Source organism: Thiocystis violacea, assembly GCF_016583575.1.
GTDB lineage: Bacteria > Pseudomonadota > Gammaproteobacteria > Chromatiales > Chromatiaceae > Thiocystis > Thiocystis violacea.
In genome coordinates this window covers 1-57,671 of the sequence record NZ_NRRG01000011.1, presented here as the reverse complement: position 1 = coordinate 57,671, position 57,671 = coordinate 1, and the positions used below count along the sequence as shown (strand labels likewise).

The window sequence follows — 57,671 nt, the reverse complement described above, 5'->3', positions numbered from 1 at the left end:
TAAACCTGGCCTTGCTCGCTCAGGACGCCGCCGTTATTGACGAAAAGGTTGTTACGCCATTCCTCGCTGATTGGGGTTTCACCACTCGCCTCGCCGGCGCCACCACCGCAGGCTTCGAGCAGATCGTCGTCGCCATCGTTGTCGAAATCCGCCCAGGAGGCACCGTGGGTATCGTCGCGATAATGAGCACTGGCGTTGATCACGGAGGTATCGATCACATTGGTGAAAGACAGGGCGCCGTTACTACGCAAGAGCGCGCTAGGCGTGTATTGGTGCATGCCAAGCCACAGATCCGGAAAGCCGTCTCCATTCAGATCACCCCAACTCGCCCCCCAGGTTTCGCCGCCCAGATCGATCAATGGATTTCCAGAGGCATTCCGGGCCTCGACGAATTGATTCGAGGCGATGTCGGCTAGGGCGCACAAGGGCATCCCAAGCGCGACGATTCCCGCGATCAGCCCGCGGGCATGGTGTGTCGGACGTTCAGCCACCCGTGGAACGCAGACTGGGCGCTCATCGGTCATGATCGATACTCCATTTGGCTTCGAGCGAAGTGTTGTTGGATGCGTTGGCCGATCCTCGCGATCGACCAGGGGTGGCCATCGGCCGGCCCTGCCGGCGGTGACCACCCCTCCTCCGATGGCCCGCTAGGATCCTCGGGCGTTTACCGTCCCTGCTCCAGCAACTAAGGCGTGCATACCCCAAACCCTGGAATCCCGACCTCGGGATCCACCGGCTGACGATCCGCCCCGGCGAACACCGGAAGCGTGGTCGGCGAGGTCAGGGCGAAGCAGGCGCTCGCCCCCGAAGCCAGGGTGAAGTTGATGCCGTCCTCGAAGGTGCCGCCCACCGCCAGATCAAAGGCAATCCGATTCGCCTGACTGGTGTTGAGCACGTCGTTGGCCTCGATCGAGAAGCCGCTCACCGCCGCGAACGCCTGGCTGGATTCGATGCTGCCGAGGTGACGCGGATATTGCGGATTGCTGCCACCGCTGATGCGCAGGTGCCAGACGTCGGTACCGCAGTCGTTCCAGAGGAAGGCCGCCCGATCCGTGGTGGTGCTGTAGCTCGGCGCGCCACAGGCCGGCCCGCTGCCGCCATCATCGTCCAGGATGGTCCCCGTGCCGGTCGCCGTGTTGGTGTCGGCACCGCTTACCTCCAGCGTGAAGCTCTCCGTGCTCTCGGCGACCTCATCGTTCAGGATCGGCACCGCCACCGTCTGCTCGGTATCGCCCGCCAGGAAGGTCAGCGTCCCCGAGGTCGCGGTGTAGTCGCTGCCCGCCAGCGCGCTGCCGTTGACCGTCTGGTAGTTGACATCGACCTGCTCACCCATGCCCGGCGCGGGGGAAAGGGTCACCGTGAACACCCCCTCCTGACCCTCCGGTCCCTCGTTCACGCTGAGGTTCTGGACACTGACCGTATGGCTGGCCCCCCCGGCGCAGACCCCGAAGCCAGGCAGCCCTACCTGGGCATTCACCGGCTGACGATCCGCCCCGGCGAACACTGGAAGCGTGGTCGGCGAGGTCAGGGCGAAGCAGGCGCTCGCCCCCGAAGCCAGGGTGAAGTTGATGCCGTCCTCGAAGGTACCGCCCACCGCCAGATCAAAGGCAATCCGATTCGCCTGACTGGTGTTGAGCACGTCGTTGGCCTCGATCGAGAAGCCGCTCACCGCCGCGAACGCCTGGCTGGATTCGATACTGCCGAGGTGACGCGGATATTGCGGATTGCTGCCACCGCTGATGCGCAGGTGCCAGACGTCGGTGCCGCAGTCGTTCCAGAGGAAGGCCGCCCGATCCGTGGTGGTGCTGTAGGCCGGGGCGCCACAGGCCGGCCCGCTGCCGTTACTGTCGTCGTCCTGGATGGTGGCCGTGCCGGTCGCGGCACTGGTGACCGCGCTGCTCACCCCCAGCGTGAACGTCTCCGTGCTCTCCGGGGTGCTGTCGTTCAGGATCGGCACCGTCACCGTTTTCGTGATCTGCCCGGCCAGGAAGGTCAGCGTCCCCGAGGTCGTGGTGTAGTCGCTGCCCGCCAGCGCGCTGCCGTTGCTCGTCTGGTAGTTGACATTGACCGACTCACCCGTGCCCGGCGCGGGCGAGAGGGTCACCGTGAACTCCGCCTGCTGACCCGTCGGTCCCTCGTTCACCGTTACGCTGTTGACCGCGAGGCTGTAGCTCGGGGACAGATCGCCGGTTCCCTCGGTGAGCTGAACGACCTGATCCACGCTGAGTCCGGAGAAATAGTCCTCCTCGCCACTCGGCCAATGCACCTCGATGTCGACAAGTTGATTGGAACCCAGACCGAAATGGACCCTTTTGAAGTCCTGCGCCTTTTTGTGCATGCCATTGGACTGCTCCCGCATCTGAATCCGACCGTCCGGGGTATGGGCATAGATAATGGCGCCGATACCGTCCCGGTTGGACGCCGTGCCCACCAGGTCGAGTTGGATGCAATGGTTGCTGTTCGCCGTGGTATTACGGAATAGCTGGTGAATGCCGGCGTAGGAGAAGGGCCGGAAGTGATGCCCGTTGGTCACGTACATGTCCATCCGGCAATCCTGGTCGTAGTCCGCCGTCATCACCGCCTCGGCCTTGCCGAAGGGCATCTGACCCTCGGCACCGCCCGCTTGGGGTACGGGCACGAAGTTTCCGGTGCCTTGATTCATGTAGAGGACGTTAGGCAGATTGGAGAGCTCGCCGGTACAGGCGAAGTAGACGTCCAGATCCATGTCGTTGTCTAAATCCGCGGCGGCCGCCGCGTTGCAGGAGCGGTTGACGGCCTGCACTCGACCGGTGGTATACACCAGCTCGTGATTCTGGTCCTGAAGGTACAGGAGCACGTTGCCGGTGGTGCCCTGCCCGACCTTGGTTCCGCCGACGGCGGTAACCTGGGACAGGCTGGTCTGCGCCGAGACGACCATCCCGATGTTCCAATTGTTGATTCGTGAGAAACGCACCTGCCATTGGCCATTGACGTAGCCGATGTAGACGCCCTTGGTATCGGCGGCATTCGGGGTCATCAGCCCAGCGGCCTGGGCCTGCGTGAGGGTAACCACGACATGATGGGGATCGCCGTGACCGACACCCTGTTGCGGCATGATCGGCAGATCGGTGTTCAAGGCCGGATTGGTGCCGCTGGCGCCGATGAAGATGTTGGCGGGCGCGGTCCACCAGTCGAATTCGAAGGTTACGTTGCCGCTGGCGGTGAAGTTGAATCCGCTGTTGTAGGGAACATTGGTGCCGAACCAACCATGCAGGGTTCGCCCATCGACCGTGCTGACCAGATTGCCGCCGTAGTCGGCGCCCCAGAAGGTCGGCGCCATGATGTCGGTACGCAGATCGCCGTTGAAGTCGCCGATCGCCAGATCCGCCGGATAGCGATTGAAGATATCGTCACCGACGATCGAACGCAGGTCTCCGAACGGAAGTGTCGTGGTGTCCCAGATCCGACTGATCCTGGAGGCATCGCTACAGATGAGATCCAGCACCCCGTCGCCAGACAGTTCCGCCATCATGGCGGACTCGCAGGCGACATCATTGACGAGATCGACGCCGGTCGACTCGTCGAGGACGAAATTGGGATTGCCGCTCAACAGATCCTGGCGAAAGACCGCCGTCGGCGTCCGATAGGCCGCGTAGTTGTCCCGCGCCGTGACCAGGGCATCCAATCGGCCGTCGTTGTTGTAGTCGAAGAAGAGACCGCTCCGTCCGCCGGTCGGTGGCCGCCCACTGCGATTCCAGGTCGTCGGATAAAGGAACCCGAGCTGACCCGACTGGTTGGTAAGATTGCCCGAGCCGTCATTGACCCACACGGGGAAAACGTAGCCGGCGCCGGTCACCTCGAGCACGTCGGCGTCGCTGTCGTTGTCCCAATCGGCCGTGGTCATGCCATGGGTGTCGACGAGGAGCGAGGGTTGGTTGAGCAGAACCTGCTCGGCCAGGTCGGTAAAGCCACGGCCGCCAGGCGCGCCTGGATTGGCCTGATTGAAGAACACCGCGGTTGGAGTGTACTGGTGCTTATTCTCGAAGAGGTCGGGAAAACCATCGCCGTCGAAATCTCCCCAGCCGGAGCTAAAGGTCTCTCCGGATTCCTCTATCCCCGACGTCGATGTGACATTGCTGAAGCTGATCTGGGCGACGGCTGGTAACGCGCCAACGGTCAATAGGGCGAAGACCAAACATCGGCCATCGAGCCTGCTCATGAACGATGATGAATACACATTGAACCTCGCATTGCGTGTAACGGCGTTCCAAAAGGACCGAGCGTCCTCCTACAGGATCGGAGAGGCGCCAGGGGGTATGACAGCACCCCAGCCAAAGCAAGGAACAAGCCGCATGTGTCCTCATTCGGTGGAACAGTCGCCCAGTCGTCCCACGAAAACCAGCGTGAATCCCTGGCCACCGCATCAACTATTATTAGTTATCAATCTCTTGCGAATCGATTACCGATCATCCGAAGGGTGCCGCACGCGCGCGAAAAAACGCCCATGATCGGCCCGTCCTAGCAGGCGTGAACCTAAATCCGGCCATTGGAACCGCAAAGGCTTAAGGACACTCAGAAAAACCAGGATGTATTTGATGCGCGTCGCTCACCCTTCCGGCAAGTGCCGACACAAGGACAAGACATTGAAAAATTCGAATTATTTGCGTTCTTCGCGGTTCAACCACAAGTTCCAGGTTGAGCGAAGTCAGGAGGCGAATTCAGCGGGGTTGATCGAGGAATCCAGCGAGATGGATGCCGGCGGCGACTGGGTCGCGTGGCCTGCGAGAAGCGAAGTGTTAAAAGCCTGATACAACTTTACGCTGTTGGCTTGGGTCGAGAGTATTCACGGATCGTTGAGGACGCTTCATCTCGATGTCGGCCATCCGAACAAACCGATCGCCGACATCGAGTGGCCGCGGGAGCCGTCAATCGGCGGCGAGATAGCTGACGACCCTCGCCAGATCGTCGGCCGTATCCACGCCCGGCCCCGGCGTCTCGGCCGCCAGTCCGACATGAATCGACTCGCCATGCCAGAGCGCGCGGAGCTGTTCCAGCGATTCGGCGATTTCCAGCGGGGATGGTTCAAGCGCGATGTAGCGTTTCAGGAAGGCGACCCGGTAGGCGTAGAGCCCGATGTGCCGGAGAAAATCGACCGATTTCGGCAGGTTGGCGCGCTTGCCCATGAACTCGTCGCGATGCCAGGGAATCGGCGCCCTGGAGAAGTAAAGGGCGAACCCGGCGGCCGTGATCGCGACCTTGACCACATGAGGATCGAAGAGGGTGGCGCTGTCGCGGATGGGATGGGCCAGCGTGGCCATGCCGACGCCATCGAGTGCGCGCAGATTGGCGGCGACCTGATCGATGAGCGCGGATGGCATGCAGGGCTCGTCGCCCTGGAGATTGACGACGAGGGTATCGTCGTCCCAGCCGAGTCGCTCGATCACCTCGGCGATCCGATCGGAACCGCTGCGATGACCAGGATCCGTCAGCACCGCCTCGACCTGGATGGCCGCGCAAGCCTTCTGAATCCGTTTGTCGTCCGTGGCGACCACCACCTCCTCGGCCGCGCTCGCTCGCGCGCGCTCCACCACGCGCGCGATCATGGGCTTTCCGGCGATCTCCAGCAGGGGCTTGCCCGGCAGGCGAGTGGATCCGTAGCGGGCGGGTATGACGACCTTGAAGCCTTTATCCATGACTGAAACCATTGAGTTTGGCGAGTAGACGGGCCTCGAAATCCGGATCCAGCACCGCCTCGACCGGGAGATACCAATGATCCTCCTCGGCGAAGGCGGCGCATTTGACGGCGTCCTTCTCGGTCATGATGACCGTGCGCCCCCGCCAGCGCGCGCCGTCGGCCTGGGTATAGGGATGGTGATCCGGAAAGGGGCCGCGTTCAATCACAAGACCGGCTTCCTCCAGCAGACCGAAGAAGCGCTCGGGATGACCGATGCCGGCGACCGTGAGGATCGGCCGACCGCGAAACCCGGCCAGGGCGCGGCGACGCTCGGGATACTTGAGGTTCACCGCCTCGGTCGGGATCAGACGCATCGCGGAGCCTGGCCCCTCGCCATCCTTGTAGAGCACCAGATCCACGCTGGCCAGCCGACCGCGCGGCTCACGCAGTGGACCGGCCGGCAGACAACGCCCATTGCCGAAGCCGCGCGTCCCATCGATCAGGACGATTTCCAGATCGCGCGCCAGTCGATAGTGCTGGAGACCATCGTCGCTCACCAGGATATCGCAGCCGCCCTCCTGGATCGCCAGACGGCCCGCCGCCACGCGATCGGGACCGGCCACCACCGTGCAGCCGGAGCGGCGCGCGAGCAGCAGCGGCTCGTCGCCGAGTTGATCCGGATCGCTGTCGGGCCAGACGCGCTGGGGCCAGTGCGCGGCCCGACCGCCGTAGCCACGGGTGATGATCCCCGGCGTCCAGCCCAGTTCCTTGAGCAATTCCACCAGAAGCAGCACCAGCGGCGTCTTGCCGGTGCCGCCCACGCTGAGATTGCCGACTAGGATCACGGGAACGGGCAGACGTTCGCTGTCGAACCAACCCCTTTGGTAACCGAGCCGCCGCAGCCATACGATGGCGCAATAGATCCAGGACAACGGCAGGAGCAGCCAGGAGATGGGGTGACGCCCGTACCAGATGGGCGTGGGGTCGATGCTCATGCCCGACCCTCAGGACAGCGCGGGCGGCGTTTCGGGCAGATCATGGAACTGCAACCGATGCAGCCGGGCGTAATAGCCGCCGAGCGCCAGCAGTTCATCATGGCGACCCTGCTCGACGATACGCCCGTCCTGCAGGACGAGGATGCGGTCGGCGTTCTCGATCGTGGAGAGCCGGTGGGCGATGACCAGGGTGGTCCGGCGATCCATCAGCTCGCGCAGCGCGGCCTGGATGTGGCGCTCGGCCTCGGTGTCCAGGGCGGAGGTCGCCTCGTCGAGGACCAGGATCGGGGCGTCCTTGAGCATGGCGCGGGCGATCGCCAGACGTTGGCGCTGACCGCCGGAAAGCAGCACGCCGTGATCGCCGATCAGGGTCTCGAAACCCTTGGGCAGCGCCTCGATGAACTCCAGCGCATGGGCGCTGGCGGCGACCCGTTCCAGCTCGTCCAGGGTCGGAGGCTCGGCGCGACCGTAGGCGATGTTGTTGGCGATGCTGTCGTTGAAGAGCACCACGTCCTGGCTCACCAGCGAGATCTGGGCGCGCAGGCTGGCCAGGGTCAGGTCGCGGATCGGGACGCCATCGATGAGGATCTCGCCGGCCGTCGGATCGTAGAAACGCGGCAGCAGACTGGCGATGGTGCTCTTGCCGCTGCCGGAGCGCCCGACCAGCGCGATCTTCTCCCCCGGCTCGACGATCAGATCCAGATCGCGCACGGCCGGGGCCTTATCCTCGCTGTAGAGGTGACTCACGCCGCGATATTCGATCCGCCCCTCGGCCCGCGCCAGGGTCCGCTGGCCGGTATCCGCCTCCTCCTCGGAGTCGATCAGCTCGAACAGACTCTCCGCCGCGATGATGCCGCGCTGCAACTGGGCGTTGACCGAGGTCAGACGCTTGACCGGCGGCAGCAGCAGCCCCATGGCGACCACGAAGGACATGAAGGTTCCGACCGAGAGGTTTTCCTTCAATCCCTGCATGGTCGAGAGATAGACCACGACCCCGATGGCCGCCGCCGAGATCAACTGCACCAGGGGCACGCTCGCCGCCTCGGTCGCGATCATCTTCATCTGTAGCGAGCGGGTTTTCTCATTGATCCAGTTGAAGCGCGCCGCCTCCCTGGACTGACCGCCGAACGCCTTGACCAGCCGGTGGCCGTCGATCACCTCCTGGGCGACATGGGTCAGGTCGCCGACGCGATCCTGGATCCGCCGGCTGTGACGACGGAAGCGCTTGGTGGCGTACTTGACCGCGCCGGCCATGACCGGACCGATCACCAGGAAGATCATCGAGAGCGCCGCGTTCAGATAGAGCATGAAGGCCATGAGGCCGATCACGGTAAAACCGTCGCGCACCAGCGTGGTGACCGCCGAGGTCGCGGCGTTGGCGACGTTCTCGACGTTGTAGGTGAGCTTGGCGAGCAGGTGCCCGGAGCCATGGTTGTCGTAGAAGCGGGTCGGCGCGCGCAGCAGATGCTCGAACATCCGCTGACGCAGATCGGCCACCACCCGCCGTCCGACCCAGCTCAGGCAATAGGTATTGATGAAGCCGGCGATGCCCCGGACCAGGAACAGCCCGACCAGCAGCCAGGGCATCAGACGGACCATCTCGATGTTCCGATCGACGAAACTGCCGTCGATCAGCGGTTTCATCATGGCCGCGAACAGGGGCTCGGTGGCGGCGAAGATCAGCATCCCGAGGATGGAGACGCCGAACATCCGCCAATAGGGCCGGACATAGCCCAGGAGGCGCCGATAGATGAGTTTGGCGTCGGCGGGCGAGAGGGACGGATCCTTCGTCATGGAGCCTCGCCATCGGGTCGGGTCGCCGCGAAAGCGATGCGGTGCAGACCCGCCTGACTGGCCGCGTCCATGGCGGTCATGACCGCCTGATGCGGGGTATTGGCGTCCGCCTGGATCAGCACCGGCATCGTCGTGTCCTGGCCGCGCTGCTCGATCAGCACCCGTGCCAGGGCCGCCGTCTTGATGTCGACGAGCTCGATATCGTTGACGAAAAATCGGCCAGCCCGGTCGATGACAATCTGGATCATGTCCGGCTCCTCGGCCGGAATCTCATCGCCCTGGGCCTGCGGTAACTGTACCCGCAGACGCGCCTCGTCCTTGAAGGTGGTCGAGACCATGAAGAAGATCAGCAGCAGAAAGACGACGTCGATCAAGGGTGTCAGATTGATGTCGGATCGCTCGCGACGGCGGGGACGCAGATTCATCGGGCCAGCTCTCCCGACGCCTCGCGCCGCCCCTTGAGAACCTCGACCAGGCGTAGGGCCTGCTCCTCCATGTCCATGGCGAGACGGTCGACCTTGTTGTCGAAGAAGCGATGGAACATGAGCGCCGGGATCGCGACCGAGAGTCCGGCCGCGGTCGTGATCAGCGCCTTGGAGATGCCGCCGGCCAGCACACCGGCATTGCCGGAGCCCACCTCCATGATGACGCCGAAGACGTCGATCATCCCGAGCACGGTCCCGAGCAGGCCCAGCAGCGGCGCGACCGAGGCGACGGTGCCGAGGGTGTTGAGAAAACGCTCAAGCCTGGCGACCACATGACGGCCGGAATCGTGGATGGCCTCCTTCATCACCGCGTGCGAATGATGGCGATTGATCAGGCCGGCGGCCAGGATCCGCCCGAGCGGCGAGCTGTCGCGGATCTCCAGGATCAGGTCGTCGGTCAATGCCTTCTCCCGATGCAGTTGCCAGATCCGCGCGACCAGGTTCTCCGGCATGATGCGAGCGCGACGCAGGGTCCAGGCCCGTTCGATCACGATCGCGGTGGCGATGATCGAGCAGGCGATGATCGGCACCATCAGCCAGCCACCGGCATAAATCAAATCAAGCAAGGAAGGCCCCCCTCTAGACGGGTTGTTCATGCTGGAGCCCCCGCCGACGGCGAAGCCTCCAGAAGCGCTCATGATACTCGAAGCGCGTCGCGGCGCGCGTCCATCACGCCAGACGCCGCGCCCGGTGCCGCTCGCTCGACGGCGGGCATAAAGAACACGAAAAGAGAAATGCAGACACAGGGCTGGACAGAGCATCCAGGATCGGTTATCAAGCCAACTCACACACGAATCATTGACAAATGACGCGCGTCATAGCTGCGTACGGCCGGAAGAGATTGGCGAATTCACTTGATCGGATTCAAATCGTTTCGCCTATGGGCATTCCGATGTTTCCGTGTGACGACTGTTGCGAGCATCATGAAATCACTTTTCGTGCCTACCAAAGCCATTCACGAAACGCACGAATGAACACGATCAAGCGCCATCGTCGCCTCGATCCGGTTCCACGCCACGGCGGGGGATTCACCTTGATCGAGGTGCTGGTCGCCTTGTCCATCGTCGCGATCCTCGCGGCCCTGGCCCTGCCGTCGTTCCAGCAGCAGATCCGGCAGGCGCGCCGCGCCGACGGCCAGACGGCGTTGATGAAGCTGGCCATCGCGCAGGAGAAATTCCGCGCCAACTGTTCCAGCTACGCCGTCGGGATCGATGGCACGCGACGCTGCGATCCGGTATCCGCGTCCACCAACAGACTCGGCCTGAGCGCGCTCAGCCAGGATGGGCACTATGCCTTGCGGTTGTCGGAGGTCGATGCGTCCGGGTTCCTGGCGCACGCGGAACCGCTCGGCGATCAGACCAGGGACCAGGCGCGGGGCGTCCCCTGCCACCCTCTGACGATCGACCAGGACGGTCAACGGGAGCCTCGGGAATGCTGGTGAGAAGACCGGAATCGTTCATGCCGCCCACCGGACCGCGTCCGGCCAAGGGCCTCACCCTACTCGAATTGATCGTCGCGATCGCCATCCTGGCGCTGCTGCTCGCCGTCGCCGTCCCCTCCATGGGAACGATGATCGCGCGCAATCGGCTCAAGGCCGCGGCGCACGCGGTCGCGGAGGATCTTCAGTGGACCCGCTCGGAGGCCATCAAGCGCAACCGCGTCCTCCAGTTCAGTCTCGATCTCGATCACTGGTGCTATGGCGTCGATGAGCCAGGCGCGCTCTGCGACTGCCGCGCTCCGTCCGGAGCCGCCCGCGCCTGTTCGCTCAAGCGTGTCTCGGGCGTGGATTTCCCCGGCGTGCGGCTGGACGCGACCTTTACCGCCACCCGCTTCGAGCCACGCCGCGCCACCGCGCTCAATGGAAGCCTGGCCCTGACCTCCAGCCAGGGCTCGGCGATCCGGGTGGTGCTGTCGCGGCTCGGTCGGGTGCGTCTCTGCACCTCATCGGGCGATCTCCCAGGCTATGACTCCTGTGGCGACTGAGACGCCGAGGCCTCGCCGCCGCCAGTCCGGGGTGACGCTCACCGGGCTGATGGTTGGACTGGCCGTCGGCACGCTGGTGCTCTCCGCCTCGCTGCAGACCTATCTCATGATCTCGGAAGGCGCTCGCGACACCCTGATGAACGCACGCCTCGACCAGGAACTGCGCGCCGCGCTGGACCTGATGCGAACCGACATCCGCCGGGCCGGCTACTGGGACTTCCTGGACCTCGATCAGCAAGGCGACGCCAACGCGGACGGCCGCTTCGACTGGACCGACCTGGGGACGGACGAGCAAGGAGCGGGAAATTTCGACACGAACGCCGACGGCAGGACCGACGCACTGGATCTGGCGCCAATCCACAACCCCTTTCAAGGTCGCCACGGCGCGATCAACAACGACCTCTGCGTGGACACGGCCGGCGCCACCGGGGACTGCGCCGCCTCGGTCTGTACCGTCCACCACGCCTCGGGGGATTGCCTGTCGCATCTTCAGGTGGGGAGTTGTCTGACCTATGGCCATGATCTGGATTCCGATGGCCGCGTCGGGATCCGGGCCTGCGACAAGAACGCGAGCGAGCCGGACTGCCCGCGGCCCGAGGCCGCGCCCTTCGCGGCCTCGAACCAGGAGCCCTATGCCTGGCGCGCCTGGTACCCACCGACAGCGGCCAAAGCCACCCGCTCGATCGAGATGGAGATGTTCGGCTTTCGTTATCGCCGGGGCGGCATCGACATGCGCGTGGGGCGCCTGGGGCCGGATGACGTCACCTTCGGCTGCGACACCGGACGCTGGGAGCGCATCACCAGCCCGGACATCGAGATCACGGAGCTGCGCTTCGCCTTAACCTCCGTGACCCGCAATGCCAACCCCGACAAATCGAGAACGGACCCCTGCCAGCCAGAGGATCTCTGCCAGCACATCCGTTCCGTCACGATCGATCTCGCCGGCCGGCTCGTCGGTGAGGCCACAAGCACCCGCGAGCTCTCGACGAGCGTCGCCGTGCGTAACGATCGTTATGTCCTGACCCCTGCCCCCCTGGCCGCACCGACACCATGACCGCACCGGGCAAGACCATGACGCCTGGCCGACCGCCTCCAGGTTCTCGCGAGAAGGGTTCCATGACCCTGCTCTTCGGCCTGCTCCTGCTGATGGGCGCGGGGATTCTCGCCTTCAGCGCCGGGCGCACCGGGATCGTCGAGCAACGCATCGCCACCAACGAGCAGGAGGCGACCGGGGTCCAGCAGGCCGCGCAAGCGGGGCTGGATTACGCCCTGGCCTGGCTGGCGGAACGGGTCTGGACGCCGGACGGCGAGCCGCTCGCGGCTCCCGATGTGATCGGGACGAATGGCCAGACGTTCAGGATCGATCTCGCGCTCGCGCAACGCGCCAATGCCATCTGTGTCCGTTCGCGCGCGAGCGCGGTCCATGACCCCGGCATCACGGCCGTCGCCTGGGAGTGTTTCATTCAGACCGGGCTGTTCGACACCGCGCTGGAAACGACCATGCCCGCGCCTCTGGTACTCGCCGGCTGCATGAGCGAGCCAACCGCGTCCATCGAGCTGTTCCTCCTGGACGAAACCGCGAGCGCGGCGCGAACCGGCGCCGACACCGCCTGCCTCCCGCGCGGGAGCATCGAGGTCTCCACCTGGCAGGATCACAACCTCGATCGCGTCCTGAGCCCGGACGAGAAGGGTTCCAGCGGCGCCTTTCGACGCGCTCGTTTCGACGGCTGTCCTGGAACGCACTGCGCCTGGGAGCAGGTCTTCGCCATGCCGCTCGATGAGACGAAGCAACACGCGGAGAATGCCGGTCACGTCTTCACCGACAGCATTCCCTGTGGCTCCAGCCAGGCACCCGGGATCTATCTGATCCGCGCGACGGGCGCGATCGACTCCACGAACATCGTGGATAGCTGCCTGGGCGAGGACGGCGTCGACAGCCGAACGATCGGCGCGCCCAGCCAGCCGATCCTCCTGATCGTCCCGAGCGACAGCGGCTGTCCGTCCTTCGATCGGGATATCCAGATCCACGGCATCGTCTATTTCGAATCCCCCACGGCCTGCGCCGGTCAGGGCTGGGGTGGGGCGAGGATCCAAGGCGCCGTGATCTGGGAAGGCGATGTCCAGGCGCCCGCCGAGGGCTCCGTCTTCATCGAGACGGATCAGGGCGCCGGCAGTGCCCTGAACACCGCCTTTCGGGTCATCAACGGGGCGACCCGCGTTCCAGGCACCTGGAGGGACTGGGAATGAGCGACACCAAGATGAGACGCAAGGCCCGGCCTGGACCGGGTCGAACTCGGACCCAGCACGGATTCAGCCTGAACGAGGCGTTGATCTCGCTCACGGTACTGACCTCCGGCCTCCTGGCGCTCGCCCAGTTCCAGGGTGATCTGCACGAGAACAGACGCTCGACCAAGGCCCAGACCACGGCCGTCAACCTGGCGCTCGACAAGATCGAGGAACTCCGGGGCCAGGCCGCGATCGACTATGCCGGCCTGCGCGACGGTAGCGACACCCCGCCCGCGACGACCGGAGACGGCACGACCTTCAGCCGCCGATGGACCGTCACCTCGCATCTGGATCCGAGCTTCAAGGAGATCGCGGTCGTGGCCGAATGGCCGTCGTCGGATGGCGCCCTCCGATCCGCCGGAACCCGCGCCTTCCTCACGCCCAGCCGGCCCTTCACCGAGAATCCAAACGCGCGCGCCCAATCCCCATCCGAGCCGGAGATCGCCGAGGAGTCCGCTGACGAGGAGGCCCCGGCGAGCACGCCACCGCCGGAAGCCAGTTCTCTCCAAGAGGACGAGATCCCACGACAAACCGCGACCTGTCTATGCGTGCGTAACGGCGGTGACCAGCCGGCCGTAGCGGATGCGAGCGCCGCCGACCCCATCTGTTCGAGCGACTGCTGCGAGACGACCTGGACGAACCTGCATGATGGAGACTGCTGGCGCGAGGAATGCCCCTTCGTCGCCCAGTGCCGGTCGGGCTGAGCCAGGGACGCGCCCAGGCGGGGCCTCGCGAGACGCCCTGCGCCTAGCCGCTCGTCAAGCCATCCACCCGCTGGAAACCGCGCGGCAGGAGTTTTCCGCGCCGTCCCCGCTCGCCCTGATAGAGATCCAGGTCGGCGGGCTTGAGGGTGAAACCGCGTTTACCGGAGAGCACCGTCAGGCTGCCGCCCTCCGGAACCACCGCCACCGCCACCATCCGCTCCTCGCGCGCGCCGCCCTTGCCGGGCGGGAGACCGATGATCTTGTTGCCCTTGCCGCGTGCCATCTCGGGCAGTTCCTCGACCGGGAAAAGCAGCAGGTGGCCAGCGCTGGTGGCCGCCGCCAGCCGGGCGGAAGCGGGTTCGCCGAGCGGAACCGGGGCCAGCAGTCCCGCGCCGGCGGGCAGGGTCAGCACCGCCTTGCCGCCCTTGGGCTTGGCGATCAGATCCTCCAGACGCACGATGAAACCGTAGCCGGCGTCCGAGGCGAGCAGATAACGCGCCTCCGGGGCGTCGCCCAGCAGCGCCACGAACCGCGCGCCCTGGGGCGGATCGAGCCGGCCGGTCAGCGGCTCGCCCTGCCCGCGCGCGGATGGCAGGGTATGGGCCGGCAAGGCGTAGCTGCGCCCGGTGGAGTCCAGGAAGACGACGGTCTGGTTGCTGCGCAGCCGCGCCAGACTGAGAAAGCCGTCGCCCGAGCGGTAACTGAGCCCGGCGGCATCCACCTCATGTCCCTTGGCCGCCCGCACCCAGCCCTTCTCCGACAGGACCACGGTCACCGGCTCGCTCGGGGCCAGATCGGTCTCGTCGATGGCGGCGGCGGCGGTGCGCGCGACCAGCGGCGAGCGCCGGGCGTCGCCATACTTCTCGGCATCGGCGGTAATCTCGTCGCGGATCAGGCCCTTCAAGGCCCGCTCGTCCCCGAGGAGCACTTGCAGACCGTCGCGCTCCTCCGCCAGCTCGGCCTGCTCGGCGCGAATCTTGAATTCCTCCAGCCGCGCCAACTGACGCAGCCGGGTGTTGAGCACATAGTCGGCCTGAAGCTCGGTCAGAGCGAAGCGCGCCATGAGCACCGGCTTGGGCTCGTCCTCGGTGCGAACGATGCGGATCACCTCGTCGATATTGAGAAAGGCGATCAGCAACCCTTCGAGGAGGTGCAGGCGCTCCAGCACCTTCTCCAGCCGATGCCGCAAGCGCCGGCGCACCGTCTCGGTGCGATAGAGCAGCCACTCGACCAGGATCTCGCGCAGGTCCATGACGCGCGGGCGGCCGTTCAGACCGATCACGTTCATGTTGACCCGATAGCTGCGCTCCAGGTCGGTGGTGGCGAACAGATGCGACATGAGACGCTCGGTATCGACCCGATTGGAACGCGGGACGATCACCAGACGGGTCGGAAACTCATGGTCGGACTCGTCGCGGAAGTCCTCGATCATGGGCAGCTTCTTGGCGTTGAACTGCGCCGCGATCTGTTCCAGCACCCGACTGCCCGAGACCTGATAGGGCAGCGCGGTGATGACGATGTCGCCCCGCTCCAGCTCATAGCGGGCGCGCTGTTTCACGCCGCCGTTGCCGGTGCGGTAGAGCTTCAGCAACTCATCCGGCGCGGTCACGATCTCGCCTGCGGTCGGGAAGTCCGGTCCGGGAATGAAGCGGACCAGTTCCTCCAGGGTCGCCTCGGGATGCTTCAGAAGATGGATGCAGGCGCGCGCCACCTCGCGCAGATTGTGCGGGAGGATGTCGGTCGCCATGCCCACCGCGATACCGGTCGCGCCGTTGAGCAGCAGATTAGGCAGACGGGCCGGAAGCAGCCGGGGCTCCTCCAGGGTGCCGTCGAAATTGGGCTGCCAATCCACCGTCCCCTGATCCACTTCGCCGAGCAGCAGCTCGGCATAGGGCGTCAGGCGCGACTCGGTATAGCGCATGGCGGCGAAGGACTTGGGATCGTCCGGCGAACCCCAGTTGCCCTGCCCGTCCACCAGCGGATAGCGATAGCTGAAGGGCTGCGCCATCAGCACCATGGCCTCGTAACAGGCCGAGTCCCCGTGCGGATGGAACTTGCCCAGCACGTCGCCGACGGTGCGCGCGGACTTCTTGAACTTGGCGGTCGCCGCCAGCCCCAGCTCCGACATGGCGTAGAGGATGCGCCGCTGCACCGGCTTGAGCCCATCGCCCACATGCGGCAGCGCGCGATCGAGGATGACGTACATGGAATAGTCCAGGTACGCCTTCTCGGTGAAATCCTTCAGGGGGCGTCGTTCCAGGCCCTCGGCGTTATAGATGGGGGTGTCCGACATCGGCGATCTTGGTCCAGTCACTCAGGGGAGGCGCATGATGCGACAGGGCGGGCGCAAGGACAAACCCGGATGCGGACGCGGACAGGCTCAAGGTGATGCGGATCCATGGGCGAACCGGCGCCGGCTAGCGATAGCGGCGGATCTGGACGCGGAGGAATGGGCCGCGTTCGTGGAGCGGACGCGGTTCCGCGAGGGGATGACGCCGCTCACTCCCGACCGAGCTTGATCGGGGCGATGAGGAGCAAGACATGGAAGCGATGGAATGGTCGCGGCGAATTAGATAACGCATCGGAGCGGAGCGGAACGACTGTCACGACCAAATGACGGCCGTATCTGGACGACGCCCCGCCCCTGACCGATCGGGAACTCGAGTTGCCGAAGCTGTTCAGCGGCCCAATGCCAAGGGACAGCGTCTGGTTCCGGGGTGGGGTGGCCAAGGATCTCCGTGAGATACCGCAGCTGGCGGCCGGCGAGATCCTCCGGGGCCAATGAGAGACCCGTACCGGAGACGACGTTCGGTTGTATCTCCGGCCCTGGACAGGGCACGAGTTTAGAGGTCATGTTCGGCTAGGGATATGGCAGTTCCTGCTACTGGCCACTCCGGCGCCAGCGCCGGGATCGTCTCAGTTCCGGTCACCGGGACTGGCGGATAGAGCGTCTCCTTGAATCGTGTTTCCAGACACTGAAACCTGGGCTCCGACAGGTTGGGTTGCCGTAAATCGGATGCCTGCGGCGAGATCGGTGCTGCAGCCGACGCCAATCCCTGAGAGTTCGAGGACAGGCCGGGCGAAGCACAGCCCCGATTACTTGCTGTCCCTGATCTGCAGCCGTGGAATCCCCAGGATCACCAAGGCCGCTTCAATCGTCTGGCAGCAGTCCAACTTGATACAGGTCCATGAGTTCGTAGAACCAGGCTTGATCGCGGAGATTCTCTGCCCGCACTGACGTTGAGAACGCATCGATCGCCCGGTCGAAGACCGCGACACAAAGTTGCTCGTCGTCGTGGCGCGAAGCGTAAAGAATCCCGTCGACCCGGTCAGGATGAGCATGCAGTGCCCTTGACCACTCCTGGGGTGTCTCGTAAGAGGGTGAGGAGCACAGCGTTGCGGTTGCGCCGATCGGAGCAAGACCATACCCACGGAATCTCACCGCGCGAAACGGGCGATGCAGATTCAGAACGGCGCAAGCCTTCGAGTCCACGAAAGACTCGGAAATGGCGGTGCTCCCCACATTCCTCAGGAAGGTCTCGGCGAAGGCGCCACGACGCTCGATGGCCACGTACATGACTCCGAAGGTTCCGTCCCCCGCATTGAAACGGCCACCTGAGGCGCAATCGAAAAAGAAGGGATCAAACCGCTTGTCATGAAATCGATAGAGCTGCGTTTCGGTCGGCAGAACATGGACGGGCAGTCGTCTCTGATTGAGGTCCGGCGGGGGGCGTGGAACCCCATCGTCATCGATCATGCTGCGGATTGCTCGCCGACCTGGCGTGCCGCTGCCACGACGCGACCGATTTCGCCAGCCTTCAGACAGTCGATCGGACGCCTGCCCCCCAATCGTAGATCCGGGTTGACCAGATAGTTGAGTCGAGCCCAGGGGTTCGTATCGGGGAAGGCGGCAAGCGTTTCGATCAGGCCATCAAGCACCGCCCCTTCTCGGAACTGGATCGATGGAAAGACAGGCTCCCTCTCGTTAGGCAGCGCGAGCAGAGCGCCCGCTTCGGTGAGTCGCTGTATCTCATCGACCGTGCCTCCCAGCAGGCGAGCGACGTCCTGGGCGCTCAGCGCCTCGCCCCCCGTCGCAAGATCAGCCATCATCTGCCGTCGTCCGCGCGCCAATGCGCGTTCCCTGCCCGCGCGTACCGGATCGACCGCTGGAACCGGATCCCAACCTGAAAAGCGATGGTCTACGGGCCGTCTTTGCCCGGCGAAATAGTCGAACAGGAGCCGGCGTAGGTCGTTTCCGAGCCCATAGCCAGCCAGCACCAGTTCGTCGATGCAGCGAAGCTTTGCTTCGAGCTGAGTCTCGTCGACTAAGACGCCGGAGTCCCAATCATTCAATGCGGCTCGATAGTCGGCAACCGCCTGAAGCACTTCGGCCTCGTTCAAGTATGCGGGCATCGGTAGATCCTTCAGCATCTCGTTAGTCAGATGCTGCCCGGATGTTCGCTCAGACACGTAGGCGTTGGCGATCGGTGAGTTGAGGATCGCGGCCAATGCATCAGGAGCGATGGTCCCGGCGCGCGGCCAGATGCCGAAGAATTGCTGAGAGGCGGCTAGACCGCTCGCATCCGCAGCGGCGGAGATTCGCCAGCGCCCCCGAGAAATTCGTTGGGCGTTGGCCAGTGCCTTTGGCTTGTTCCAGGGCCGGCTCGGCGGACCGGCGCGCCTGAGCGATTCGGGGTTGAAGTTCAGCCAGCGTTCCAAGGGTAGCAGTCGATAGGGCCGCAGAGACTCCCTGGGGCGAAAAATCCCAGATCGAAAGCCCTCCCGTGCGCTTTCGCTGATGCCTTCGCTCTGATGCCACCATTGAAGCCCTCGGTGGACATCCGCCTGGTCGCGGAGGCGAGTTGAAGACGCCAAGGCATCCCAGAGTACGTCGAGCGCACCAACCCAAAGATCGGCGCTACCAGCGGGCCGGACGCCGATCCGTGGCTCGACTAAAGACACGTCATCCTGCGCGTGCCTCCCATTGGACGGCGCAAGCGTGCCGACCAGGACACGTGTTGCGTCGATCGATGCCATTCGCCTTGGCTCTTTGGCGATCACCAGCGCCGCCTCGAATTGGGCGTGACCGAAGGTGCCCTCCGGCAGCGACATCAGCTCCACGGACCGATACCTGCTCGAAAGCCTCGAGCGAAGATCCCCGAATTGCTTCTGACGCAGCAGGCCATGGGGCATGACGAAGGCCAGTGCCTCGGGAGCCGCCTCCAGCGCGCGAGCCAATGCGAACTGGGCCTTGGAGTACGACGATCTCACCGTTGCCGGATACCTGCTGCGTTCCAGATGGGTGAAGGTTTCGAACGGCGGATTGCACAAAACCACCGTGGCGCCCTTCATGCCCTTCTCCAGCACGCCCTCGGCGAAGAGGTCGTCGGTCCTGACCCGCCAGCCGTTCTGTGCAGGATAATCCGCCAGGATCAGAGACAGGACAGCCACCTCGCAGGCGAAGGCATCGACCTCGCCCCCCGACACCCGAGCGGTCAGAAATTCGTGCCTCGTTTCCGGAGACCAATCGGTCGGGAGAAGGTCGTGTAGTTGACGCACGGCGGAAAGCAGAAAGGCGGCCGCCCCAGCGAACGGCTCGTAGATACGCAGTGTTTTCAAGTCGAACCGGCCAAGATCGAGCCGACTCAAGGCGAAGTCGGCGATGCGTCGGGGCGTGCCGTGAGTGCCGAAACGTTTCCGGCTGTCCGAGGTGACGAGGGTATTCTCGTAGACAAAAGCCAGGGAGTCGGCCGAGATGTTGCGCAGACTGACCGAGTTGAGCAGGATCCCCCAAGCGGTCTCCAGCCTCTGCTGTCCGAGCGGATCCCAGGTCGTGCGCGAGTCGTCGAGACGATAGTAACCGGCAATCCCCTGCAAGACCGCACCGACATCGAGCGACGCCCAATCCAGGGCGATGGCATGCTCGCGATCTCTAAGAATCTTCGCCGCCAGCAAGCGGAAAGTCGCCCGGAAGGCCGCGTCTTCGCCCGCCGGATCGGGCGTGTCGCCGAGCAGGATCCGCAGCACTTCTCTGAGCACTGCGTCGAGCTTGGACTGGACTTCATGCTCGATTGCAGGCATGAGGCCAAGGTCAACGAAATCCATCTGTCGGGGCAGCGACGAAATCGTCGACTTTGCCCGGTGCAGGGCCTGCGGGTTCCAGCGATCAGCATGGCTGCCGAACCAGGCATCCAGGGTATCTAACCCCACCGTCTCGATGCAGACCGGTGCCCCGGATGCGGCAACCCGCCATACATTGACGGAACTGGCGCCGATCGACAGAAACAGCGGAGCCCCCAAGGCACGCCTTGCCGCAATCGCCTCGCTGGGGTCTCCGTCCTGCTCATGCACCACGCCGAAGGCGGCCGAACGGTAAGACGCCGGGATCTGTGTAAATGCGGCGAGCGCGACCGCACATTCCCCGGAATCGTGGGATAAGACGTCGGCATAGCGGTAATTGTGATGCAGCGTCTCGGGGCGGTAACCGATCGCCCGCAAACCCCGCTCGATGGCCCGCAGGGCGCTCATTTCACCTCCAACGCAGCAAAGAGCGGGAGTTGCCTCATGTCCTCGTGCGGGGCAAAGGCCGCGGCAAGGATTTCAAGGTGCGGGTCCAGTCGAAGCACGACGACATCCTGATCAATCGGTGGATGTTCCCCTGGGCGCAGGATCGTCCATTCGCCGTCGGGAAAACACGCCAGGCTACAGCCGAGTAGGCCGAGAAACGACGTTGCCGCCAGCCGATGACGCAAACCTTCCAGCAGAGAACGATGTGCCTCGAGCTCCATGTGGAAGGACTTACGCATGGTGACGGCGAGCCGGAGGGCGAGGACGGTTTGCCAGCCGTAGAGCGCGAGGGTACCCGGGCCGGACGGTTGAACGTCCGGTTTCAGAAGGCCACGGCGGGAGGTCCACTCGCGGAGCTGATCCGCGCTGAGGCCGGTGAGGCGGAGGACGTCTTTGGTCTGGATCACTGGGAGCCTCGATCGAAGGGTGTAGTGCCCAGTCAAATTCTATGGCAAGCGGGTATAGTACCCGCTCTCGGGCTCCAAGCGTAGACCATCAGACAGGTTTTCGCTCGTGCGTGTCGAATGGGAATTTGCTCGCGCACTTCGAGGACTTCCACGACTGGGATCCGCACGCCGCCTGGGATGATCTCAAAGTCGCGGTCGAACACGATGCCGACTTCGAGCGGATCGCCCTGGTCGGCGACCGGACCTGGGAGCAATGGATGGCCCGCTTGTGCAAGCCGTTGACCAAGGCGGCGGTGAAGTATTTCGATCAGGAGGACGCCGATGCCGCCCGGCGCTGGTTACAGGAAACCGACTGAGCACGGCCGGCGGCTAGAGTAGATCGGGCCGCGCCTGCTTGATGGCGGCGATCCGCGCGCTCCGGATCCGCTCGGGGATCAGACGCGGCTCGCTCGCCGCGCGGGCGATTGCCCCGACATCCAGCGCGGCGGCGGCCTCCAGCAGTCGACCCAGGATCCGGGCCTGCGGGTAGTCGCGCTCCGCGTAGCCGGTGCGTCCGCGATAGTCGGCCTCGCAGGCGGTCAACAGTTGGCGGAAACGCTCGGGACGGCGAAAGGCGTCGCTCCTGTCGAGCAGATCGAGGATGGTCCCGGCTCGCAGTTCCTCGACCTTATGGACCAGACCGTGACAGGCCGCTGTGACCCGCGCCAGCTCGCGGCAGCGGTTGGGGATGCGCAGGCGGTCGCAGACGCCGTCGATCAGCGCCAGGCCACGCTCCTCGTGACCGTGATGGCTGGGCAGGATGTCTTCCGGCGTGTTTCCCTTGCCCAGGTCGTGACAGAGCGCGGCGAAGCGGACCTCCAGGTCGGGCGAGAGTCGCGCGGCCATGTCGAGCACCAGCATCACATGCACGCCGGTATCGATCTCGGGATGCCATTTCTCCGGTTGAGGAACGCCCCAGAGACGGTCGATCTCGGGCAGCAGCCGGGCCAGCGCGCCGCACTCGCGCAGCACCTCGAAGAAGCGCGAGGGCCGATCCTCGCCGAGCGCGCGGGCCATCTCCTGCCAGACGCGATCCGGGACCAGGGCGTCGACCTCGCCGGCGGCGACCATGGCGCGCGTCAATTCGAGGGTCTCGTCGGCGATCCGAAAGCCCAGGTCGGCGAAGCGCGCGGCGAAGCGGGCGAGCCGCAGGATGCGCACCGGATCCTCGGCGAAGGCCGGCGAGACATGCCGCAGCACCCGCGCCTGGAGATCCGCCAGTCCGCCGTAGGGGTCGATCAGTTCGCCGCGCTGGTCCTCGGCCAGGGCGTTGACGGTGAGATCGCGGCGCAGCAGATCCTGCTCCAGGGTCACCCCCGGATCGGCATGGACCGCGAAGCCGTGATAGCCGGGCGCGGTCTTGCGCTCGGTGCGGGCGAGCGCGTACTCGTCCTTGGTCTCGGGATGCAGGAACACCGGGAAATCCTTACCGACCTGCTGGAAGCCGCGATTCAGCAATTCGTCGACGCTGGCCCCGACCACTACATAGTCGCGCTCGCGCACCGCCCGGCCGAGCAGGCGGTCACGCACCGCCCCGCCGACCAGATAGGTTCGCAGCCCTTCGGTCGCGCTCATGTCCGGTCCTCGCAGGCCGACGCCCGGCGGCGATTCAGGGTTGGGTTCGGGTTAGAATTCAAGCCTGGCCCCCTCACTCATGGAACTCGGGACGACGCTCATGCGGTTCATCGGCTATTTTCTCCTGTTGGCGCTCATCGGCTATGGCCTCTGGCCCTATTCCAGCGTCTATCGGTTGGACGAGGCCATCAATCAAGAGGACACCAGCCAACTGGCCGGGATGGTGGATCTATCCGCCATCCGCGCCAATTACAAGCAGCGGCTCGCCGCCGGCGTGAGCGGCGTCCTGCCCGCCGACGATCCCGAGAGCGTGATGGGCTGGATCCGTCAGAACCTGGCGCACCTGGGCGATTCGGCCCTGGAGCAGGCCATCACCATCGACTGGGCGCGCGAGACCTTGCGTGACTCGGTCACCCAGGCGACCGGACAAAGTCCGCCCTATCTGCTCGCGGCGATCGACTTCGCCTTCTTCGAGTCCTACGACCGCTTCCTGATCCGTATCGGAGACCTGGGCCGGGGCGCCACCCATGTCCGGCTGCGACTGGAGGGCACCCAGTGGCGGATCATCGATATCATTCCCTGAGCGAGGCTGGATCGGCTGGCCCGACGGCCGAGGCGCGAGCGGCCGTCAATCCATCGAGGTAGTAGTCGATCAGATCCTCGGCCAGGGACTCGGCGGCGGCATCGCCCCCAACCTCGAGCTTGCCGGTGATCGCCAGCACCGTCACGCCATGCACGCCACTCCAGAGCGCCTGCGCCGACCGACGCGCTTCGCGCGAGTCGAGGCCGGGAACGAGCCTGGCGAGATACCCGGCGACCAGGCTGAAGAATCCATCGATCTTTCCGACCAGGGTCGCGGGTAGCGCCGTCTCGGCCGGCAGGCCATGCTCGAAGATCAGGCGCCAGCGCGCCGGATGCCTGGCCGCGAATCCCAGGTAGGCGCGCCCCATGGCGAGCAGCGCCAGTCGCGTGTCCGTGCATTCCACCAAGGCCAGCTCGATCGCCGCCCGCAGTTCATCCAGGGTGCGCCCATTGACTTGCAGCACCAGGTCATCGCGATTGCGGAAAAGAAAATAGAGACTGCCGACGGTGTAACCGATACGGCCCGCGACGGCGCGGGTCGTCAGCCTGTCCGGTCCCTCCTCCTCCAGGAGTTGAACGGCCGCGTCCAGGGCCAGACCCGCCAGGGCCTCCTTGCTGTGCTCGCCACGCCGGCCCACTCAGACCTCCAGCCGATCGGGGATGATCGCCCCAGGCCAACCGCGTCTTGGGGTCATCGCTTGGTCACCAGATGATAATGCATCCACATACGCGCGCGCTTGTAGACGCGACCGGCCAGGAGGGCGGAGATCAGCATGCCTCGGTGCAGATGGCTCAGATCCGAGCGATGCCAGAGACCTGGCGTCCATTGCGTCTGCTTGATGTAGAGAATCACCGCCCGGCGGTCGCTCGCCGAAAAGAGTCCGCGCAGCATGCTTCGCGGCGAGGGAACGACCCGCTTGTCCACGAAGGCGCCGACACCGAAAACATCATTGTGGTTGAGCGCGGCATAGGCCTCGGCGATCTGGCGGTCGGGGCGCGCGATCAGATCGCTCCAGAGATGGCAGGCCATCTCGCGCAACTCACCGCTGCGAATCGAATGTGACTCGACATAGGGCGCCCAGTGTCGACAGGCGAAAAGGACGCCATCCTGAAAATGCCCGACCACCTCCGCGTGACGGCCGTTCTCGCTGGGCTCGGTCAGACGCGAGGCACGCGGGCGCTCATCCTCGAATCCATAGCCCATGACGCTTCCGAGCGGCGAGTTACAGAGCATTTCCATGGGCGAAACGGCATCGAGCAGATGGCTGAACAGCAGATCCCGGTTCGCGTTCGGGCCATAGGCGCGCTTGACACCATTGGGCGGCTGGGGATTGAGGAAGCGTTGCAGACCCAGGTAGTAGCCAAAAAAACGCCGACCCGGCAGCATGATGGCGAGATTGTCCTGGATAGTGCCGCGCCAGCCGATATCGACGACCCCGATCGGCCCCCGTCCCTCCGTGAGACCCTGCTCCCTGAAATAAGCCAGCGCGGCCTGGCGATCGGACGCGATCTTGTCCGACAGGATCCGAATGAACTCCGGATCCTGGAACAGGCGCTTGACCCGAGCGTCCAGCCAGGGTTGCACGATGGGCTCGTCGAGAGGAATGGTCTGTCGCGCGCACACTGGATCGAGGACGCTCGGATCGAGCCCTAATGAGCGCGTGAGCGCGAAGATCGACTGGCTGTCGTAGAGACTCCAGAGCCGCATCATTTCCTCGATGCTGGCCGAGCGCAGCGAGGGCGAGAAGGTAGCCAGACGGCTCACCTCCAAGAGACTGGAACCGGGCAGACTCTGATTGGCTAGGCGAGCGCTCGGTAGAACCGCCTGGAACACGCGCTGAAAGAACTCGCCTTCACGGGTGAAAAAGTAGAGCCGATCGACCTCGTCGACGAGGCTCCGCTCGGCGATGAAAAGCGCATAACCGACGAACAGCGGCGCGGCGCCGACACCACGACGAAAGGCCAGACCCGGCTTGGTGCCGAGTCCGTCAAAGGCCGTCGTCGCCAGGTCGAGCACCTCGCGTTCGATGTGGCGACGGAGTGATCGGCGATCTGGGAAAGAGGTCTTCAAGGTCTTAGATGATTTCCAGAAAATGTTGTACCCGCGACCCGCCCGGTCATGGATAGGATCAGCAGGATTTCGCAGGATCGACAGGATTCATAAAGCTCTGTTTGTAATCCTGTCAATCTTGAAGAATCCTGTTAATCCTGTCCCATTCCGGAACTTTCGGTCGGGTACGGACTTTCCTGGAAATCATCCTAGGCGAGCCGTCCATAGTCTCGGGAGTTGGATTGCTTTTTTCAGCAAGACCCGAGCCCGCCGCGCCCCGTCGGATACGCCACCGCATGACCGAGGAACCAAGGCATGGCGCGCTCGACGACTCAACTCCGAACCAACGCCATATCACAAAACATCCTCCTGTCCAACGCGAAGCCCAGCACTCTCCAGCCGCCGGCCTCCAATAGCTCATTGACCGCCTGCACGACGCCGTACTCCACGTCCGAGAATGGATCCGAGAGCGTATAGTCATTAAAGATCAATTGACCGCTCGGCTTGACCTTTCTCGCCGCCTGCGCGGCGTCGGCCTTGACTTCCTCGTAGGAATGACCCGCATCGATGTATATGAGATCCAGCGACTCGTCCGCATGCCCGGCGAGTAATTCCCGACTCGGCCCCACCTCGATCTCCACAAGATCCGACAGATGCGCGAATCGCGACCGGTAATAATCGAGATGGGACCGGTTACCGAAGCATTCGGCGGACGGCCTCCCCCAAACCGTCTCGTATTGATCCAAGTCGAACAGATCCAGGGCGAAAAACCTGGCGGGCCTAAGCTCGGTTATCAGAAACTCCGAGAAATCACCGAAAGCGACGCCGACCTCGGCGATGAGTCCATGGCGTGGAGCGATCGCCTTGATCATGTCATGGCGCGTGGCGAATAGCCTGGCTCCTTCGACATGTTCAGGCGACAGGGCTGGGAAGTCCATGTGCTGAAAATGCATTGACCCACCTCCTCGTGAAAACAAATGGACGTTCTAAATCCGTTAAGGTGGTTTCCGGTAAAGTCCGTACCCGATCGAACGCTCCGGAATGGGACAGGATTAACAGGATTTTTCAAGATTGACAGGATTGAAAACAGAGCCTTATAAATCCTGTCAATCCTGCGAAATCTTGTTAATCCTGTCCATGAACGGGTCGATCACGGGTGCAAGGTTTCCTGGAAATCACCTAAGGTCTCGGTCTCTGTCATTACAGCAATAAGGATTCGGATCTCACTCGGCCAGAAACCCGAACCGGACCGATGCCAGTCGTCGGAATAGAGCGCCCCCCTTTGGCATGGTACGCGAATCAGCCTCGGAGTATGGAGCGCGCGGCTCTGATCATTGGCCTCGGGAGTCGTCTCTTAGCCCAGGAAATGATCGGGTAGGGCAATAATTCGACGAATCCGCGCGGATGAATCATTTTCAGGATGGCGGACACCCTGAATAAACGCGATGACATCAGAACCTTGACCAGGGGACCGCTATTGATCACGCTCGCCTCGGGCCATCGTGTGATCTTTCCACGCTTGATTCCAGAACTCAGGTGATAGCGCAAAGCCTCGACCCCGCTAATTCCGGGCGCGAAGGGAAGCAGTTGCCCCGTTGGATCAGGAGAATATGGGAAATGTCCGATTTCACGCGCCATGAGTTCGGTTGGCCGGTGAACCAGAAACTCCAGGCGGCGGAAATAGTATGGCATCAGCGCCACGATGTCCTCCCGCGAAAACGATATAATCGCCTTATCGACGAATCGATCGATTCCGAGGCGGAATTCAGAAAGCCCCCAAGCCATGACCTCGTGACCTTCATCGTTGAGAATCGGCAGGCAATCGCCACCCTGCTCTCGATAGCCCAGTGTGCTGCCATGATCGGCGGCGGTGAAGCACTCGACGATTTCACGTAGCGCCGTGGGATCCCGCCAGAATGTGCCGGGCTGAAAGGCGAAGGCGTATTTCGGATTGTCTTCGCGTATTCCATTACCGGAACCCTGCAAGCCCCAATAGAGGCCCATCAGACCTGAAGGCGTCCTCCCGGCGTCGCTCCGAAGGATTTCGTAAAGAGAATCCTGAATGGTCCCGCTCCATCCGATATCGATCAGGCAGGATCCCCTGCCATCGGCGAGCCCCGCCTGGTCGAGGTATTTCAGGACGCGCTCCCGCTCACCCGAGGTCAAATCGAGAATCAGCTTATTGAGCCGCGAATCGGATTTGAACAAAGCCCGCAGGCGGCGCTTGCTTCGATCGTTGAGAGGCGCCTCTTTCGGCAGATCGAAACCAGGGACTTGCTTGAGATATTCGATCACTACATGGGGCTGCGCCGTGATGCGATGAGCAATGTCCTCGAGTGTCATCTCGCGGTGGGACACGAACACCCAATCCAGGAAGGCATCGATATCCCGCGTCACGCAACGATGGCAGGCCAATCGCGAAACATGCAGATAACGCAGATCCAGGTCGTCCAGTCCCAGCCTGCTCGCGATATCCAGCAGAACCTGTCCATCCCGCGCGAGAAAATACACCCGGCGCCGGCCAGCCGCCCGCGCCTGCTCGGCCACCCATAGGACGAACGGAAGCAGCAGGGGCGCGGCGTAGAGCGCACCAAGGCGCGCGCGACTCGATTCGAGCGTCAAACGGCACTCGCGAAACAGTCCGGCGGAAAGCTGCCAGCCAAGATCCCCTTCGTTGGCCTCGAACCACTCATCCTCGGTGAGATGGCAGGCGTCGAAGAGTGTCGCCCGGCATCCGCTCTCAAGCGCGCGTTGGATATCGCTATGCCGGTTGTCGCCGATATGCTCGATCTCGGAGATCGCCACCCCCTCTTGAGCGGCCACATGGGCGTACAGGCGCCCGGACGCCTTGTTCAGCTTGATCTCGGAGGACAGATAGAGCGTGGCGTACTCAAGAATGAAGGGATCGATCCGATCCAGCAGGCGCTGGAGATCCGGCCTTCGCAGATACATGTCCGAAAGCAGGACGATGCGCCGACCCTGTCGCGCGAGTTCGCGAAATCTCCCGAGCATCTCGGGAACGCCAAAGAGAAAGCGCGCCTCCGCTTCCAGTTCCATGTCCATCAAACGGTTCATATCCGCCGCGTCGAGGGCGTGGCGGGCGGCGAGCCAACGATGGATATCCGCGAAATCGATCTCTTCCGGGAGATGCGTCACATCGGCCGGGGCCTGCGCGGACGCCTCAAGACGCGCGTTGTGCTCCGCCCACACCCGCTCCTCGGGGAAATTCTCGATGAGCGCCTCCGGCAACCCTCGGGGATCGGCCTGCAATTGCCGCTGCACGGAGACAAAGACCCCGCGCGGCGTGCCGACACGGCGCGTGATCAGGGTATCGAAGACATCGAATGAATAGATCATCTATTGCTCGGTGTATCCGTTCGATTCCAGCCAACGCCAGGCGTGCTCGATCGTTTCCGACAGATCCGGATAGCGCGGCGTCCAACCAAGCGTTCGCCGCGCCTTTTCCGCGTCCGCGTAAAGCATCGGCGGATCTCCCGGGCGCCGCTCGGCGAGTTCGATCGGAACCGGGCGCCCGGTGACTTGGCGAATGCGCTCAAGCACCTCGAACACCGAGGCGCCCTGCCCCGTTCCGAGATTGAAGGCGCCGCTCGCGCCGTCATGGCGAAGATAATCGAGACTCTTCAGATGGGCGTCGGCGAGGTCGCTGACGTGAATGTAATCGCGGATGCAACTCCCATCCGGCGTTGGGTAATCATTGCCGAAGACCTTGAGCACCGGCCCCATCCCGCGCACCGCCTGCATGGCGAGCGGGATCAGATGGGTCTCGGGGTCGTGGGACTCGCCAATCTCGCCGTCCGGATCCGCTCCGGCGGCATTGAAATAGCGCAGGGCGATCCAGCGCAGGTCATGCGCTGTCTCGAAATCGGCCAGCATGCGCTCGACCATGAGCTTGGAGGCGCCATAGGGGTTGATCGGGCGTTGAGGATGCTCTTCCGTGATCGGCGTCCGATCGGGAATACCATAAGTGGCGCAGGTACTGGAGAAAATGATGTGCCGGACGCCATGATCGCGCAACGCCTCAAGCAGGCTCAGGGTTCCAGCGACGTTGTTGCGATAATAGCGACCCGGCTCCTGAATCGATTCGCCGACATAGGCGTAGGCGGCGAAATGAATGACCGCCTCGGGCCGATGTCGCTCGATGACCGCGTCCAGGAAGGCGCGGTCGGCGATATCGCCGACCTCCAGCGGACCCCATCGCACGGCCCAGGGGTGACCATGGACCAGATTATCCAGTGCGATCGGCTGATGACCGGCCAGCGCCAAGGCCTTGCAGGTCTGACTCCCGATATATCCCGCGCCGCCCGTCACCAACACCCGAGTCATGCCAGTCCCCGGCTCAGAAGACCCTCGAAATAATCGATCGTCAGCCTCAAGCCCTGCTCCAGCGGCACCGTCGGACTCCAATCGAAATATTCCCGCGCCAGCGAAATGTCCGGCTGACGCTGCTTGGGATCGTCCTGGGGCAAAGGCTGGTAGATAAGCTCCGAGCGAGATCCGGTGAGACGGCGCACCGCTTCCGCCAACTCCAGCATGCTGAACTCGTCGGGATTACCGAGATTGATCGGACCCGTGATCGTGTCGGAGCTATTCATGAGACGCATGAACCCCTCGATCATGTCGTCCACATAGCAAAAGGAACGGGTCTGCAGGCCATCGCCATAGAGCGTGATGGGATCGTTCTTAAGCGCCTGGATAATGAAATTGGACACGACGCGGCCATCGTTCGGATGCATGCCGGGGCCATAGGTATTGAAGATCCGCGCCACCTTGATGCGCAGGGCATGCTGGCGATAGTAGTCGAAGAACAGCGTCTCCGCGCAGCGCTTGCCTTCGTCATAACAAGCCCTTGGGCCGATTGGATTGACCCGGCCCCAATAGCCTTCCGATTGGGGATGGAACTCCGGATCGCCATAGACTTCGCTGGTCGACGCCTGGAAAATCCTGGCCTTGGTGCGCTTGGCCAGCCCCAGCATGTTGATGGCGCCGTGGACGCTGGTCTTGGTGGTTTGCACCGGATCGGACTGATAATGCACGGGCGACGCGGGGCAGGCGAGGTTATAGATCTCGTCCACCTCCAGATAGAGCGGAAAGGTAATGTCGTGACGCAGCAGCTCGAAATGCGGATGAGGCAGCAGATGGCTGATGTTGTCCTTGGTCGCCGTATAAAAATTATCGACGCAAAGCACCTCGCAATCCTCGTTGACGAGGCGCTCGCACAAGCGGCTGCCGAGAAAGCCCGCGCCGCCCGTGACCAATACTCGTTTATGGAGCGTTTTCATTATTGTTGCCTAGACGGATCAATCATCATGTGGCATCGCCAACGCCGAGGGCGGCGATACGCGGATAACAGAGCATCACCATGTCCGACACCGGCGACTGCATATCGAGACGTCGAAAGGCGAAGTAATAACCGGCGTTCAGGGACTCCAGCCAGGGCTTGATGTCGAAGAAGTCCTTCGGGTGATGATAGACACTGACGATCAGCGCCGGACGATAGCGCATGATGGTCTCGCGCGCGCCCAGGAGCGCCTCCTTCTCCAGACCTTCGATATCCAGCTTCACAAGCACCGGCCGCAGATCATGACGCTCAACCAGTGTGTCGATGGTCGTGAACTCACCGGAAACGAGGTCGCCGCCCGCGTCGGCGTTTAGGCGGAAATCATTCAGCAGACTGGTTCCCTGGTCCGGAAAATCGGTCGCCCCATGGTGGTGCATCTGGAAATGGCCCTGGTGATCGTGCAGGCCCACCGGCTCCAGGAGAATGCGTTCGCCCAATCCGAAGCGCTCGACGTTCTCACGCATTCGTTGGAAGTTCACCGGGTCGGGCTCCAGGGCGAGCACTCGGCCGTGCGGACAGGCATCGGCGAATTGAACCGCCGAATCTCCGATGAAGGCGCCGCCGTCGATCACATCACCGCCGGCGCGGATCCGCGCCCGCACATCCCGCGGAAAGACGCTCAGTCCATAGAGATTGACGAAGACGTCCGCCGACAGCCAGGGATACTCGTCCAGGAACGGCTGATAACGGCTCGCCACCTTGGGCGTCGCCCTCGTGTTCTGCTGGAACCGCTCCTTGGGTTGCCACAAGAGATCCTTATGGATCAGAATCTTGCCGTAGTCCCGGCACTCCGGAAGATACTTGTCGTAAGCGCGATAAAAGATCTCCACGAGATCTTGATCGTTCTCCGACAGATCCCGTTTCAAGGCCGTCAGTTTGCCAGGCATCGCCTCGCGCTGCTCGCTTAGATAGGACCGCCAGAACTCGACCCAATAGGTCGGCACGTTCTGAAAATTCCCCACGAGATCCGCGCAACGCGGATCCACGACGACCGGCGCGCCCCGCACGCAATTCCGGATCGGTCGCACCCAGGCCATTCTGGAAATCCGGGCACGCAGCGAACGCACCGCCTGCTCCCAGCGTCGGCGCGCGGAAGACAGATAGCGACGCGCCACCAGCATCGACACGGCCGCCTCACGCCCGCCGACGCGATACAGCCGCGAGGCGATAAGCCGCTGATAAAACGCCAGCGCTTCCGGTGCCAGGAGATGCGGATACTCTCTGACGAAACGCTCCTCGTCGCCGCTCCAGCCATCGAGAATGCCCCTGTAGGCCAGCCAGCGAAAGCGCGGCTCGATGTCCCGCGTCCAGAAATACTGCAGATTCATCTTGTATTGCATGAAGTCCTGAAAGACCTCATTGAACACACCCATTTCATAGAAGAGTTTCTTACCTTCCCTGAAGATGTAGAAGATGTCCAAGTGATGCCTTCCACGATGAGACATGATGGAGCCGGCCCGGACGCGATAGCGGTATAGCTTCCGCGGCAGAATCACCACCTTGCTGGCCGCGAGCAGTACCTTCCAATGATAGATGTTGTCGTCGAACTGCAAGCCGTCCGGAAATCGGAAATCATGCGCGCGAAGGAAGTCCATGCGAAAGAACTTGGACCAGGTGTAATGGTAATGCAGGATCTCAAGCTTCTGATCGAGCGTGGTCTTAGGCTCCAGATTCCACTGATCGAAATCGTAATACCAGGAATCGAATTCCCGCTCATCCTCGATCATGCTGTGATAGAAAACGATGAAATCCGCTTGCGTTCGCTCGCACTCCTGAACGAGACTCGAAATGGCGCCGGGAGTCAGGAGATCATCCGAATCCACATGCATCAGATAGCGTCCGCGAACATGCTCCATCGCCGTGTTCCGCGTCGACGCCAACCCCTTGTTCGATTGATCGACGATACGGATTCGGGGATCCCGGCTCGCGTATTCGGCTAGGATCCTGGGTGATTCATCCGTCGATCCGTCGTTGACGCAGATGATCTCCAGATCCTGGAAATCCTGCGCGAGGATGGAGTCCAGACAGGCCCCGAGATAAGGGGCCACGTTATAGACAGGCAAGGCGACGCTTACGGTTGGAGAACCCATGAATAATCTACTCCACAGCGGGTGGAATCTCCGGCGAAACCGGGAGTGCGAATAGGGACAAGGTCTTGACCAAGCGCTAACGGAGTTCGAGCGTTTCTCGTTTCATGGAACTTCCGCGCTTCGGAGATCCGGCTCTCCGCTTCCTAGTCCCACGACTCCCTGGTGCCTGGATATCCTTGATTTTATTTATGATGAATAACAACGAGTGCTTGATGGCGTACTTCGAGCCTTGAACGAGGGGATGCAGTCTCAGTATCGCTCGCGCGAGCGGCGAGCTGCGCACCAGCGTCGCCTCGCACCACTCCGTCATCAGACGCCGGTTTTCGTAGCGTTGTGAAAAGGCATAAGACAGTGCCTGCCGCACGCTGAAGGCCGGCGCGCTTTCGCGCAGCTTGAGGTCGCAGTGATCGCCCGAGTAGGGTACGGCACCCAGCGTCCCGGCGATCAAGGGCGTCGGTTTCATCATGAGGCTGAACAACCTGGGGACCACGGCCAGGAAATGCTCCGGGGCGAGCGGATAGCGCTCGGCGGCTCGCGCGTATTCACTGGAAAACCATTCGACCCCCGCGAGAAAGTCACCGACGCCCCAGTCACGCAGATGGTCGCCGTCATCCCGTAATCGGGGCACCGTGGTTCCATCGGCCAGCCTTCGGTACCCGATCGTCTGCCCATGATCGGCTTGCGCGAGCAGCTCGGTATGCAGCGCCACGATGTTGTCGGTCGTATGATTCGGCACAATGGCGTAAGCCGTCTTGCTATTGCGCCTGGTCGTGTATTTGGAATAGTGGAACAGGCCGAAGTAGAACCCATGAATCTCGATATCTCGCTTGTGGGAAGCCGCGATCTTATAGAGTGAATCCTGACTGCCGCCCATCCAACCGATATCCACCGTCGCCACCCGCGGATCATCGAAGAAACCTTCCTGTCGCAAATAGGCGATGATGTCGTCGCGGTCCCGCGCGGCGTTTTCCAGGATCCGATCGCGGAGCGCCGGGATCTCGTCGAGCAGATCCACGACCTCCGTCGCGAGGTCTTCCGACATCGACGCATCCAAGTCATGGAACCGCGCCCGCATCGGCTCCGGCAAGAAGGCGCGAAGCTCCTCGCCCTTCATGTCCAACCGCTCCGCCAGCATGGAGAGCGATAGGGCGGGAATACGCTCGGCCAGCCAGCGCTTCTCGCGCGGTGTGATCTCGAATAGCGATGGCAGACGAAAAGCGCGACGCGATCCGTAAAGGTAGCGGAGATCCAGACCCATCGGATTTACTTGGGCGATGGCCCGTGCGATGCGCAGGAACACCATGCCGTCCCGGGCGATGAAATAGAGTTTGGAAATCCCCCGCTCACTGGCCTGGCGCAGAACATCCCAAATAAAGCCGTAAAACATGGGACCGGCCAGACAGGCCCCGATCATCGCGGGATTCGAGGCGTCGGGATGCATGAGACGAAAGGATCGGCTGACCCCCGCCAGCAGTTGGGCGAATAGGTTGTCTTCCTCGAAATACCGTACCTCGATCTCCGATAGCCAGGTGGCTTTATAGAGCGAGCCGCGAATACCCAGGGATCGGGCCGTCTTGACGTCGGTCTCGATGTTCGAGCCATGGTGAGCCAACTGTCTGGGCTTGATTCCCTCCGAGCGCAGCAGGTGAAGAAACAAGCCGCCCGACTCCATGGTCTTCCTGATGGTGGAAGACACATAGAGCGGACATTCGCGGAGACGGGAATCGACCCTAGTCAAAAGGCGCCGAAGCGTTGCTTCCGCGAGATAGGTATCGCAAACAAGCACCACGCGCTCGCCTTCGTCGAGCCGCCGGTGGATTGTCCGAAGCGTTTCCGGAACGCCGAATATCAGCTCTTCCTCGACTTCCAACTCGGCCTGCTTGATGTTCTCGATCACGGCCGCCGGGATCTCGGGAAAGCGAAGACCTATTCGAGCATAGATCTCATCGAGCAAGACCTCTTCCTCATCGGACGCCTCGCGCGCGCAAGCCTCGGCGGAGACCCGAATCTCGAAGAATTCCTCGACGAACTGCAGCGGCACGGACAAGTCATGTCGAGTGCGAAGCTGGTGCTGCAAGACGCAGAACACACCGACCGACGTTGCCGTCCGTCTCGTCAGAACGGCGTCGAAAACGCTGAATGAAAATACCTTGCCCCGGCTCATATTCCACATCGAATCCGTGTTTTCCGGTCGGTGTCGGTCGCTTTTGAAACGCGCCCTGAAACCCCTATTCTCGGCCTAGGCCGCCCCTCCCCGATACCAGGCAAAGGCGTACCGCGCCATGGAAACAGAGGGTTTCGAGCGGGCAATCATACCATCGATCCTGGAGCGGCCCGCGAACCTCGACGCCCTCGCGGCAACGTCAGGGGCGTGACATGGAAGGCTCCGGAAGCCAACGAACGGCTGCGGTCTTTCGCGGTCAGCGCCGAGGCACCCCGGCTGGTCGCGGGCGGTAGGAGGCCGTGCCGAGTGCGACTCGGCCATCCCCGGTCGCGCGATCGCCGGGATGATCAGCGGCAACCAACCGAATTTGGAATGGCCGCGACGATGCCAGAGGATGATTCTGGCGAGGATCGGCAGTAGGATGACGGGCGCGGGTGGAAACACCTTGGTTTGTCATCGCCATTCAAAAAGGACTCGAAATCATGAACCGATTCATCCCAATGCTGGCTTTGATCTTCATCGCATCGGGAAGCCTCGCCTCGGCGGGGGCTTGGAACCAGGATCCTGGGCCTTCGCTCGGAGCCCAAGCCGCCGTCATCGACGCGACGCGCGGCGAGGCGGGACTCAACCTCGCCCAAGGTCCGGGAGGCCCCGGATACGGACCCGGATACGACGGATATGGACCTGGATACGGCGGTCCTGGGCGACCGCCGCGTGGACCGCGCGGGCCAGGTGGTCCCGGAGGACCGGGCTTCGACCCTGGTCCCAGACCGGGGCCCGGACCCGCTTATGGGCCACCGCCCCGCCCCGATCCAGGCCCGGCGGGCATCATTCCCCAGATCCTGCCCCTGTTACTTGGGCCGCCTCGGCCCTGATCGCGGCAGGAATCCATCCTCAAAGCAAACCAGGCTGGATCCGAGAACCCTCGGCGCTCCCTAGCGGCTAGCGAAGAGCGCCAAGGTCTCGATCCGGCCGATGCCCTGGGTCGCCGGGAATACAGGTCATCAACTCGCTGCTGTAGGCGCAGCGTCCTTCGAAGCCATCTCCTTGCGAGGTGGCGACGACACAGGCCGATCCAACGGACAAGTCGCGACAGGCGTCGACGGCCTCGCGCGGCGGCCTTGGCGGACGCCCCGAACTCGCTGCCTCCGCGTCGGACGGCATCGGACCAGCGCCGAAACCTCCCGAGCGCGGCGCGGACGACCCTCCGGGCGGCTCGCGATCGGGGACGCACACCCAATCCCGACCGCGTTCCTGACAGGTTCCCGTGATCGCATGCCGCCCGTCCTCGAAGTAACAGCGCTCGGAGGCCACCTTATAGGCACAGGCATCAATGGCGACGGTCGGAGGTCCGCCGGACCCGCCTGGACCGGGACGGGGAGGCCCCTCCGCGCAGCCCGCGCCGGACATCGCCACGCCCAACGTTGCCGCCAACCAGGCAGACCTCGCCATAACAGTCTTTTTCATGGAATTCCTTCCTCCCGTTAGGAAATTCGCTTGGCTCCGCCCGATTCCATGTCCAGTCGGCACGCCGGAACCAGCCGGCGCCAGACCTTCAGCTCGAGCCGCTCCGATAGGGATTGAGTGGACCTTCGGCATACTCACCCGGCTCGAATGGAATGAAGGGCCGCGCATGGAATTGATGACAAACCTCATCGGCGAAAAAGGCGCCCTTGGCGGTCAGCCCAGCGAAGCCACCCTTGTCCTCGACCAGCCCCTGGGCCTGGAGTCGCTCCCACAACTCCGGAAACGCCTCCTCGAAACCGATGCCGGTCAGCGACCGATACTGGGCCTTGTCGACGTCCCGATTCTTGAGCGGAAGCACCACTGCCCAGCGACGCTGTTCTTCCTCGCTGCGCTTCAAGCCGCGGTTGACCGGCAAGCGGCCCGCCTCGATACGCGCGTAATAGTCCTCGAAGGTTTGGGTATTCAGCAGGAACCGGTCCCTGAGACTACTGAAGGCGGTCAGGCCGAAACCGACCTGATCATACAACTGACAGCATTGGTTGTGCGCGTAGTGCGAGTAGTCTTCCGGTTTCTTGGAAAAGACACGCCGCAGATTCTCTCGGTAGCCATGGGAGGCGAGGATGTCGATCGCGGTTTGCTTCATCCGGATGGCGTCCTCGAAGGACGGCAGTTCCTCCGGGCGCAGGGTCGCGATCTTCTGAATCGGACCCTGGGCATCGCCATAAGCCTCGATCTTGAGCCGATAGAGCTGAATCTCCTCGACCCCCAGCCGCGCCGCCTCGTCGACCATGCGCCCCCAGGCTTCGATGGTCTGGCCCGGATAGCCGTAGATGAACTCGATGTTGAGCTGGAAGCCATGCGCCTGGCAGGCCTCGATCGACGCCAGCGCGGTCTTCACGTCGTGCGGGCGATGCATCTTGCGCAGGATCTCGTCATCGAGCGACTGCACGCCGATGGTCAGACGATCCACGCCGTGCGCGCGCAGGATCTCCAGGCGTTCCTTACCGTGGCGGTCGGTCAGGGTGCCGGGGTCCACGTCGAAGTTGAACTGGGTCACCCGCGAGCAGTCGACCCGCTGTTTGAACGACGTCAGCATCCGATCCAACTGGGCCGGCGTCAGCAGGGTGGGCGTACCGCCACCGACCAGGATCGAGCGGGCCTGGAACATGGGGATCCCAAGACGCTGGCGAAACAGATCCATCTCTTTTTCAAGCGCGGCCAGGTAACGCTCGGTCTCGGGATGGACGGCGTCGCCGAATTGGCCGAACTGAACCGGATAGTGACAGAACAGGCAGCGCTGCACGCAGAAGGGCAGATGCAGATAGACGTCGAAAAGCCCATCGGCGGGAGGGACATAGTCTCCCAGCAATTCTTCCTCTTCCGCCTCGGGATACATGGTGATCGGCGGATAATGGACGGACGGAAAGAAATCGCCCGATCGGGCGATCAGACCCAGCTCGCGGAACCGCTCGAAATCCCTGACACGGCTCTCCACGCTGTCCGTCTGGGGTGAATTCCTTTGAGTCTCGCTGATGGCTGTCATTTCACTCATGGTTCAGACCTCGCGGCTAGCAGTGAATCGGCGTCGAAACGCCGCCGTCATCGACCGTCGATAGTGGCTATCCATTCAGGACTGGAGCCAAAGTCCCGCGCGCTCGACGGCCGCACGAAGATGGTCATCATTGGGTCGATAACGCTTATCGTCGTAAATCGGAAAGAGATGCTGGAGTTCCTGCGGCGTCCCGTCATGGATGGTCACGGTATTGGCGCCCGCCATGATTCCAAGGAACTGACCGTCCGGCTTCAGCTTCTCCAGCGAGCTGGTGGTCGGCATGAGCGCGGTGGGATTCATGATCCTGAGCAGGGCCATGAAATTCAGGGTCGTCTCGACATCGCCCGAGGGCATCCCTTCATAGTTGGTGTTGTGGCCGGGGATAAAGACCGAGGCGCTGACCATGTGCGGATTCAGATCGGTCAGGAACCGCAGATCGGCCACCAGATCGTCCTCGGTCTGCCCCGGAAGGCCGACGATGACGCCACTGCCGATCATGAACCCCAGTTCGGCCAGATCGTCGAGACACTGGCGACGCTCACTCCAGGTGTCGTTCGGCTTGACCGCCTCGTAGAGCGAGGGCCGGGAGGCCTCGATCTTGAGCAGATAGCGATCGACGCCCGCCTCCCGCATCTCGCGGTATTGCTCGTAACTCAGATTACCGATGCAGCCGATCAACTGGATGTCCGGCATCCGGTCCTTGATCTGGGCGCAGGCACGAATCACACCCGAGACGAAGCGCTTGTCCTTGTTCTCGCCGGATTGAAGCAAGAGGACACGGCGGCCACGCTCGCGGTAGAGAAAGGACGCGATCTGGACCAGATCATCGGTCGGGATCACGTATTTCTTGGTGTCCTCGCAACCAATATTGCAGTAGTTGCAGCGTTGCTTGCAGATATTGGAGATCTCCACGACGCTGCGGATCTCGGCCCGCCGATCGGGAAAGCCTTCGAGCCGTGCCGCGCGGGCCATCTCGAACAGGGCCTCCTGCGCGGCTCCCCTCGCCCGCAACGCGGCCTTGACCGAGTCCTCGAACAGATCTCCAGCCCGCGCCTGCGTGAAAATCGCCCTCGGGTCGATCGTCTGGGTCTCCTGGATGTTTTGCATTCCGCCAACCTCGCGCTAAGTCAATAAGCTCTTGCTGGAAATGATCCCGATGCCCAGGACACCGATCAGGCTTCCGGCGAGACGACGCGCGCTCGGAGATTCTCCATAAAACAGGGCCATGATCAGCAGGACGAACAGAGGCTCGGTCGAGAGCAGGGTGTTGGCGATCGCCAGTGGGGTCAACTTCATCGCCAGCAACGACAGGAAGAAGCCACCGAAGGTCACGAAGGAAGCGATCAGGCAAAACCGCGCCGCCACACGCCAATCCGACAGAAGGGGACTGAGCCAATTACCCCGCCCCAGATAGAAGAGCGGCGCGAACACAAAGAGCGAGGCCACGCCGCCCGCGATCCGGATAAAGGTCGCCGACAGGGCGTCCACCTCGTCGAGCGCGCCCTTCGCCATGACGACCGAGAAGGCCATCGCCATGACCGAGGCCAACCCGTACAGAACGCCGCGCCGCGTCGCCCTTCCGGAATCGCCTTCGCCTAGCCCGGTCAGCACCACCGCCACGCCAAGGATGACCAGCAGGATGCCCGCCCATTGCAGCCAGACGAGGGACTCTCCCAGGAAGAGCACCGCCATTCCGATGGTCGCGACCTGGCCAAGCAGCATCAACTGCACCAACGAGTGGGAGGTCAACTCGCGCAGCGCCTTGAAAAACAGCGTATCCGCGACCCCGATACCCAGTACTCCACTAAGAAAGAGCACCCAGAAGGTCGGCCAGCTCATGGACTCTGGCCCCAGCGCCAGGATCGCCATCCCCAGCAATATCAAGCCAAATACGCCCTTCGCGAACGCCAAACCCATCGCCGGCAGCCGCTCGGCGAATGGCTTCAGCAACAGGGCGCCAACCGCCCAGGTCGCCGCCGAGCCGAGCGCGGCCAGGATACCGATCAATTCCAGGGTCATGACCCACCTACCCTCGTATCGTCCCGACTCGAGGGCGGATCCGGTCGCGGCCAAGCGCGGACACCAACAGGACCATGGGTTCTTGATGCAACAACTCTAATTGAAAGCATGAACAGAATTTCACCACAATTTCTAGCGTTTAGCCGACAAACCACCACGCGGCGAAAGCCATTCGCCAAGAACACCAGCATTAGCGGCATTGGGAGGCGCCGACAAGGGCTTGAATGGGGCGGCTGGAGATGGGAAGCGACGATTCGCGGTATTCAGTGAGTGGATGAACGCATCCGAACGGCACGCGGCCCATCGGGCGGGCGCCCGACCTGGTCCAATTTAGCCGTGACGGTGATCAAAAGACATTCGTCAGGCCAACCGACAATAGGCTTGCCCTTGGACAATAGCCCCGCCCGGATGCGCTCGTCCCGCCGAACTATCGCGCGATGCTTGCCCGCAAATCCGTCACGATATCCCGCACCGGCTTGGTGGTTGGTTCACCCATGTCATTGGGCTCCACGATCACGCTATCGGCATGCACACTCAAGGCATCGATAATAGCCGATGCCTCCTCGTAACGGCCTTCTTGAACGTATTGCCGCGCCAGATAGGTTTGCAGCGTCGGAATGGCATCGATCCCCTGCTCGGTCACGACCTCCGGGTAAGGAGAGGTACCGATCAAGGATTGGTAATACATTTCCGCCCCCTGTGAATTACGATTCATGGCGGCATCCAGAGCCTGTTCCGCGACCGCCACGCTGGTGGCCCAGGACTCTGGATAATCCGTCATCAAGCTGTTGAGCGCCGATTCTCGCGCCGAGCGTTCCGATTGACTTTCATTGCCTCGACGTGGCCTGGCCTTCTCGCTGAGTTCGGAGATACGCTGATAGCTGTCGGCACCGTAGGTCTCCAGATCCCGTTGCCGCATGGCGGAAGCCCGCTCGGCCATCTTCTTGCGACTCTCGTCGAAGCGCGCCCGATTGGCGTATTGCTCACCCATGCTGGCCAACCATGGCTCGCCACCGGGCGGCCCGTTCGCGAAGGACGGCGCGACATCGAGCCCGGACGCACGGATCACCTGTCCGAGTTGAGCCACCTGCCGCTCAAGACCCGCGATTCTCCGAGACTGTTCCTCAAGCAGACGATCGGACGCGGACAGGGCCGTCGGATCGGATTCCGCCGCGCCCGGCGGCTTGGATTGAGCCAGGCTGGCCACTCCGGACGAGCGATCCGCCATGGGCGCGCCAGAGGGCTCGATCGCGTTCGAGACGCCTCCGTCCTGGGGAAGAAACTGAAGCGTGATCGCGGAAAACGACAGGATCAGAGCCAGGAGGCTCAGGATCATTGGGAGTTGCGGTGCCTTCATTCATCAAACTCCGAGTGCATGGAGAATCAATGGCGCCTGACTCGACGCCAAGGCCAATCCTGGCGCGAAATCCCTGATTGAAAATCCGTCGGTCGCCACGATCGCCCAACCGACCGCGATCAGTTCCCATCCGCGCCATGGGAAAAGGTCATCACATAGCGCTGCGGAATGATTTGCTCCGTCGACTCCAGCTTGAATCCGTAAGCCTCCAGTTGAGCCGTGATCAGCTCCTGACGGATATGAGGCCCATGATAGGGCAGCGTATCCTCGGCGACGGGACCGTTATCCACGATCACGAAACGCCCACCCGGTTTAAGCGCCTTGATGATACTGGCGATCATACCGTCACGCTCGGCCTGGGAGGATACCGCGTACAGAATGTGGTACAGCGAACACATGAACACCATGTCGGCCGTTCCGGGCTCCGGAATCTCGAAGCCATCCGTGGCCGAAACCGTGGCGACCAGATTATCGACGCCCCATTTCGCGGTGAGTTCCTTGATGTATTCGATATGCGAATCCTTGGTGTCCATGGCATGCACGGTACCCGAGGGTCCGACACGCTCGGCGAATTTGAAACTGAAATAGCCGGGACCGCTCCCCAAGTCGACCACCCGATCACCGGGCTTCAGCGGCAGACGTTCCATGATCCGTGACGATTGCTCCCAGTTCTCGCGCCGTGGATTGTTGAACAGGATGAAATCCTCAAGCGACTGACGTCTGATGATGCCGATCTCGCGCGTCTTTTCATCCATCGCCTCTTCGGCCGAGAGCTTCGACTTGTCTAGCTTATATTTCCTGGTCACGTAGAACTTGAGATTCGCGAAGTCGTCCTTCGCCAGGTAGGCAAGAAACTCCGCGGCCAATGGATCCTTGGTCAGCGCTTTCTTTTCCTCCTCGGTGCCGGCGATGTATTCGGCGACCCACTGCAAGGCCGTGTATTCGCCGCCAAAGTTCTCATTTGGAATGATCGCTTCGTATAGACGAACCGCCGAACGCGCCACCTCCGGATCCGATTCGGAAATAGCCTTCATCATCAGTTTCGCGGCGGATATCCCGGAGCTGGTGATATCGAAGGAATCGAGGCTCCCGATATGAACGACCGAATTCGAATCGCTCACACGTATCGATGCCGCGCCCTTGGGCGCCGTGAACTGGGGTGGCCTGGGCGATTCCGGCGCGGTCTTACGCAATACGAGAATATAGCGATAAGGCGACAGATCCTCGCTTTTCACCAGCTCGAAGCCATAGTGATACAATTGAGCCTGCGCGAACTCTTTATTCAGGAAGGTATTGTGTAGTGAAACGCCATCATGGTCGCGGTTATCCAGGATGACCAGATAGCCGCCGTTGCGCAGGGTCTTATGCAGGGTCTCCATGAAGGCATCGCGCTCCCTGGGTTGACTCCAGGCATAGAGCACATGATAGAGCGAGGCGATGAACACCAGATCCGTGGGTTCCTTGATCAGGATATCGTCCGCCTTCGAAACCACCGGCCGAATGCCCGCGATCCCATAGCGATCGACGAATGTCCGGAGCTGCTCGACATAGGTCTCCTGGGTATCGGCCGCGTGGACGATGGCCTCCGGACCCAGGGCCTCGGCGATTCGCTGCGAGAAATAGCCAAAGCCCGCGCCCAGATCGATCACCCGATTTACCTCCGGCTTGAGCTCGGCGATGATTCGAACGACCTCATCCGTGGCGTCCCATTGGGTACGCGACGGATTATTGAAGAGGAGCAGGTCATCCAGAAAGGTGACACGCTCGAGATGGAACTCGGGGTCGTCGGGCGTGAAATCGGCGGCCCGATACTTGCGTTGTAAGTACTCCTTCAGATGCTTGCCATCGTCCGCGAGGAAAAAATCGAGGTAGGCTTGCTCCAGTTTCGGTCGCTGACCGGCGTCATCGCCAATCGCGCCGTTCGCTCGAACCCATTGCCTCGCCAGCCACAAGATCGCCGAGCGCCCTCCTCCCACATTCTTGTCGTCCGGGCTCGTCTCGAGCCGGCCGATCGCTTGCGAAACCAGGGCTGGATCCTTCTTGTCCAGACCGTCGAACAGGATCTGGGCGATCTCACGATCGGAATCGGTCGCGGGATTGGGGATGGCGCCGAGCCGAACGATCGAGCGCTTGCCGGGCAATGGAACCTCAAGCGCCTGCTCGGCCGCCGCCAGGGGCTGGGCGATCAGGCCGATCATCATCAGTGACAATAAAAACGGACGCATCATGACAGTGAACCTTCCTCGGAGGGGCCTCGGACCACGCTCGAAGGCGTGGCATCCGGATGTTGGTGCGACGGAGAGGCAAGATGGCGATTCGGCATCCAGGTATCAATCCGAACCTGGCTCGGCGGACGACCTGGCGGAGACTACCAAAAGGGATGCCCTCGCGCGTATTTTTTCCTCGCGCCCTGCCCTGTCATCGACCGCCGCCCCCCTTCGAGGACTGGAAGTAATAACTGAGCTTATCCGAGAGGTTGAGGTACTCCACCTGCTCCGGATTCAGCTCGGAGCGATGCAGGCTCTCGCGGATGCCGATCCCTTCCTCGATCAGGTTCAGGATCAGCGCCTCTTCCGAAGGCACCTCGCGCGAGTAGACCAGAACGTTCGGCTTCAACAGGTCGTCGGAGTTGATGGAGATGACCACGGCGACCCGTTCGTCGATCAATCGAACCACGGTGCCGGGCGGATAAACCCCCAGGTTGGTGATGAATGTCGACAAGACCTTGGGGTCATAGCATTGACGCTCCTTGGAGTACATGCGCGAGACGGCCTGGTGGGGCGAGAGACCATGCTCGGCACCGAGTCCGTTGCAAAGGTTGTCGTAACGGTTGACCACGGTGACGACGCGGGTCAGGAGACCGATGTCCTTGTCGCCCACGCCCTCGGGATAACCACTGCCGTCGAGGTGCTCGTGGTGTTTGGCGATGATCTCGATGACGCCCAGGGGTAAGGAACCGATCTGGCGGGCGATCTCCGCGCCATAACGGGGATGCTGTTCGTAGAATTTCCGCTCGGCGTCCGCGAAAACGCCTTTCTTGAGCAAGATCTGGGTCGGTATCTTCAGGTGCCCCAGGTCATGGAAGAGCGCGCCCATGCCAAGTTGCCTGAGTTGAACCCGGTCCAACTCCAGTTTCCGGCCGAGCACCAGGGACAGCGCCACGACATTGATCGCATGGTGATAGCTGTTCTCGTCCTGATGCTTCAGATTGACCAACTGGACGGTCGTCTCCAGATCCTCGGTCAGCTCCGCGACCATGCTCTCCACCAGCTCGCCCGCCTCCTCCGCCGCCTGCGCCGGAGAGGAGCGCAGATGGGACATGAGCTTGCGCGCGAAGCCCACCTTCTGACCGTAGCACTTGGCGCACTGGTTGAGCCGCGAACGGCGCTCCTTCAACACCCGGATCCGCTGACTCTTCTCTTCCCAGAGGGCGGCGGTCAGATCCTCCTGGACTTGCGTCGAGGACAGGGGCTCCGGCTCCGGCTCGGCCGAGGCGCCACTGAGTGGCGGCCGGTCGCCGCGGTCCAGATCGATCCGCACCTGATCGATGACGAGCTGCCGCAGGGCGTCCAGTTGTTTCTGATTGCGGATCTTGAAGCTGCTGGATAGAAAGGGGTGATTCATCCAGGGCAGATCGAGATGCACGAACATCCCGATGCGCAACTGACTCTTGTCGAGGATCTTTTCGTTCACGTCTTGAACCAGCTCGCCCGATCGGAGGAAGGCGCGAGGGAGGACATGACGCCGCCCCTTGCAACGGCCCCACGGAAACCCCTTTCCCCACCGCGAGCACCAAGCATAGGCCATCCAAAGGATTGAAACAAAACCGCCTCCAGTGTCCCGAGAAGAACCCCATGACCTGGTCGGAATGGGTCCAGGCCCGCCCCCCGCGTCCCACGCGCGGCTTGATTCCGCGCGCGGCCACTTGTAGCTTGCATGACTAAACGCCCCTTGGACTCATCGACGCATCCGGGACCCAATCGAAGTGACTGACTACAAAAACACCCTGAACCTACCCAACACCGGCTTCGCCATGAAGGCCAACCTTGCCCAGCGCGAGCCCGGGATGCTCGAACGCTGGGCGTCCCTGGACGTCCATGCCCGCATTCGCGAGGCGCGCGCCGGGGCCGAGACCTTCATCCTGCACGATGGCCCGCCCTACGCCAATGGCGAGATCCATATCGGTCACGCGGTCAACAAGGTGCTCAAGGACATCATCGTCAAGGCGCGCACCCTGGACGGCCTGGACGCCCCCTACGTCCCCGGCTGGGACTGTCACGGTCTGCCGATCGAGCTTCAGGTCGAGAAGAAGCACGGCAAGCCCGGCCACAAGATCAGCGCCGCCGAGTTCCGCGTCGCCTGCCGCGAGTACGCGGCCAAGCAGGTCGAGCGGCAGCGCGCGGACTTCAAGCGACTCGGCGTCCTCGGCGACTGGGAGCATCCCTATCTCACCATGGACTTCGGCTTCGAGGCCGAGATTATCCGTTCGCTTGGGCGGATCATCGCCAACGGCCATCTGCAAAAGGGCGAGAAGCCGGTCCACTGGTGCATCGACTGCGGCTCCGCGCTCGCCGAGGCCGAGGTCGAATACGCCGACAAGCAATCCATCGCCATCGACGTGCGCTTCCCCGTCGTCGATCCGGAGGCGCTCGGCGAACGCTGTCACGGCACCCCGTCCGGTTGTGGTGAAGGCCCGGTCTCGGTCGTCATCTGGACCACGACACCCTGGACCCTGCCCGCCAACCAGGCCGTGGCGCTCAATGCCGAGCTGGAGTATGTCATCGTCGAGGCCGAGACCGAGCACGGCCAGGAGCGACTGATCGTCGCCGAGGGCCTGCTCAAGGACACCATGGACCGCTGGGACGTCGAACACTATCGGGTGCTGGGCTACGGGCGCGGCATCGATTTCGAGGGCGTCAAACTCAAGCATCCCTTCTATGACCGCGAGGTGCCGGTCATCGTCGGGGAGCATGTCACGCTGGAGGCCGGCACCGGCGCCGTTCACACCGCGCCGGGTCATGGTCTGGAGGACTATATCGTCGGTCAACGCTACGGCCTGCCGGTGGACAACCCGGTCGGCGGCGACGGCCGCTTCCTGCCCGACACCGAGCTGTTCGCGGGCGAGAACGTCTTCCAGGCCAACGAGCATGTCGTCGAGACCCTCAAGGCCAAGGGTGCGCTGCTGCTGGAAACCCGCTTCACCCACAGCTATCCGCACTGCTGGCGGCACAAGACGCCGATCATCTTCCGCGCCACGCCCCAATGGTTCATCAGCATGAATCAAGAGGGTCTGCGCGAGACGGCACTGCGCGAGATCGAGAATGTCCGCTGGATGCCGGATTGGGGTCAGAGCCGTATCGAGGGCATGGTGCGCGGCCGTCCGGATTGGTGCATCTCGCGCCAGCGCACCTGGGGCGTGCCGATCGCGCTCTTCGTCCACAAGGAAACCGCCCAGCTCCATCCGCGCACGGCGGAGCTGATCGAGGTGGTCGCCAAGCGGGTCGAGAAGCACGGCATCGAGGCCTGGTTCGAGCTGCATCCGCGCGACCTCCTGGGCGACGCGGAAGGCGCGCTCTACGACAAGGTCCACGACACCCTGGATGTCTGGTTCGACTCGGGCGTCACCCACGCCTGCGTGCTGGAGCAGCGCGAGGGCCTGCGCGCCCCGGCCGATCTCTATCTGGAAGGCTCCGACCAGCATCGCGGCTGGTTCCAGTCCTCGCTCATGACCTCGGTCGCCATGCACGGCCGCGCGCCCTATCGCCAGGTGCTCACCCACGGCTTCACCGTGGACGCCAAGGGCGAGAAGATGTCCAAGTCCAAGGGCAACGTGGTCGCGCCCCAGGATGTCATGAAGACGCTCGGCGCCGACATCATCCGGCTCTGGGTCGCGGCGACCGACTATCGCACCGAGATGAACGTCAGCGACGAGATCCTCAAGCGCACCGCCGACGCCTACCGGCGCATCCGCAACACCGCGCGCTTCCTGCTCGCCAACCTCAATGGCTTCGATCCCGCCGTCAATCTGGTCGCGCCGGCGGAGATGGTGGAGCTGGACCGCTGGGCGGTGGATCGCGCCTATCGGCTCCAGGAAGAGGTGATCGCCGCCTACGGCGACTACCAGTTCCATCTCATCTATCAGAAGGTCCAGCAGTTCTGCGTGGTGGACATGGGCGGCTTTTACCTGGATGTCATCAAGGACCGTCAGTACACCACCCAGACGGACAGCACGGCACGCCGCTCTTGCCAGAGCGCCATGTATCACATCGTCGAGGCCATGAGTCGCTGGCTCGCGCCCATCCTGAGCTTTACCGCCGACGAGATCTGGCAAGAAATCCCCGGCGAACGGAGCGAGACCATTTTCACCGAGACCTGGTACCAGGGGTTGTTCGCGCTCGACGCCGGCGATCCGCTGGACCGCGACTTCTGGGACCGGATGATCGCCACCCGGCTCGCCATTGGACCGGCGCTGGAAACCGCGCGCAAGGCCGGCCAGATCGGCTCCTCGCTGGACGCCGAGCTGGACCTCTATGGCGCGCCGGAGCCTCTGGAGCGACTCGCCCGGCTCGGGGACGAACTGCGCTTTGTCCTCATCGTCTCCGAGGTCCGACTCCATCCGCTAGCCGACCTTCCGGAGGACGCCGTCGCGAGCGAACAGGAGGGACTGGCGGTCCGGGTCTCGGCATCCGAGCACGTCAAATGCGTGCGCTGCTGGCATCACCGACCGGACGTCGGAACCCACCCCGAGCATCCCGAACTATGCGGACGCTGCGCCGAGAACGTCGCCGGAACCGGTGAAACACGGCGGTTTTCGTAGGATGGGTAGAATGGCCACGACATGCAGCCGAAGTTCGGCACGGACGCCGACTGGCCGTGAAACCCATCGACCCCCGCGCCAAGATTCGACGAAAACGCCCCCGTGCAACCGGGGCGTTTTTCGTGGCGCGGTTCCGATAGGACGGCGCGGGGGTCGCAAGCCCCGATCAGGCTTCCGGGATCCAGCCTGGAAAGGCATCCGACCAGTGGGCCAGCAGCTCATCCAGGCTGGTCACGTCGAAATCCGGTGGCGGGATATCGTCCGGCAACGGTCGTCCCGGCGGGTGGCGGCCCGAGCGTACCAGCGCGGTCCAGAGGCCGAGGCGTTCCGCGCCGGCGATGTCGGTGTCCATCCGATCTCCGATCATGATGCCATCGGAGGCGGCCTGGCCCAGGCGTTCCAGCGCCATCTCATAGAGCATCGGCTCGGGCTTGCCGATGATGGTCGGGGTCACGCCGGTCGCGGCGGCGAAGGGCGCGACCAGCGCGCCACCACCGGGCAGCACCAGATGACGACCATCCCGCATCGCGTCGACCGTTGGGTCCGGATTGGTGCCGACCAGCCGCGCGCCGCGTCCGAGGATCAGGTTGATCCCGATGGTGAGCTGCTCGTAATCCAGGCCGACGCCCTCGCCCACCACCACGAAATCGGCCCGCTCGCTATCGGGTTCACCCACCACGCGCAGCGCCTCGTCCAACCCGGCCGCGCCGACCGCGAAGTAACGGAAACCGGGTCGGATGCCGGCAAGCCAGCGGGCCGTAGCGAGCGCCGAGGTGATGATACGGGCGGGGTCCGGTCGCGGCAGGCCCATGGCCTCCAGGGCATCGGCGACCCGCTCGGGTGGGCGGATCGGATTGTTGGTCACGAAGGCGTGCGGAATCCCGGCGATCCGCCGCAGCAGGCCGAGCGCGCCGGGGAGCGGTTGGTCACCGTGATAGAGCACGCCGTCCATGTCGAGCAGGATGGCGCTTGGGGCCGGACGTCTCACTTGGATGAGGGATGAATGGGGTCAGGCCAGATCGGCGACGAGCGAATCACGGACCTCCGGCGACAACGCGACCCAGAGGCCATGGTCCGGGTGATCCGTGCCGCATTCGATAGCTGCGCCTGCCTTGACCTCGGCGACCATGGGGGTCGTCAGCTCGAAACGCAGGAAATGAACCGCCGAGGTCTTGGTCTCGTCCGCGCGCTCCATGTCCTCGTCGGCGATCGCGAAGACCTTGTCGTAGCCCTCGACGCGAACCCAGACCGCGTCCTCGATCCCGCGCAGTCGCGCCAGCGCCTCGCGCCGCTCTTGCGGATCCTCGTACTCAAGCATGAAGGTCGCCTTCCAATTGGTGCCGTCGGGGATGAGCGGATTGTAGGCGGCCAGTTCGTCCTCGATACCCTCAGGCTCGAAGATCCGCTCGACCCGCAGCATCTCCTGGATCTGATACTGGACGGTCAGACGATCCTCGAAATAGAGCGTGGCATGCGCCCCGAGCGGAACCCGGCGGTGCTGCTTGTGCGCCATCACCCCGGCTCGAAAATCGGCGCGCGCCCGTGCGTAGGCTTCCAGACTGTAGAGGTCGTTGGCTATGAGTGACATGCTCGTCTCCGGTGCTGTCCCGCGACGCCCAGCGGCGGACGGGGCGCGTCAAAGGCCATAGGCCAGGCGCATCAGGCTCATGGGATGGCGCTGCTCGCCATCGCGACCCAGCGCATGGGCGATATGGGCGCCCGCCATCGGGCAATCGCTGCCGAAATGATCCGGGGCCGCCTTCTCGACCCGCCCCGCGACGGGCTTGACGATCTTCATGGAGGCGGCGTGGAACTCCTTCTTGACCGCGTAGGTTCCATCATGACCCGAGCAGCGCTCGATGATCTCGACCGTCGTCCCAGGCACCAGCGCCAGCACCTCGCGGGTCTTGGAGCCGATATTCTGGACCCGTTGATGACAGGACGCTTGATAGACCACCTGGCCCAGCGGTTGCTTGAAATCCAGGTTCATTCGCCCGTGCCGGTGGCGGAGCATCAGGTATTCGAAGGGGTCATACATGTGCTCCTTGACCAGCCGGACATCGGCGTCCTCGGGGAACATCAGCGGCAGTTCCTGCTTGAACATGAGCACGCAGGAGGGAATCGTCGCGACGATGTCCCAGCCCTCCTCGACCAGACGCTTGAGGACCGGGATGTTCGCCTCCTTGGCCCGGCGCACCGCCTCCAGGTCGCCCAGCTCCAGCTTGGGCATGCCGCAGCACTGCTCCCGCTCGGCCAGGGTGACCGGAAGGCCGTTGTGCTCGAACACCCGGATCAGATCCTGATTGACGCCGGGCTCGTTATGGTTGCCGTAACAGGTCACGAAGAGCGCGACCTTACCGGTGGTCGCTCCGGCGGCCTCGCCCGTCGCAGGGCGGCCGATACGCTCCCGCTCGCGCTGGCGCAGCGACTGGCTCTGATAGGGCGGCAGGCGCGCGTCGCGATGAACCTCAAGCACCACCTCCAGCGCCTTGCGCCCCAGCGGATGGCGGTTCACCGCGTTGACGAGACCATTGACCACCGGGATGCCGGCCAGACGCCCGACCTGATCGGTGCTGGTCAGGATCCGGTCGCGAAACTTGATCTCTCCCTTTTTGAACTTCACCGCCTTCGCCCGCAGCATCAGATGCGGAAAATCGAGATTCCACTCGTGCGGCGGCACATAAGGACATTTGGTCATGTAGCAGAGGTCGCACAGATAGCAGTGGTCGACCACCTTCCAATAGTCGGCCTTGGCGACGCCATCGACTTCCAGGCTCTCCGAGGCGTCGACCAGATCGAACAGCGTCGGAAAGGATTGGCAGAGACTGACGCAGCGACGGCAGCCGTGACAGATGTCGAAGACGCGCTCCAACTCGGCGAAAAGCGCCCGCTCGTCGTAAAAGCCCGGATCCCGCCAGTCGAGCGGATGCCGGGTGGGTGCGTCGAGACTCCCCTCGCGAAGACCTGGCGTCGCCATCATCGTCACTCCCCTATCCAGAAGTCGATCGGCCTCGGGGCCGGTGGCTGGGCTGGACTCTAGGCGTCTCCGGGCGCCGAATATCGGGCCGAAACGTCATCCAGTCATCTCGATCAGGATATCCATCGGCACGACCAGGATCCAATCGCCGGATCGGATGGCGGCCATCGATCCGGCCCATGGAATTCAGAGCAGCTTCTCGATCGCCTTCACCACCTTGCCGCTCTCGGGCGTGGTGATGCTGGTGTAATAATCGACCAGATTCCCGTTGCGATCGATCAGGTATTTGTAGAAATTCCATTTCGGATAAGGCGCTCCAGCGGCGGCCAGCCGATCGAACAGGGGCGCGGCCTTACCCTTCTTGACGCCGACCTTCTCGAACATGGGAAATTCGACCGAGTAGGTCAGGCGGCAAAAGCTCTGGATCTCCTGCTCGCTGGCCGGTTCCTGATTGGCGAAATCGTTCGAGGGAAAGCCAAGGACGACCAGCCCCCGCTCCCGGTACTTGCCGTAGAGACGCTCGAGTCCTTCGTACTGGGGGGTGAAACCGCATTTACTGGCGGTGTTGACCACAAGGATGACCTGGCCCTGATAGAGGTCGCAGAGATTGACGACCTCGTCGCCGGCGAGCCGCCGGACATCGAGGTCGAGCAGCGAGGAGCAGGTCTTGGCGTCGCCGGCGGTCGCGGTCGCGCTCATCGCGGCCAGACCCAGCAGCAGCAGGGAAGATTTCATGCGTGACTCCCGTTTCCCGGTTAGGACAGATACCCAAAACTAGGTAGAGCAGCCGGCGCGGGATTGCAATACCTTCGGCCGCACCGATCATTCGAGGACAATGCCTTTCCGCCATGACGGAAACCCTCATTCAACAGGCACGCAGGAACGGACATGAACGATTGGATAAAAGCGAAAATCGTGGGTAAGCATCAATGGGCCGAGGGCCTGCACAGTCTGCAATTCGAGGCGCCGATCGCCGATTTCGTCGCGGGCCAGTACATCAAGGTCGCGCTGGATATCGAGGGGGAGCGCGTCGGCCGTCCCTACTCGCTCGTCAACGCGCCTCAGGACCGACCGCTGGAGATCTATTTCAACGAGGTTCCGGAAGGTCCGCTGACACCCCCGCTGTCCGCCCTGAATCCAGGCGACGAGGTCTGGCTGACCTCCACCGCCAGCGGCATCTTCACCCTGGAGACGGTCGAGCCCGCCGATAACCTCTGGATGCTCGGCACCGGCACCGGGCTGGGCGTCTATCTCTCCATCCTGCGCTCGCCCGATCCCTGGGAGCGCTTCAATCGGGTGGTGCTGGTCCATGGCGTGCGCCAGGGAGCGGATCTGGCCTACGCCGAGACCCTGAAAGAGATCGCCAGCCGCCATGGCGACCGCTTCCTGTTCATACCGGCCGTCAGCCGCGAGACCCGCGAAGGCGCGCTCGCCGGGCGCATCACCGACCTGCTGACCGACGGCCAGCTCGAGACCAGGGCGGGACTCCGCATCGACCCCGCCACCAGCCATGTGATGCTGTGCGGCAACTCGGCCATGATCAAGGATGCCAAGGTCATCCTGGAGGAACGCGGACTGGCGCGTCACCGCCGCCACGCGCCCGGCCAATACACCACCGAGCAATACCACTGACCCCCATCCGTCGCGCCCCCCGGCGCGAGCGGAGGTGAGCGCATGAGCACAGACGTCATCGTCATCGGCGCCGGCCTCTCCGGACTGGCCTGTGCCCTCACCCTTCGGGACAGCGGTCTCGAACCGCTGGTCCTGGAGGCCTCGGACGTGGTCGGTGGGCGTCTGCGCACCGATCGCCGCGAGGGCTTTCGACTGGATCGTGGCTTCCAGGTACTCCAGACCTGGTACCCGGAAGCCCGGCGCTTTCTCGACTACGAGCGCCTGGATCTGCGCCCCTTCTATCCCGGCGCCCTGATTCGCACCCAGGGCCGCCTGCACCGCGTGAGCGACATCTGGCGTCGACCGCTACGACTGCCCGAGATGCTGGGCTCGCCGATCGGCACCCTGACCGACAAGCTCCGGCTGCTCGGACTCAGACGCCGCTGTCTCAAGGGCGATCTGGAGTCGCTCTATGGCCGACCGGAACAAACCGCCCTGGAGCGGCTTCGCGCGCTGGGCTTCTCCGAGCGCATGATCGAGCGCTTCTTCAAACCCTTCTTCAGTGGCGTCTTCTTCGATCCCGATCTCGCCGTCTCGTCGCGGACCTTCGAATTCGTCTTCCGCGCCTTCGCCCTGGGCGACACCGCCTTGCCGGCGCTGGGCATGGGCGAGATCCCGGCGCAACTCGCCGCGCGACTCCCCCAGGAGCGGGTTCGTGTCGGCTGCCGCGTCGCCCGGGTCCAGGAACGGGAGGTCATCACCCAGAGCGGAGAGCGACTGAACGCCCGCGCCATCGTCATCGCCACCGAGGGCCGCGAGACCGCCCGTCTGCTCGGCGAACCACAGCCTAGCGCGTCCGCCAGCCGAGGCACCACCTGTCTCTATTTCGGCGCCCGCCAACCGCCCATCGCCGGACCCTTCCTGATCCTCAACGGCGAGGGGCGAGGCTACATCAACAGTCTGCTGTGCCCGAGCAATCTCTCCAACCACTATGCCCCGCCCGGATACAGCCTCATCGCGGTCAATATCCAGGGCGCGGACCACAACCCGGACGCCCTGGAGACCCATGTCCGGGGCGAACTCAAAGGCTGGCTCGGCCATCAGGTACGCGAGTGGCGGCGGCTGGCCGTCTATCGGATCCCGCACGCCCTCCCCGCCCAGGGACCGCCGGTGTTCTACCCCGGCAATCGGGAGTTACGCCGCTCCCACTGGCTATGGACCTGCGGCGAATACCGGACCGCCCCATCGATCCAATGGGCGCTCCACTCCGGCCGCCGCGCCGGGGTCGAGATCGCCCAGAGCCTGTTCGGCAAACCCGTCGCGCACACCCTGGGCAACCCGCATCCGGTGATCGAATGAACGGACCATCGCCTTCTAGGTAGAGTCGGACTTTCCCGCGGCCGATTGGCGGCAGGTTCCGACGCAATGGGGGCATCAGCCTTGAGGATCCGCGCCGATGAGCCACTTCCGACCGATCGACCGCGACATCGGCTTCCTGCGGCCACCCTCGGTGCAAGAGTGGTTGCCGGAGATGCATTTGGCGCGCTACGTCGCCGATGTGGTGTAAGGGCTGGACCTGAGCGAGTTGGAGCGCACCTGCTAGCTGAGATCCAGACCGCTATTCCAGCAAGGATGCCGGTCAAGACCTCGGCCGCATTGAAGGCCGCTTCTTCCAGGGTCGCACCCTCGGTAAACGCCTCCTCAAGGTCGACGAACTGGATGAAAAACCGCCGCCCTCTTGAGGTTCGGCGGTGTAGGGATAGGTCAATTTCATTTCAGCTTAACCCCACTCTGACGCTGGTTTGAGCGCAGGCCGGAATGAAAGGCGGTCAAGATCAGCGCGACCAAGCGCCCCCATCGGCGATCGAGCACACGCGCCCCCCTCGGGACGCGGATAGCGATCGGGATCAACGGGTTCGGGGGCCTTCCCCAAACCCTTGGCGGGCGGGACATGGCCACGCGGGAGTAGGCACCGGGCGAACTTGCAGAGGCTTTGCCGTTGGCTGACGTAACGATTGAGGGTGAAGCCGGCGAGCGGCGTGCCCACGGGATGGTTTCGGCGCCCCGTCACGGCTTGAGACGGCCACGCTCGACGAGTCGAGCCAAGGCGGCGTCGACGTGATCGGGGGTGATGTTGGCCGGATCATGAGGGCCTAGGGCCTCCGACCAAAACGCAAACCGGGCCAAGGTGGCCCGGTCGAATTCGCGTGACGCCACGAAGGCGTCGATGGTGTCATCGAATGTTGGTATGCAGGGCTCCGTGGGTGCGAAACGATCAGAACCGTGAAAGACGGTTTTCTATTCGCCGTGACAACGCACAACCGGAGTAAAATCAACACCCTACAAAAGATTTGGAGCGGGAAACGAGGCTCGAACTCGCGACCCCAACCTTGGCAAGGTTGTGCTCTACCACTGAGCTATTCCCGCTAAGAGCCGCCTATTATAGGGCCGTTCAGTCGGCCGTCAAGCATCCTTTTAATTTTTTTTCGCCTCGCTGGAAAGACTGGGCCAGGCGGCGATCAGGTATACCAGCATCGACCAGAGGGTGAGGGTCGCGGCGACATAGACCAGGGCGATGCCGATGTCGTAGATCCAGGGTCCGAAGATCGAGTTCTTCAGGATCAGTAGCACGATCGAGATCATCTGCGCCGTGGTCTTGATCTTGCCGAGATTGGAGACCGCCACCGCCGCGCGGGCGCCGATCTCGGCCATCCATTCGCGCAGCGCCGAGACGGTGATCTCGCGTCCGATGATGACCATGACCGGCAACGCGAGCAGTACGCGCGGATCCGCCTGCAAGAGCACCACCAGCGCGACCGCCACCATCAGCTTGTCGGCGACCGGATCCAGGAAGGCGCCGAGCGGCGAGGTCTGGTCGAGTTTGCGCGCCAGATAGCCGTCGAGCCAGTCGGTCAGGGCGGCGGCGCCGAAGATGGCGGCGGCGCCATAGGGCGCCCAGGGGCTGTCGATATAGAAGACGACCACGAAAACCGGGATCAGCACGATGCGCAGCATCGTCAGAATGTTCGGCAAGTTCCACATCGGTTCAGGATTCCGGGACGTCTCGATGAAAGGCCTCATGAATTTGCTGGGCCAATTGCCGGCCGATACCTTCGACCCCGGCGATCTCCTCGACCCCCGCGCGCGCCAGACCCCGCAACCCCCCGAGTTGCTTCAGGAGGCGCTGACGGCGCTTGGGACCAATTCCGCTGATCTCTTCCAGCACGGACGTCGTTCGGGCCTTGGCACGACGCTGGCGATGGCCGGTGATGGCAAAGCGGTGGGCTTCGTCGCGGATCTGCTCGATCAGATGCATGGCCGGCGAATCGCCCGGCAGTATAACGGGCGCCTCCTGACCCAACAACCAAAGCTGTTCGGTCCCCGGCCGGCGATCCGGCCCCTTGGATACGCCCACCAGCCGCGGGCCACCGATCCCAAGCTCGCGCAACGCCTCGGCCGCGGCACCGAGTTGACCACGGCCGCCATCGATGAAGAGCAGGTCCGGAATCGGATACTCGCCCTGCTTGACCCGCGTGTAACGGCGTGTCAGGGCCTGGTGCATCGCGGCATAGTCGTCACCGGTGGTGATGCCCTCGATATTGAACCGTCGGTAATCGGGCTTGCGCGGTCCCTCCCCATCGAACACCACGCAGGAGGCGACCGTGCGCTCGCCCCCGGTGTGGCTGATGTCGAAGCACTCCAGGCGTCCCGGCGCCTCATCCAGATCCAGCGCGTCTCGCAGCTCATTCAGGCGACGCGCGTATCCGGCCTGACTCCCCAGGCGCGATTTGAGCGCGAACTGGGCATTGTCGCGCGCCATCTCCAGCCAGCGGGCGCGTTCGGCGCGGACGCGGACGCGGATCCGCACCCGCCGTCCCGCGCGCTCGCCGAGGGCCTCCTGCAATAAGTCGACGTCCTCGGGCTCCCGGCTCAGGATGAGTTCGGGAGGAATTTCCTTGTCGGCGTAGAACTGGGTCAGAAAGGCCGCCAGCAGGGTCGGCTCGTCCGTATCGGCCGGCGCTTGCGGGAAGAAGCCCTTGTTGCCGAGATTGCGCCCGCCGCGGATGAAGAAGACCTGCACGCAGTTCATCCCGGCCTCCTGGGCGGCGGCGATGATGTCCAGATCGCCGCCCTCCCCGTTCACATACTGTCGCTCCTGGATCTGGCGCAAGGTCGCGATCTGGTCGCGCAGCACCGCCGCGCGCTCGAACTCCAGCGCCGCCGAGGCCCTTTCCATGGCGGCGACCAGTTCGTCGACCACCTCGTCCGAGCGGCCACTCAGGAACTTGATACTGTGCGCGACGTCCTGCGCGTACTGCTCGGGGCTGACCAAGCCGACGCAGGGACCGTCGCACCGCTTGATCTGATACTGAAGACAGGGACGGGAGCGATTGCGGAAAAAGCTGTCCTCGCACTGGCGCACCGGAAAGAGTTTCTGCAGCAATCGCAGCGTCTCGCGCACCGCCCAGCCGCTCGGATAGGGACCGAAGAGACGCCCTTCCGTCTTGCGCGAGCCGCGATAGAAGGCGAGCCGGGGAAAGGCGTCCTGGGTGGTGAGACGGATGTAGGGATAACTCTTGTCGTCGCGCAGCAGCACGTTGAAGCGTGGCTGTAGCGCCTTGATGAGATTGCTCTCCAGCAGCAGCGCCTCGCCCTCCGTGCGCGTGACGGTCACCTCGATGTCCGCGATCTGGCTCACCATGAGCTGGAGGCGGCTGTTGAGCGAGCGGCCGAAGTAGCTGGCGACCCGGCGTCTGAGGCGCTTGGCCTTGCCGACATAGAGCACGCCCCCCGTCGCGTCCAGCATGCGGTAGACACCCGGATCCTGGGGGATGTCCTTCAAGAGTCGACGAGGATCGACCTCGTTCATCGAAATCTCCAGGTTGCCCCCTTCAGGGGAGTAAGGCCGCACGGGAGAGGCGTAAGGCGATTTCCGGGAAAGTCCGTACCCGACCGAAGGCTCCGGAATTGGACAGGATTAACAGGATTCTTCAAGATTTACAGGATTAAACCTGGTTCCGTGAACTGAATGAACCGTCTTCCAAGAATTCCCGTTACATAACAAGAGGATGGAGGTAAAATACGCCCATTCTAGGGCTCACCCGGCAGGTGACAAGTTGCGACGTTTCATCATCACG

The 57,671-nt window shown here is 63.2% G+C and carries 45 protein-coding genes and 1 tRNA gene (1 of these 46 running past the window's edge); 12 read left to right on the top strand and 34 right to left on the bottom strand.

Annotated features, from left to right (window positions below):
* A protein-coding gene (locus tag CKO27_RS07680; RefSeq protein ID WP_200374292.1) for a Calx-beta domain-containing protein crosses the window boundary here: on the bottom strand, positions 1 to 524 show its beginning. Its footprint begins 3,751 nt before the window's first position; the window shows 524 of its 4,275 coding nt (coding positions 1-524); the start codon lies at positions 522 to 524; the stop codon falls past the left edge of the window.
* Between the two features lie 161 nt (positions 525 to 685).
* Positions 686 to 4,198, bottom strand: coding sequence for a Calx-beta domain-containing protein (locus CKO27_RS07675; RefSeq protein WP_200374291.1), 3,513 nt, complete (start codon positions 4,196 to 4,198; stop codon positions 686 to 688).
* Between the two features lie 376 nt (positions 4,199 to 4,574).
* Here CKO27_RS07675 and CKO27_RS07670 point away from each other — a divergent pair, with 376 nt between their 5' ends.
* On the top strand, positions 4,575 to 4,787 hold the full coding sequence (locus CKO27_RS07670; protein ID WP_200374290.1) for a hypothetical protein: 213 nt from the start codon (positions 4,575 to 4,577) through the stop codon (positions 4,785 to 4,787).
* Between the two features lie 117 nt (positions 4,788 to 4,904).
* Here the strand turns inward: CKO27_RS07670 and kdsB are convergent, their stop codons facing one another.
* From kdsB to CKO27_RS07645, 5 genes are read right to left on the bottom strand one after another with little or no spacing between them, the layout of a single operon-like run.
* The gene (gene kdsB, locus CKO27_RS07665) at positions 4,905 to 5,672 is read right to left on the bottom strand and encodes a 3-deoxy-manno-octulosonate cytidylyltransferase (protein WP_200374289.1); all 768 of its coding nucleotides are present in this window, start codon (positions 5,670 to 5,672) and stop codon (positions 4,905 to 4,907) included.
* On the bottom strand, positions 5,665 to 6,648 hold the full coding sequence (gene lpxK, locus CKO27_RS07660) for a tetraacyldisaccharide 4'-kinase (RefSeq protein WP_200374288.1): 984 nt from the start codon (positions 6,646 to 6,648) through the stop codon (positions 5,665 to 5,667). The genes kdsB and lpxK overlap by 8 nt, the downstream gene beginning before the upstream one ends.
* A gap of 9 nt (positions 6,649 to 6,657) precedes the next feature.
* Positions 6,658 to 8,442, bottom strand: coding sequence for a lipid A export permease/ATP-binding protein MsbA (gene msbA / locus CKO27_RS07655; RefSeq protein ID WP_200374287.1), 1,785 nt, complete (start codon positions 8,440 to 8,442; stop codon positions 6,658 to 6,660).
* A complete protein-coding gene (locus CKO27_RS07650; protein WP_200374286.1) occupies positions 8,439 to 8,867 on the bottom strand; it encodes an ExbD/TolR family protein in 429 nt (142 codons plus the stop codon). Before CKO27_RS07650 ends, msbA begins: the two co-directional genes overlap by 4 nt.
* Positions 8,864 to 9,493 carry a MotA/TolQ/ExbB proton channel family protein gene (locus CKO27_RS07645; RefSeq protein ID WP_200374285.1) on the bottom strand — a complete coding sequence of 210 codons (630 nt, stop codon included), beginning with the start codon at positions 9,491 to 9,493 and terminating at the stop codon, positions 8,864 to 8,866. Before CKO27_RS07645 ends, CKO27_RS07650 begins: the two co-directional genes overlap by 4 nt.
* Before the next feature lie 404 nt (positions 9,494 to 9,897).
* Here CKO27_RS07645 and CKO27_RS07640 point away from each other — a divergent pair, with 404 nt between their 5' ends.
* From CKO27_RS07640 to CKO27_RS07620, 5 genes are all read left to right on the top strand, one after another.
* Complete coding sequence (locus CKO27_RS07640) at positions 9,898 to 10,368, top strand: type IV pilin protein (RefSeq protein WP_200374284.1); 471 nt, start codon at positions 9,898 to 9,900, stop codon at positions 10,366 to 10,368.
* A gap of 17 nt (positions 10,369 to 10,385) precedes the next feature.
* Positions 10,386 to 10,910 carry a GspH/FimT family pseudopilin gene (locus CKO27_RS07635; protein WP_242470787.1) on the top strand — a complete coding sequence of 175 codons (525 nt, stop codon included), beginning with the start codon at positions 10,386 to 10,388 and terminating at the stop codon, positions 10,908 to 10,910.
* The gene (locus tag CKO27_RS07630) at positions 10,891 to 11,964 is read left to right on the top strand and encodes a PilW family protein (protein ID WP_420825821.1); all 1,074 of its coding nucleotides are present in this window, start codon (positions 10,891 to 10,893) and stop codon (positions 11,962 to 11,964) included. Before CKO27_RS07635 ends, CKO27_RS07630 begins: the two co-directional genes overlap by 20 nt.
* A gap of 62 nt (positions 11,965 to 12,026) precedes the next feature.
* Positions 12,027 to 13,157 carry a hypothetical protein gene (locus CKO27_RS07625; RefSeq protein ID WP_242470786.1) on the top strand — a complete coding sequence of 377 codons (1,131 nt, stop codon included), beginning with the start codon at positions 12,027 to 12,029 and terminating at the stop codon, positions 13,155 to 13,157.
* Positions 13,154 to 13,900, top strand: coding sequence for a type IV pilus modification PilV family protein (locus tag CKO27_RS07620; RefSeq protein ID WP_200374281.1), 747 nt, complete (start codon positions 13,154 to 13,156; stop codon positions 13,898 to 13,900). The genes CKO27_RS07625 and CKO27_RS07620 overlap by 4 nt, the downstream gene beginning before the upstream one ends.
* Positions 13,901 to 13,943: 43 nt before the next feature.
* On the opposite strand, the gene parC is transcribed toward CKO27_RS07620, so the two are convergent.
* The 4 genes from parC to CKO27_RS07600 form a co-directional block, all read right to left on the bottom strand.
* Positions 13,944 to 16,193, bottom strand: a complete 2,250-nt coding sequence (gene parC, locus CKO27_RS07615; protein ID WP_200374280.1) for a DNA topoisomerase IV subunit A — start codon at positions 16,191 to 16,193, stop codon at positions 13,944 to 13,946.
* An 858-nt stretch (positions 16,194 to 17,051) separates the two neighbouring features.
* Positions 17,052 to 17,657, bottom strand: a complete 606-nt coding sequence (locus tag CKO27_RS07610; RefSeq protein WP_200374279.1) for an RES family NAD+ phosphorylase — start codon at positions 17,655 to 17,657, stop codon at positions 17,052 to 17,054.
* Entirely contained in the window at positions 17,654 to 20,428 is a 2,775-nt protein-coding gene (locus CKO27_RS07605) for an N-6 DNA methylase (RefSeq protein WP_200374278.1), read from the bottom strand. Before CKO27_RS07605 ends, CKO27_RS07610 begins: the two co-directional genes overlap by 4 nt.
* On the bottom strand, positions 20,425 to 20,874 hold the full coding sequence (locus tag CKO27_RS07600) for a MerR family transcriptional regulator (protein ID WP_200374277.1): 450 nt from the start codon (positions 20,872 to 20,874) through the stop codon (positions 20,425 to 20,427). Before CKO27_RS07600 ends, CKO27_RS07605 begins: the two co-directional genes overlap by 4 nt.
* A gap of 110 nt (positions 20,875 to 20,984) precedes the next feature.
* On the opposite strand from CKO27_RS07600, the gene CKO27_RS07595 reads away from it, so the two are divergent.
* A complete protein-coding gene (locus tag CKO27_RS07595; protein ID WP_200374276.1) occupies positions 20,985 to 21,230 on the top strand; it encodes an STAS/SEC14 domain-containing protein in 246 nt (81 codons plus the stop codon).
* A 13-nt stretch (positions 21,231 to 21,243) separates the two neighbouring features.
* On the opposite strand, the gene CKO27_RS07590 is transcribed toward CKO27_RS07595, so the two are convergent.
* Positions 21,244 to 22,488: a multifunctional CCA addition/repair protein gene (locus CKO27_RS07590; RefSeq protein WP_276570138.1), complete on the bottom strand. Its 1,245-nt coding sequence runs from the start codon at positions 22,486 to 22,488 to the stop codon at positions 21,244 to 21,246.
* Between the two features lie 100 nt (positions 22,489 to 22,588).
* Between CKO27_RS07590 and CKO27_RS07585 the strand changes: the two genes are divergently transcribed.
* Positions 22,589 to 23,071: a DUF2939 domain-containing protein gene (locus CKO27_RS07585; protein WP_200374275.1), complete on the top strand. Its 483-nt coding sequence runs from the start codon at positions 22,589 to 22,591 to the stop codon at positions 23,069 to 23,071.
* On the opposite strand, the gene CKO27_RS07580 is transcribed toward CKO27_RS07585, so the two are convergent.
* The 8 genes from CKO27_RS07580 to CKO27_RS07545 all read right to left on the bottom strand — a co-directional run bounded on the left by CKO27_RS07580 (position 23,061) and on the right by CKO27_RS07545 (position 34,226).
* Complete coding sequence (locus tag CKO27_RS07580; protein ID WP_200374274.1) at positions 23,061 to 23,708, bottom strand: WHG domain-containing protein; 648 nt, start codon at positions 23,706 to 23,708, stop codon at positions 23,061 to 23,063. The two genes, CKO27_RS07585 and CKO27_RS07580, sit on opposite strands and share 11 nt — an antisense overlap.
* Before the next feature lie 53 nt (positions 23,709 to 23,761).
* A complete protein-coding gene (locus CKO27_RS07575) occupies positions 23,762 to 25,141 on the bottom strand; it encodes a hypothetical protein (protein WP_200374273.1) in 1,380 nt (459 codons plus the stop codon).
* Positions 25,142 to 25,452: 311 nt separating this feature from the next.
* Complete coding sequence (locus CKO27_RS07570; protein ID WP_200374272.1) at positions 25,453 to 26,058, bottom strand: class I SAM-dependent methyltransferase; 606 nt, start codon at positions 26,056 to 26,058, stop codon at positions 25,453 to 25,455.
* 361 nt (positions 26,059 to 26,419) lie between these two features.
* On the bottom strand, positions 26,420 to 28,477 hold the full coding sequence (locus CKO27_RS07565; RefSeq protein ID WP_200374271.1) for an HAD family hydrolase: 2,058 nt from the start codon (positions 28,475 to 28,477) through the stop codon (positions 26,420 to 26,422).
* The gene (gene galE / locus CKO27_RS07560) at positions 28,478 to 29,464 is read right to left on the bottom strand and encodes a UDP-glucose 4-epimerase GalE (protein ID WP_200374270.1); all 987 of its coding nucleotides are present in this window, start codon (positions 29,462 to 29,464) and stop codon (positions 28,478 to 28,480) included.
* Entirely contained in the window at positions 29,461 to 30,420 is a 960-nt protein-coding gene (locus tag CKO27_RS07555; RefSeq protein WP_207280645.1) for a UDP-glucuronic acid decarboxylase family protein, read from the bottom strand. The genes galE and CKO27_RS07555 overlap by 4 nt, the downstream gene beginning before the upstream one ends.
* A gap of 25 nt (positions 30,421 to 30,445) precedes the next feature.
* Positions 30,446 to 32,569 (bottom strand): FkbM family methyltransferase, encoded by a 2,124-nt coding sequence (locus tag CKO27_RS07550; protein ID WP_200374269.1) that lies wholly within the window; start codon positions 32,567 to 32,569, stop codon positions 30,446 to 30,448.
* 76 nt (positions 32,570 to 32,645) lie between these two features.
* Complete coding sequence (locus CKO27_RS07545; protein ID WP_200374268.1) at positions 32,646 to 34,226, bottom strand: hypothetical protein; 1,581 nt, start codon at positions 34,224 to 34,226, stop codon at positions 32,646 to 32,648.
* On the opposite strand from CKO27_RS07545, the gene CKO27_RS07540 reads away from it, so the two are divergent.
* Positions 34,215 to 34,712, top strand: a complete 498-nt coding sequence (locus CKO27_RS07540; protein ID WP_200374267.1) for a hypothetical protein — start codon at positions 34,215 to 34,217, stop codon at positions 34,710 to 34,712. The two genes, CKO27_RS07545 and CKO27_RS07540, sit on opposite strands and share 12 nt — an antisense overlap.
* A 963-nt stretch (positions 34,713 to 35,675) precedes the next feature.
* Here CKO27_RS07540 and CKO27_RS07535 read toward each other — a convergent pair.
* The 7 genes from CKO27_RS07535 to CKO27_RS07505 form a co-directional block, all read right to left on the bottom strand.
* Positions 35,676 to 36,200, bottom strand: a complete 525-nt coding sequence (locus CKO27_RS07535; RefSeq protein ID WP_200374266.1) for a hypothetical protein — start codon at positions 36,198 to 36,200, stop codon at positions 35,676 to 35,678.
* A gap of 88 nt (positions 36,201 to 36,288) precedes the next feature.
* Complete coding sequence (locus CKO27_RS07530) at positions 36,289 to 37,752, bottom strand: coproporphyrinogen-III oxidase family protein (RefSeq protein ID WP_200374265.1); 1,464 nt, start codon at positions 37,750 to 37,752, stop codon at positions 36,289 to 36,291.
* A 75-nt stretch (positions 37,753 to 37,827) separates the two neighbouring features.
* A complete protein-coding gene (locus CKO27_RS07525; protein WP_200374264.1) occupies positions 37,828 to 38,859 on the bottom strand; it encodes a biotin synthase BioB in 1,032 nt (343 codons plus the stop codon).
* 15 nt (positions 38,860 to 38,874) lie between these two features.
* Entirely contained in the window at positions 38,875 to 39,771 is an 897-nt protein-coding gene (locus CKO27_RS07520; protein WP_200374263.1) for a DMT family transporter, read from the bottom strand.
* A gap of 427 nt (positions 39,772 to 40,198) precedes the next feature.
* Complete coding sequence (locus tag CKO27_RS07515; protein WP_200374262.1) at positions 40,199 to 41,128, bottom strand: hypothetical protein; 930 nt, start codon at positions 41,126 to 41,128, stop codon at positions 40,199 to 40,201.
* 119 nt (positions 41,129 to 41,247) lie between these two features.
* Positions 41,248 to 43,356, bottom strand: coding sequence for a class I SAM-dependent methyltransferase (locus CKO27_RS07510; protein WP_200374261.1), 2,109 nt, complete (start codon positions 43,354 to 43,356; stop codon positions 41,248 to 41,250).
* Positions 43,357 to 43,546: 190 nt separating this feature from the next.
* Positions 43,547 to 44,821, bottom strand: coding sequence for a cyclic di-GMP phosphodiesterase (locus CKO27_RS07505; RefSeq protein WP_338115935.1), 1,275 nt, complete (start codon positions 44,819 to 44,821; stop codon positions 43,547 to 43,549).
* A 292-nt stretch (positions 44,822 to 45,113) separates the two neighbouring features.
* Here CKO27_RS07505 and ileS point away from each other — a divergent pair, with 292 nt between their 5' ends.
* On the top strand, positions 45,114 to 47,945 hold the full coding sequence (ileS, locus tag CKO27_RS07500; protein ID WP_200374259.1) for an isoleucine--tRNA ligase: 2,832 nt from the start codon (positions 45,114 to 45,116) through the stop codon (positions 47,943 to 47,945).
* 166 nt (positions 47,946 to 48,111) lie between these two features.
* On the opposite strand, the gene CKO27_RS07495 is transcribed toward ileS, so the two are convergent.
* From CKO27_RS07495 to CKO27_RS07480, 4 genes are all read right to left on the bottom strand, one after another.
* The gene (locus CKO27_RS07495; protein ID WP_200374258.1) at positions 48,112 to 48,933 is read right to left on the bottom strand and encodes an HAD-IIA family hydrolase; all 822 of its coding nucleotides are present in this window, start codon (positions 48,931 to 48,933) and stop codon (positions 48,112 to 48,114) included.
* 21 nt (positions 48,934 to 48,954) lie between these two features.
* Positions 48,955 to 49,533, bottom strand: a complete 579-nt coding sequence (locus tag CKO27_RS07490; protein ID WP_200374257.1) for a DUF3501 family protein — start codon at positions 49,531 to 49,533, stop codon at positions 48,955 to 48,957.
* Positions 49,534 to 49,581: 48 nt separating this feature from the next.
* A complete protein-coding gene (locus CKO27_RS07485) occupies positions 49,582 to 50,925 on the bottom strand; it encodes a heterodisulfide reductase-related iron-sulfur binding cluster (protein WP_420825820.1) in 1,344 nt (447 codons plus the stop codon).
* 183 nt (positions 50,926 to 51,108) lie between these two features.
* Positions 51,109 to 51,657 (bottom strand): glutathione peroxidase, encoded by a 549-nt coding sequence (locus CKO27_RS07480; protein WP_200374256.1) that lies wholly within the window; start codon positions 51,655 to 51,657, stop codon positions 51,109 to 51,111.
* Positions 51,658 to 51,810: 153 nt separating this feature from the next.
* Here CKO27_RS07480 and CKO27_RS07475 point away from each other — a divergent pair, with 153 nt between their 5' ends.
* Together CKO27_RS07475 and CKO27_RS07470 are read left to right on the top strand one after the other, a co-directional pair.
* Positions 51,811 to 52,554: a ferredoxin--NADP reductase gene (locus CKO27_RS07475; RefSeq protein WP_200374255.1), complete on the top strand. Its 744-nt coding sequence runs from the start codon at positions 51,811 to 51,813 to the stop codon at positions 52,552 to 52,554.
* Between the two features lie 42 nt (positions 52,555 to 52,596).
* Positions 52,597 to 53,892: a protoporphyrinogen/coproporphyrinogen oxidase gene (locus tag CKO27_RS07470; RefSeq protein ID WP_200374254.1), complete on the top strand. Its 1,296-nt coding sequence runs from the start codon at positions 52,597 to 52,599 to the stop codon at positions 53,890 to 53,892.
* Positions 53,893 to 54,885: 993 nt separating this feature from the next.
* On the opposite strand, the gene CKO27_RS07465 is transcribed toward CKO27_RS07470, so the two are convergent.
* From CKO27_RS07465 to uvrC, 3 genes are all read right to left on the bottom strand, one after another.
* Positions 54,886 to 54,960: transfer RNA gene (locus CKO27_RS07465), tRNA-Gly, on the bottom strand.
* A gap of 48 nt (positions 54,961 to 55,008) precedes the next feature.
* Positions 55,009 to 55,575, bottom strand: a complete 567-nt coding sequence (gene pgsA, locus CKO27_RS07460) for a CDP-diacylglycerol--glycerol-3-phosphate 3-phosphatidyltransferase (RefSeq protein ID WP_200374253.1) — start codon at positions 55,573 to 55,575, stop codon at positions 55,009 to 55,011.
* A gap of 4 nt (positions 55,576 to 55,579) precedes the next feature.
* Positions 55,580 to 57,403, bottom strand: coding sequence for an excinuclease ABC subunit UvrC (uvrC, locus tag CKO27_RS07455; RefSeq protein ID WP_200374252.1), 1,824 nt, complete (start codon positions 57,401 to 57,403; stop codon positions 55,580 to 55,582).
* Positions 57,404 to 57,671: the final 268 nt, after the last annotated feature.

What these genes read in the sequence shown, in the direction of transcription:
- pgsA (WP_200374253.1), bottom strand. Translation starts at nt 55,575, where the DNA reads ATGTGGAACTTGCCGAACATTCTGACGATGCTGCGCATCGTGCTGATC.
- CKO27_RS07490 (WP_200374257.1), bottom strand. Translation starts at nt 49,533, where the DNA reads ATGTCACTCATAGCCAACGACCTCTACAGTCTGGAAGCCTACGCACGG.
- CKO27_RS07590 (WP_276570138.1), bottom strand. Translation starts at nt 22,488, where the DNA reads ATGAGCGCGACCGAAGGGCTGCGAACCTATCTGGTCGGCGGGGCGGTG.
- uvrC (WP_200374252.1), bottom strand. Translation starts at nt 57,403, where the DNA reads ATGAACGAGGTCGATCCTCGTCGACTCTTGAAGGACATCCCCCAGGAT.
- CKO27_RS07640 (WP_200374284.1), top strand. Translation starts at nt 9,898, where the DNA reads ATGAACACGATCAAGCGCCATCGTCGCCTCGATCCGGTTCCACGCCAC.
- CKO27_RS07570 (WP_200374272.1), bottom strand. Translation starts at nt 26,058, where the DNA reads ATGGACTTCCCAGCCCTGTCGCCTGAACATGTCGAAGGAGCCAGGCTA.
- CKO27_RS07620 (WP_200374281.1), top strand. Translation starts at nt 13,154, where the DNA reads ATGAGCGACACCAAGATGAGACGCAAGGCCCGGCCTGGACCGGGTCGA.
- CKO27_RS07475 (WP_200374255.1), top strand. Translation starts at nt 51,811, where the DNA reads ATGAACGATTGGATAAAAGCGAAAATCGTGGGTAAGCATCAATGGGCC.
- CKO27_RS07515 (WP_200374262.1), bottom strand. Translation starts at nt 41,128, where the DNA reads ATGAAGGCACCGCAACTCCCAATGATCCTGAGCCTCCTGGCTCTGATC.
- CKO27_RS07675 (WP_200374291.1), bottom strand. Translation starts at nt 4,198, where the DNA reads ATGAGCAGGCTCGATGGCCGATGTTTGGTCTTCGCCCTATTGACCGTT.
- CKO27_RS07480 (WP_200374256.1), bottom strand. Translation starts at nt 51,657, where the DNA reads ATGAAATCTTCCCTGCTGCTGCTGGGTCTGGCCGCGATGAGCGCGACC.
- CKO27_RS07635 (WP_242470787.1), top strand. Translation starts at nt 10,386, where the DNA reads ATGCCGCCCACCGGACCGCGTCCGGCCAAGGGCCTCACCCTACTCGAA.
- CKO27_RS07605 (WP_200374278.1), bottom strand. Translation starts at nt 20,428, where the DNA reads ATGAGCGCCCTGCGGGCCATCGAGCGGGGTTTGCGGGCGATCGGTTAC.
- CKO27_RS07550 (WP_200374269.1), bottom strand. Translation starts at nt 32,569, where the DNA reads ATGGGTTCTCCAACCGTAAGCGTCGCCTTGCCTGTCTATAACGTGGCC.
- parC (WP_200374280.1), bottom strand. Translation starts at nt 16,193, where the DNA reads ATGTCGGACACCCCCATCTATAACGCCGAGGGCCTGGAACGACGCCCC.
- lpxK (WP_200374288.1), bottom strand. Translation starts at nt 6,648, where the DNA reads ATGAGCATCGACCCCACGCCCATCTGGTACGGGCGTCACCCCATCTCC.
- CKO27_RS07625 (WP_242470786.1), top strand. Translation starts at nt 12,027, where the DNA reads ATGACCCTGCTCTTCGGCCTGCTCCTGCTGATGGGCGCGGGGATTCTC.
- CKO27_RS07485 (WP_420825820.1), bottom strand. Translation starts at nt 50,925, where the DNA reads ATGATGGCGACGCCAGGTCTTCGCGAGGGGAGTCTCGACGCACCCACC.
- CKO27_RS07470 (WP_200374254.1), top strand. Translation starts at nt 52,597, where the DNA reads ATGAGCACAGACGTCATCGTCATCGGCGCCGGCCTCTCCGGACTGGCC.
- CKO27_RS07670 (WP_200374290.1), top strand. Translation starts at nt 4,575, where the DNA reads ATGCGCGTCGCTCACCCTTCCGGCAAGTGCCGACACAAGGACAAGACA.
- kdsB (WP_200374289.1), bottom strand. Translation starts at nt 5,672, where the DNA reads ATGGATAAAGGCTTCAAGGTCGTCATACCCGCCCGCTACGGATCCACT.
- CKO27_RS07630 (WP_420825821.1), top strand. Translation starts at nt 10,891, where the DNA reads ATGACTCCTGTGGCGACTGAGACGCCGAGGCCTCGCCGCCGCCAGTCC.
- CKO27_RS07530 (WP_200374265.1), bottom strand. Translation starts at nt 37,752, where the DNA reads ATGAGTGAAATGACAGCCATCAGCGAGACTCAAAGGAATTCACCCCAG.
- msbA (WP_200374287.1), bottom strand. Translation starts at nt 8,442, where the DNA reads ATGACGAAGGATCCGTCCCTCTCGCCCGCCGACGCCAAACTCATCTAT.
- CKO27_RS07510 (WP_200374261.1), bottom strand. Translation starts at nt 43,356, where the DNA reads ATGATGCGTCCGTTTTTATTGTCACTGATGATGATCGGCCTGATCGCC.
- CKO27_RS07535 (WP_200374266.1), bottom strand. Translation starts at nt 36,200, where the DNA reads ATGAAAAAGACTGTTATGGCGAGGTCTGCCTGGTTGGCGGCAACGTTG.
- CKO27_RS07555 (WP_207280645.1), bottom strand. Translation starts at nt 30,420, where the DNA reads ATGAAAACGCTCCATAAACGAGTATTGGTCACGGGCGGCGCGGGCTTT.
- galE (WP_200374270.1), bottom strand. Translation starts at nt 29,464, where the DNA reads ATGACTCGGGTGTTGGTGACGGGCGGCGCGGGATATATCGGGAGTCAG.
- CKO27_RS07565 (WP_200374271.1), bottom strand. Translation starts at nt 28,477, where the DNA reads ATGATCTATTCATTCGATGTCTTCGATACCCTGATCACGCGCCGTGTC.
- CKO27_RS07585 (WP_200374275.1), top strand. Translation starts at nt 22,589, where the DNA reads ATGCGGTTCATCGGCTATTTTCTCCTGTTGGCGCTCATCGGCTATGGC.
- CKO27_RS07610 (WP_200374279.1), bottom strand. Translation starts at nt 17,657, where the DNA reads ATGATCGATGACGATGGGGTTCCACGCCCCCCGCCGGACCTCAATCAG.
- CKO27_RS07525 (WP_200374264.1), bottom strand. Translation starts at nt 38,859, where the DNA reads ATGCAAAACATCCAGGAGACCCAGACGATCGACCCGAGGGCGATTTTC.
- CKO27_RS07520 (WP_200374263.1), bottom strand. Translation starts at nt 39,771, where the DNA reads ATGACCCTGGAATTGATCGGTATCCTGGCCGCGCTCGGCTCGGCGGCG.
- CKO27_RS07650 (WP_200374286.1), bottom strand. Translation starts at nt 8,867, where the DNA reads ATGAATCTGCGTCCCCGCCGTCGCGAGCGATCCGACATCAATCTGACA.